A 57671-nucleotide genomic window follows, 5' to 3' on the forward strand; every position below is an offset into this window, starting at 1 on the left:
GCACGATTATTGCTTTACGAGTAAGTCTCTCATAATTGACAATTAGCTACGCCCTCACCTGGGAATGAGTACGCATCCCATGCTAAATACCGCAGATAACATGATTACAGCAAACGCATTTCACGCTCCGGTGAATTGTGCGTCCCATACCAGGCCGACAGTAGCAAAGGGAATCCTTGAGGCGATAGGTTCAACTCCTCTAGTCCAGTTGACCCGGTTTCTTGATCGCAACGATGTAACACTTTACGCCAAGCTGGAATCGCAGAACCCGGGGGGAAGTGCCAAGGATCGTCCTGCATTGCAGATGCTCCGCGAAGCCATCGAATCAGGCAAAGTGAATAGCGATACGACGATCGTAGAGTCTTCGTCAGGGAATATGGGTATCGGTCTCGCGCAAGCATGTCGCTACTACGGACTTCGATTCGTTTGTGTTGTCGACCCAAGAGCTCAGGCTCAGAATTTGGCAATCATTAAAGCTTTAGGCAGTGAAATTGAACAGGTTACCACTCCAATCGAAGGGGATTTCCTGGCAGCCAGACTCGCACGCGTAGATGAACTCTTAGAACAGTTACCCAATAGCTATTGGCCCAATCAATACGCCAACACCGAGAATCCCAAGGCTCATGAACTGGGAACCATCCGTGAAATCGACGAAACGTTGGACGGAACACTCGATTACTTGTTCGTGGCCACAAGCAGTACTGGGACGATTCAAGGTTGTCGCAATTACTTACGTGCTCGCGGAAGAAACACCCAGGTAGTCGCAGTCGATGCCACTGGGAGCGTCTTATTTGGTGGTACGTCCGGCCGCCGTATGATACCTGGCTTAGGAGCCGGCCGTGAACCGGCATTGGCTCGCCATAAATTCTTCAAGCACGTGCATCGAGTCACGGATCTCGACTGCGTGATCGGCTGCCGTCGAGCAGCCACGAAAGAAGCCATGCTGATCGGTGGCTCCGCAGGCGGAGTACTTGAAGCGATCCGGTCTGCACAGAACACACTGTTGGGCAAGACATGTGTGGCCATCTTGCATGACTCAGGGGCGCGTTACTTAGACACCGTCTTCAACGATCAATGGGTGCAGCAGGAACTCGGAATTTCTCCCGATGATTTAGAGCAGATGACAACAAGTAACGTGAGCTCTAGCTAATCGTGCATGCCATGACTCAAATTCATACTCAGCTATCCGATCGAATGGAAAATCTGCGTCCATCGAAAGAATCACCTTATCGCATCGCGATTATCGGAGGTGGTCCTCGTGGTCTGTATTGCCTTGAATCCCTGAGCCGGGCATTAAGTCATCATTCTACCGATTGTCCGGTGGCCGTCGATGTCTTTGACCCTTGTTCACATCCCGGTGCAGGGAATGTTTACGCACTTGATCAACCTGACTACCTAAGAATGAACTTTCCCAACGGACGGATCGACGCCTGGGGTAGTGAAAATTCTCGCCAGATAGACCAAATGTCGCTACTAGACTGGCTTCAAGAGCACTTCCCACATCTGTCCAATCCGGAAGGCTACTCTCCAAGGCCCGTTGTAGGTCGCTATTTGCACGAATGCTTTCGGCAAGTTCTCGAACAATTCCCTAGTGATGTGGCCGTCCAAGTGCACCAAGCACGCGTCACTGAAGTCATCGAGAGTGGCCCAGCATGGAAAGTTTCGACGACTGAGACATCCATGCTGGCCGATAACTTAGTGCTTACGACCGGGCACGAAGGCTGGCGTTCGACGGGCACTCTCTCCAATCAACATGATGCGCGAATTATCGAACACGTGTTCCCAGTGGGGCGTCAACTTTCTCAGGCACGAATTCCGGCGCAATCAACGGTTGCGATCCGAGGATTTGGGTTAACTTGGATCGATGCCACGCTTGCACTTACTGAAGGCCGCGGCGGCACATTTTCTGAGACAGCAGATCATTGGACTTACCAACGCTCTGGTGATGAACCGACAAAGATCTTCCCTTACTCACGAACGGGACGCCCCCTGCTGGCCAAATCGGTCGAACCACAAATGAAGCTGCCAAGCTGCCTTTCTGATATCTGGGAGAGCGGCCGCTTAGCCATCGCGGCTGTTCCTCAGTCAGACGATCCCTCGCGGCAGGTTGAAGAACTTTGGCAGACGATCACAAATGTGTCAGCGCAGGCACTTCAGGCAATCCGAACGACAAGCAGTTCTGCCTCAGTCCGATCTGACCTTTCAGATTGGTTTACATGGTGGAAATCTTCCAAATTTTCTGCGGCACAGGCCTACGACGTGATGAAACGATCACGCGATGTCGGAATTGGTCTGTCACAACCAAATGAAGCTTGGATCTGGGGTGAAACTTGGCGGCGAATCTATCCAGCCCTTGTTGCCCGTGTTAGCCACGGAGGCTTATGTGTTGCAGGATGGAAACTATTTCGAGAAGTTACCATTGAGATGGAACGCCTCGCATTCGGCCCACCACCTGAAAATATGAGTCGTATGCTCGCGTTGATCGATTCGGGCATCGTTGACCTAAGGTTTGTCAGTGAGGCTGAACTCACTCAAGGTCTCCATGAACTGGATCTGTGCTCTGACCATCACCGAAAAGAAGTTAACGTAGTCGTCAACGCCGTGATTCCTGCACCGTGCGAGATTTCACCAAGAGGACCGATATCTAGTTTACTCGATGGCAATGCAATCGCTTGGGACAACCGGGAAATCGGTCTTCCGGTGGATGAGCACGGATGTCCTCCACCGTATCAGCGTAAGAACCTGGCCATTTTTGGTAGAGTCACGGAAGGGACTGTATTAGGAAATGATACACTTAGCCGCAAACTTCATCCTCAAATCGAGAACTGGGCGCAGAAGACTGCGCAGCGAGTTCTAAATCGAGAGTATACCCTTTGAATACAGACGTCTTTAATATTTCTAGCCTCCGCTCGAAATGCCAGGGGATCCTTCCTCTAAGTGCTTACTTGCAACCCTGGATGGAAAACATCCTAAACAGCAGTGAAATTCATAATTGGATGCGGCAACATGGCTCGCCTTTGAATCTTATCCGTACCGAGCCCCTCGTTCATAACATTCAATCGCTTAACCGTATAGCGCAGCAGCTTGAAATTGACTTTCGTGTATATTTCGCGCGGAAGGCGAACAAGTGCCTCAGCTTTGTAGATGTCGCCTCCGAAGCAGGTGCAGGTATCGACGTCGCGAGTCTCCAAGAGCTTGAGCAAGTTGCCCAACGTGGAATCTCCGGCCGAAACATCATCTGCACGGCGGCAATCAAAGACGAAGGCTTGCTGTCAGCGTGCGTTGACTCCGAAGCGACTATTGCCATCGACAATGCCGATGAATTACATCAATTGTCGAAACATCTCAGCGAATCCGCACCACCAGTCGACATAGCACTAAGGCTGAGTGGCTTTGAATTCAATGGTAAGCGACTCGACTCACGATTCGGTATCGACATCAATCAACTGGATCAATTCCTGAGATCCTGGAAAGATACGCTTTCCCGGCCATCGATTCGTATCACTGGCATTCACTTTCATCTAGACGGGTACTCCGCACAACAAAGAGTGGCTGCGATAAGCCAGTGCTTACCTGTTACGGATACCCTCCGAGAACTTGGTCATCCAGTTCAGTTTCTGGATATGGGTGGTGGTATCCCAATGTCTTATCTAATGGACGAGGCTCAGTGGCGTTCTTTCTGGGACGAACTTCATCATGCTGTATTGAACAAGCGGAAGCCGATCACATTCAAGAATCATGGGCTCGGCTTCCTAGATGTTCAGGGAGAAATTCACGGCACCCGAAGTTGCTATCCTTACTTTCAGTCATCTGTACAAGGCGAATGGCTGCGGACTGTACTTACTTCTAACTTCGAATCGTCTACGATTGCTGACGCGATTCGCAAGCGTAACCTTCAACTGCGGTGCGAACCTGGCCGAAGCGTGCTCGATGGTTGTGGCATGACGGTGGCCAAAGTGGTATTCCGGAAACAGCATCCCAATGGAGAGTGGTTTGTGGGGTTAAGCATGAACTCTACCCAATGCCGGACAAGCAGTGACGACTTCTTGGTTGACCCAATCTTGGTGCCTGAGCCAGATGCTCTCAGAAGCGATGCAATCGAAGGTTACTTAGTCGGGGCCTACTGTACAGAGTCCGAACTTATAAGCCTTCGAAGGTTTCAATTTCCGCAGGGCGTGAGCATTGGTGACCTGATCGCAATTCCAAACACAGCTGGCTATTTCATGCACTTTCGTGAGAGTCGATCTCACCAATTTCCCCTCGCCACGAACGCGGTCGTCACATCACTGGCCCCGCCACAAATCAGTATCGATGAAATAGACCTATGACCTTGACGCTGCAGCTCTAGTTTAGATATCGCAACGAACGAAAGGGGTCGTCTCGATGGCCTCAGGCTCGCATTGAATACACTCTGCAAGCTTTCCGTGGACCTTGAGCAGCGTCTTCAGGTCTTCTTCCAGTTCAAGCTCTGGATGAACTTCGGACCAAAAATGCGCCGTGCGAACGAATGCGAGAAACACGAGTAGGTGCTGAAACGCTTCTGCGCCCATCGCTCCGTTAAGGGCCTTGAGACATGAAGACGCCTGGGGAGTCCGTAAGAATACGTGCGACGCACAAGCGAATAGCGTCTCTTCCTCAGGGGTACCACTAGCCGGTGGCTTTGCAAAAATCGTAGGCTTATCCCGTAGAGCATTCAAATGAGGCTCGAGGGCTTCACCGCATGGCAAGTCACGCTGAATCAATTGAACGACTTGGTCTATCGTCTCAGGAGGGCACTTCATATTTCCTGAAGGTCGCCCCAGCCCGACGAGAAATCCGACATGCCGGGCCAGACAATACCGAATCCTACAGAAGCGTGACAGGTAGACGAACAACCGTTCTTTTAACAAAGACGGCAGTGGATTATCCAGATACCCAAACTTGGCAAATCCCCAGAGGTTTTCCGTAATCTCAGGCGTCTCCGGCCCTAGCTGGAAAAAATGGGGAAGCACACCAAAACGTTGTTTTACTTCACGTGGTATACGAGAGGGATCATCGTAAAGCTCGTCGTCGAGTTCATAACTCATACTAACCTACGCTCTTATCCAAAAGAAAGATCTCTGCGCCAGGTAGTATAGATCAACCGCTCGAAGTCGTGAGGGCACGTCTCAAGAAAGAGTCAAGTCCCAGCCAGATTTTGTTAGCATACGACATTTATCGCATTGAAGCTACGTCCGATCGCAAACATTAGAATTTCTGCCGCGTAAGAGAGGGGATAATGACGATGGATGGCCCAAAGTGCTTGCACATGCCAGAGCTTGAGCCAGTGAACTCAGGCGAAGATAAGCACCAGATCCTTCTCTCAAATTGAGATAACTCGCTGGCCTCCCCGACAGTTCCGTAGCGGCTTTCAATACTTACAAGCTATTAATGTGCGAGGTCTCATTTCCTTTTTAGCGTCGACAGACTATCGACGCTTTACGGCTTAACCAATCGCGAGCCAATTGCCCGATCAACACCACGTTATAAGCATCTCATGAACGCGACCAAGGCAGCCTTCTCGTCGGCAGTCAGCTTGGTTTGCAAGGCAATGTTGAAGAACTCCACAGTATCTTCCAGGGTAAGAAGACGTCCGTCATGCAGGTAAGGCGGGGAGTCTTTAATACCTCGTAGTGTAAATGTTTTAATCGCACCGGCTGGGACGTCTTTGTGCCCGCTGACCATCTCGAAGTCATAGAAACGACTTAGCTGTAGGTCATGCATTTTGTCGTCAAGGTAATTCGGAGCCGGGTGGCATTCGCCACAGCGACCTTTGCCGAAGAAAATCTTTTCGCCTGCCAATTCCTGCTTGGTTGCTTTGGCAGGATCAAGACGTCCGAACACGTCGAGCTTTGGTGCGGGTGGAAAATCCAACATGTTCTGCATTTGAGCCATCATGGCCACCTGATCCGTTCGATCAGGCAGGTGCACTCCCTTTTTCATCGCAATTACGTGATCGCCATCGAAGTAGGCCGTACGCTGTTCAAATTGAGAAAAGTCTTCTACTGATCGTAATGAGCGTTTCGAACCATGGATTTGCTGATTAAACATACCACGAAGGCTAACCGTATCGATCCGGAAACGATTTTCCTGCGGACGTGTATCTGGATTCAGATGAAATGCCGCGTTCGTGTGGCCATTCACATGGCAATCGAGACATGATACGCCCAACTCAGGCTCGATCGTTTTGCGATCCTCGGTTTGGTTGAACTGCTGTTGCGGAAAAGGAGTCAATAAGAGTCGCATCCCTTCCATTTGTACCGGCGTCACTTTCCCTTTGAGCAATCCATAATAATTCTTGATGGAAAGAACTTCGCCCTGGGTGACGTCACCTAGCTCGGGGCGATTAATGAGAAACATCGGTGGCGGAAACTCAGGCGTTAAGTGATCTGGTAGGTCAAAGTCCACGTCAAAACGTTTCAAGTTTCGTTGCTCAAGCTTCGCAATCACATCGATTTGATTTTTTGGAAACACCTGTCCGCCGGTTGCGTGATGAGCATGGGGTAAGGGGCGGAAACCAGCAGGAAAGACTCGCTGATCGTGAATCTGCTGCGGCGTGAGATCTCCGAGTCGTTCCCAGGTCATCCCTTCCGGCAATCTGATGCGAATACCTTGTTGAACTTTCTTTCGTTTTCCGGACATCCATATATCGGAAGGCTGGTCGGTCAAATCATAGCGATGCCCAAGGAGATCGGCCTGGCGTTGGTTAATATCATCTCGCTTTGCTGCGTCCGCTTCATAAACCTCTTGAAAAGGCTTTTCCTTAACCACTTCCATATAGGTCTTCGGTTTCGGCTTTGGCGTCGAAGACTCCTTCATAGGGGGTTCGACATCTACGTTGTCAGGTGCCATGGGGGGAACCTGCTGACCATTTGCCGTGGCCACAAGAAGGTCATGTGCCGCCAATAAACTAGTAACGACGAGCCAAATGCCAATTCGTGTAGAGTGCATCGTTTCTGCCTGATTAGCTGAAGGGGAAAATCGTTTGTTGGACAGTGATGTGCGTCTGTCCCGCAACTCTCGGACCAAGAGCATTGGTAAATGGCCTTTGCGAATGCTTTTCATGAAACCCTCAACGGTCATATTTCGCGGCAATAGACCAGGTGAATGACCGGCAGGTGGCACAGATATTGCAGCACGCTCCACTGCAGTGGGTCTTCGCTTGCTCTTGGCCGGCTACCTGGAAGCAATCGTTCAATTGCGAGAATTTAAACGGGAAAGCAGGGCCTATGCAAAAGAAAGACGAACAACGATTGCGGCGACGCGAGTTTCTTAAAAGTATGGGTCTTGCAGCGGGAGCTTCTTCGATGGCAGGCAATGTAATGGGACAGGCTGACCAAGCGCAGGAGCAAGGACGTACGCCCACTCCACATGAGATCACATTCGAGCTAAATGGTAATCAACAAACCGTACAGCTTGACCCTCGCACGACATTAGTGGATCTGCTTCGAGAGCATCTTCATCTACCAGGCACCAAGAAGGGCTGCGACCACGGGGCCTGTGGGGCGTGTACGGTTCATGTTAATGGAGAGCGAGTTCTCTCCTGTTTGACACTGGCCGCAACGCTTAACGACGCAAAAGTAACGACTATCGAGGGTATTTCTCCTGAAGACGAACTTCATCCTATTCAAGAGGCCTTTCTCCGCTGCGACGCATATCAGTGTGGTTACTGCACCCCTGGCCAGATCATGTCGGGAATCGCATGTATCGAAGAAGGCCATGCCCGGAACGGTGAGGAGGAAGCCCGCGAGTGGATGAGCGGAAATTTATGCCGTTGTTCTGCGTACCCCAATATTCTGGCCGCCCTGCGCCAGACCGCTGGGGCAGAATCGGCCGAAGACCCTGCATCGAAGGTTAAGGTTTTATCGCTCAAAGAAGCAAGGAACTAGCGCATGATTCCGTTTGAATACAAGTCTCCAAGTTCCCTCGACGTGGCCCAGCTCTCCTTAGATCACCACCAAGTCATGGCACTTGGCGGTGGAACGACGCTCCTTGACTTGATGAAACTGAATGTACTTCAACCACGGCAATTGGTTCATGTCAAACCATTGCTGAACGATCATGTCGAAGTTGTCGATGGAAAATTGGTCATTGGTGCCGGTTGCACAATGGCCAAGTTGGCAGATTCCGATCCAATTAAAAAGAACTTCCCCGCGCTTCGACAATCATTAATTTTGGCTGCATCCCCCCAGATTCGAAATATGGCAACCATTGGGGGAAATCTTTTACAGAGAACTCGATCAACCTATTTTCGCCATCCCGACATGCCAGACGATGCTCTTCAGGGCGAGCACGACGCGCTTTCCGCTTCCGGGGTGGATACAACCTATCTAGCCGTACTCGGAAACGACGGTCGACTGGTAGGCACCTATCCTGGGGACTTTGCCGTCGCGCTGGTCGCGTTTGATGGAAGCATCCTTGTAAAAGGCCGTGAAGGTCAGCGAACGATCAAAGCACGTGAGTTCTACAAAACACCACGAGGGCATCAAACACAGTATTCAACGCAACTTGATGAAGGAGAACTCATCTCGCACGTAACGATTCCTGTCGGCAGTGCCGAAGAGTTCGACGATGTAACGCAGCAAAGCTTTTATCTGAAGATCCGCGAACGCAGCAGCTACGCTTTTGCACTCGTGAGTATCGCGGCTGGACTTTCTTTGGAAGGAGATAGCCCGAACGACGAACAGACAATCGTCGATGCACGAATTGCAATTGGAGGTCTGGCTTCCATCCCCTGGCACAGTGCAGCTGCGGAAAGCGCCTTGATCGGCAAAAAGGCCAGCGATGAAACATTTCGCGCTGCCTCTGAAGCAGCATTAGCCGAGGCTCGTCCGCCCGTTGGCACGCAATATAAGGTCCTTATGGCAAAACGCGCCATGATTCGTGCTTTGCAGATCTTGCGTGACGAAGGGAAGTTTGACGACGAGCGTCTTTGGGCAATGCAGCACGGTCGAGCCTAACTCATTTAGGGTTGACTCAGCTGGGTCGTTACCAAATCTTAAAAAAGGGAAATTGAGAAGATGGCCGAGACAAACTATCCCCCAATCAAGATGCGCGGCCCCGTTGGCAAGCCAATTGTGCGGAAGAGCGGTCGCGAAAAGGTATCTGGAAAAGCGACGTTCACTGCGGAATGGCCAATCGATGGACTACTACACGCGGTGCCAGTCCCGAGCACGATCGCTCGCGGTAAAGTCGTTTCGATTGATGCTTCGGAAGCGAAACAAATGCCAGGCGTGCGATTTATCCTGACGCCTGACAACGTACCTGACTTTGAACGCGTCGCTTCAGGATCAGAGACAGGATTCGAAACAAGTATTGCCTCAAGTATCTATCCCGCCGCTGAAAAGGAAGTGTTTTACGCCGGACAGTACATTGCCGCCGTGGTGGCCGACACATTTGAGACGGCCCGTGACGCGGCGATGCAGGTCAAAGTGAAATACGAAACGACCGACCATGTAACCGACATCGATCAGGCCCCGGCTGATGAACGCCCCGGAGATGTTTTCGGCGAGCCGCCGGTTATCACGATCAACGATGCGGAAGCCGCTTTGCATGCGGCAGAAGTCGTTATCGATGAAGAATACCCCACGCACATGAACCATCACAATCCGATGGAGCCACACGCTGCGATCGCTCATTTTACGGAAAAAGATGAGAAACCATTTCTGACAGTCTATGAAACATCGCAAAGCATCAGCGTTGCGCAAACTAGCTACGCCAAAGTCATGCAACTCAATGCCCAACAGGTACGGGTTATTTGCAAATACATCGGCGGAGCGTTTGGCTCTAAGGGTCTAACCTGGCCGCATGCGTTATTAGCTTGTTTCTGCGCCAAGGTAGCCAACGCGCCAGTAAAAGTTGTCGTTTCTCGAAGTCAGATGTACGGCGGCACTGGGCATCGCACCCCCATGCGTCAGCGGGTGGCGATCGGGTGTTCGAAAGAGGGACACATTACTTCCTTAATTCACGAGGGTACCGCGACTGTTTCGCGTAAGGAGAACTACGTCGAAGCGTTCACACTTCCGACGCGAATGATGTATGACACCCAAACGTTGCGTTTAGCTCAGCGACAATGTCGTCTCGATACTCAGCTTCCCACGTTTATGCGGGCTCCGCCGGAGACACCGGGGATGTTTGTTCTCGAATCGGCCATGGATGAAATGGCTACCAAACTTGGAATTGATCCTCTTGAGTTTCGCATTCGCAACGAGCCCCAAAAAGACATCCACAAGAATAAGCCCTTCAGCGGTCGGTATTTGGTGGAATGCCTCCGACAGGGCGCTAAAGAGTTCAGTTGGCACAAGCGCATAGCAGAGCCCCGTAGTCAACGAGAAGGTTCGTGGCTAATTGGATACGGCGTTGCTTCATCGACCTTTCCCGTGAATGGCTTTCCCACCCAAGCACGCATTACCGTAAGAGACGATGGCACTGCGGAAGTGGCTTGTTGCTCGCACGAACTTGGCACCGGCACGGCCACGGTCCAGAGCCAGTTATTGGCCGACCTCCTGGATATTCCAGCAGGACGAGTTTCGATGGTTCTCGGCGACACGCAATTGCCACCTGGGGGAATCTCAGGCGGAAGTTCCACAACCCATAGTCTCGGATCTGCCGTCAGCGATGCGGTAGAACAGCTCAAGAAGAAGCTTATCGATTCCGCCCCGAAAAATTCCTTTCTCGAGGGCAAGAGCCCGAAAGACATTCAATTCCAAGATGGCCATATTATTCACGGACAGGACAAACTTCGCTTGGAAGACTTCCTGGCCGAGATCAACCGCGCATCAATAGTCGTGGTCGGCAAATTCGATGGCGGCGAGGACTCACCCACGTCGAATCACTCCTATGGAGCCCAGTTTGTCGAGGTGGCGGTCGACGAAGATTTCGGCATAGTTCGGTTACGACGCATGCTTGCATGCTTCGCGTGTGGGACGCTCCTCAATGCTAAAACGGCCCGCAGCCAATTCATGGGAGGGATGATCATGGGAGTGGGTCACGCCCTGCAAGAGGCCACGCATTGGGATCATCGTCTGGGCCGCATCACTAATGACAATCTTTCCGAATACCACATCCCGGTGAATGCAGACATCCCCGCAGTGGATATTATGTGGATCGACGAACCCGACTTCAATGCATCGCCGATTGGGGCCAAAGGAATAGGCGAGATTGGGATCACCGGTGTTTCGGCCGCCATCGCCAACGCAATCTACAACGCTACCGGGCGTCGTTGTCGCGAACTTCCAATCACGCTAGAGAAGGTCATGGCCTAAGATGCGAGACTTGGTAAAACTTGCCCGTGAGGCCCTGGAGCTTGGCGAGCCGTGTGTACTTTGCACCGTCGTACGGCTAGAAGGTAGTGGATACGGTCAGCCTGGTAGTCGATTACTGGTTACGCAATCAGGCGAACGGTCTGGCTACATCAGCGGTGGCTGTCTCGAGAAAGACTTGCTGCGACAAGTCTGGTCGCGAACGACTCACGGTCCGGCTCTACTGGCATTTGACACACGCGGCGATTCTGTCTCGTCCAGTCGATATCAAACTGGATGCGAAGGAATCGTATACGTTTTGTGTCAACGGATCGAGTCAGCCAACTCGCCTGCCTATCAAGTGATGGTCGAATCGCAGCTACAAGGAAGATCTCTGCGAATAGGAACCGTCTATCGCAGTGAATCAGCGGACGTTCGTGTTGGCCATATATGGGTCGAGCGGCCAAGAACCGAGGTTTGTGTCGATTCAATGCCATATCCACTTCGTGAAAGACTGACAGCGGCAAAGGCCAATCAGACCATTGAGTTCCTGGGCAGTGACGGTGGCACAATTGAAGTCGCGATGGAGATTTTAATACCTCCTAAAGAACTACTTATATTTGGTGCCGGAGACGATGTCATTCCCTTAGTCGCAGCCGCAAACCTCCAGGGCTGGAATGTTAGCGTCACCGGACATCGACCTGAATTGGTCACGTCAGTACGATTCCCAGGTGCAACCGTCTTTTGTCGCCCTTGGGACGACGCCACAAGAGCATTGTCGATACGCTCCGATACCAACGTGTTGATGATGACCCACGACCTGGAAGCTGATTTCCGTTTGCTTCCGCAGCTGCTTGAATCGCCAAGTAGGTCGATCGGCATCTTAGGACCTAAGCGCCGTCTGGGACGCTTAATCCAGTCTCTGTACCGGCGAGGCAGAGCTATCTCAGCCCAAGAGGCAGAACGAATTCGGTCACCAATCGGTCTCGACATCGGTGCGGCAACCCCAACGGAAGTGGCCGCGTCCATAATTGCCGAACTGATCGCTTTGACCAATTGCCGCGAAGGAGGAAAACTTCACAACCGGTCGCATCCGCTACACGATCGCGCCGAACATGAAGTCCTGAATCCAGGCAAAGGGCAGGTACATATTTCAGAAATCCTTCCCCTTACATCACCTATCCAGGCGGAATCATGTCCATTGGACTAGTCTTAGCCGCGGGCGGTTCGCGGCGTTTGGGTCAACCGAAACAATTGCTCAATTTCCAAGGAAGACCATTGATCTGCCATGTTGTGGATCAATTAACCACGATCGGAATACAGCATATCGTGGTCGTGCTCGGCTCTGATGGACGGCTTATTGAACAAGAGCTAAGCAACTTCCCACAAGACAATATGGAAGTGATATTCAATCATGAATGGACGAGTGGCCAGGCGAGCAGCCTGATGCTTGGAATTCGCCATATCGAACGACTTCCTGTTGAGGACCAACGACTAATGATCGCCCTATGCGATCAGCCTTTTATTACTGCTACGCATTATCAACTTCTCAAAGCATCATTAGATGACGGAACGGTCGATGTCGCCGCCACTAATTATTCAACCGGCGGAGGTGTTCCGGCTGTCGTTCGTCGCCGTTGTTGGCGCTACCTATTGGCTTCTATTAAGGGAGACCAAGGCGCAAAAGGATGGATTCGAGGCCTCCCGTCGCCAGCGGTGAAGCTAGTCAACGCTCCACTAGCAACGATTGACATTGACACACCATCCGATCTTTCACGACTGCGTGCATCCGAGTATGACCGAAGCCCCCCGTGACTTAACGATGGTGAAATCACTAGGTTCTGCGATAGCCCACAACTATTGGACAGTGGCAGCCGGATTTTTTACGCTGATAGGGTGGGGGTGCATTCAGGTTTGAATTGATCGGGGGTCGCTTCCCCGGCGTCCTTAAAGACCAGAAAGCCTGCTAATTACGGTGCCTTCTGCTGAAACAAAGAATTCCGTGCCGAGTTCGAAATCGCGATTACTGCAGAATGCTTCAACCGTCGCTCGACAGTGATCGCGTAGAAACGCTCTTTGATTTCCGAAATTCGTCCCAACGAACGGACTGAATACTGACGGCAGACTTCTTCTTCGATTGCGGTAGGAACGACGAAAAGCCCTTCGCCGGATTGGCCGAACACTTTCAAGACCCCGCTATCCTCGAACTCGTGCTTGATGAAGGGACGGATGCAATTCGCTTCAAACCATTGTTCCAAGGTTCGTCGCAGTACGGTGTTTTGCGTGGGGAGCAACACCGGTGCACCGTCTAGAGATTGAGGGAATCTCTCATGGAATTCATCATAGAGTTCTTCCGTTCCTAGCACCGATACGCCACATTCGCCGAGTAGATGATTGAAAGCACGGATATGCGTTTGTGGGGGAACCGGAGAGTCGGCCAGAATAAGATCGAGTCGATGTAAAGCGAGTTCGCCTAGTAGCTCCTGAAATTTCCCCTCAATACAAACGAACTGGACTTTTTCGTTAAGGTCCAAGGCAGGTTTCAACAACTGATAAACGACTAACTTCGGCAGAGCGTCCGGCACACCAACGGAAAGCTTGAGTCGTTCCTCCGGCGTTCGCCCTTGAACTGCTTCGGTTAACTCTTCCCCTAATGAGAATATCTCTTCCGCGTAACGAAAAACGATCTGTCCAGTTTCGGTCAAGGCAAGCGTGCGGCCAGATCGATCAAAAAGCTTTGCGCCGAAGTTGCTCTCCAGAGTTTTGATTTGGCTGCTCAGAGTCGGCTGAGCGAGATGCAATTCGGCGGCCGCTTTTGTCAAGCTGCCTATCTTGGCTGTTTTCCAGAAATAAAGAAGGTGATGATAGTTCAGCCACTTCACGTCGATCTTCCTTTGACATTTATTTTTTCTATGGGATGAATGCGATAAATCTATTATTCCGCAAGATAATTGTCACGATAATCTACGGTAAGTAACTGTAACGTTGAATAACTTAAGGCACGTGAGAAAGCTCAACATGACCGTGGGACGGCCAACCAATTGGGAAGACACCCCACTCCTAGAAGCAACGGAGGTATTGGCGCAATTTGCGGCGTCCGCAAGAGTTACGTTCGATCGAGGACGAGTACGGCGGTTATTGCATGAAGCAGAACGAGCTATTCCCGGTACCGACCACGCAACTTGGGGGTGCCGACTAGTCGAAGTGGGTGAGAGCATTAATCTAAAAGTTCGTACGCTAGATGCGAGCGTCGACCGTATTGCCGAGTTCATCCAGGACGGAACACCGGTAGCCCACGGATCTGTTGACGAATCAGGAGAAGTTCGCTGGCGAATCCTGATTGAATCCAAAGGCAGAAAAATCCTCGTCCGCGAACCTCTATCGGACAGCCAGCGATGGATCTCGATAGACGGAATAAGGAGAGAACTACAACTAGCGGGGAAAGATGTTAAGAGTCGGTGGATTGTTGGCCAGCCAGCGTTGAGCTGCCAATTCTCGGGCAGGGCCACGTCGGTGCCTTCCTCGACCAAAGGGGCGAAGCCATTCGCGCGACTGGTATCGCTGCTCATGCCGGAACGTCGAGATCTGTGGATTCTGTTAATCTTCTCGGCGATTATTGGCTTGCTTGCTCTGGCAACGCCTGTTGCTGTAGAAGTTCTCGTCAACACGGTTGCTTTCGGAAGGTATTTGCAACCGGTTATTATCCTGGCTCTGCTGTTGTTTACTTTTCTGTTGTTTGCCGGAGCAATGCGAGCACTGATTATTTTCGTCGCTGAAGTCCTCCAGCGTCGGATCTTCATTCGCGTTGTTGAGGACCTCGCCTACCGACTTCCGCGCGTCGAGCAACGTGAATTTGATTCCAGACATGGGCCCGAATTGACCAATCGTTTCTTCGACGTCGTGACCGTTCAGAAGGCGACAGCCACAATGCTGTTAGATGGTGTTGCGATTGTGCTGCAAACCATTATCGGGATGGCTGTGATTGCATTTTACCATCCCTTTCTTTTGGGGTATGACATTATTCTCCTTCTGCTGATCACACTGGTGGTCTATGCGTTAGGGCGAGGAGCTGTCAGCACTTCTATCAAAGAATCTAAGTCGAAGTATGAGGTAGCCGAGTGGCTGCAGGAGTTAGCCAGGAACACGACCGCTTTCAAAATGAACGGCGGACAGGCTTACGCACTGGAGCGTGCCGACAACTTAGCTGTGAATTGGCTCGAAGCCCGGCGTTCGCACTTCAAGATTGTGCTGCGTCAAGTCTTGTTCGTACTGACTTTGCAGGCCCTCGCCGCAACAGCTCTTCTGGGGCTCGGCGGCTGGTTAGTTATCTCAGGCGAAATGACGCTAGGACAATTGGTCGCGGCGGAACTCATCGTGATGACGATTCTCGGATCGTTTGCCAAGTTCGGAAAGCAATTACAGAACTTCTACGACCTGCTCGCGTCGATCGATAAGCTTGGTCAATTGTTCGACTTAAGCATCGAGCAGCACGACCGGTTGTTCCATTTGCGAGAGGGGGAACCGGCCCGCATATGTCTTCGCAACGTATCGCTTTCCAATGCACAGCGGCCTATTTTCTCGGATCTAAGCCTTGAAATCGATGCAGGCGTTTCGACAGGGGTTTATGGTGATTCGGGAGCTGGCAAGTCGACGTTTATTGGCTTACTGTGCGGACTGCGGCATCCCAGCAAAGGAGGTATCGAACTAGATGACATCGACATAAAAGAGTTGCGGCCAGACTCCCTTCGCGAACACATCACATTGGCCGGCGAGATTGAGATTTTCCACGGAACGATCCACGAAAACATTCATCTCAATCGCTCACATATCAACGCCAAAGATGTCCGCGATGCACTTGCGATTGTCGAACTGCTCGATGAACTCCAAGATTTGCCAGATGGACTAAATACGATTGTTCAAACGCATGGTCGCCGGCTTTCTCGAAGTCAGGCAGCTCGCTTGATGCTTGCCCGAGCAATTGTGGGACATCCCCGAATATTGTTGTTGGACGGCGTACTGGACGGACTTTCCGATGAGTTAGCCGATCGCATGCTAGCGCGATTGCAAGCAGAGAAGAGCTGGACCCTTGTGGTCGCGACGTCTCGCAAGCGTTTGGCTGAGCAGTGCAATCAATTAGTCACCCTGCATTCAGGCGGGACTAGCAAGAAGACTCGGGTAAATTCAAAGTAGATCGAATCGATATTAAGGGTAGCAAGCAGTTGCTTCCGATGTACAAAACGGGTTTGACGAATATGCAAGGTTCAACAAAGTCTCATGACGACAGCTTGCCAGCACTGAAGCTAGTGCAGTCATCGCGATGGGTCTGGCGATTGGCAAATGCGCTACTCATCATCCTTTTGATGAGCATCGTCTGCATGATCTTCGTTCCCTGGCAGCAGTCTGCCCGTGGTAGTGGCCAAGTGGTTGCCTATGCACCGCAAGAGCGCCAGCAGACGGTGACTGCTCCGACTAAAGGTATTGTGTCAATGATCTCCCCTGGCTTGCGGGAAGGATCTTCCGTGAAGAAGGGAGATCTTATCCTTGAGATGGAGCCGGCGGCCGCCAACTTGGTTAGTCAGTTGGAAGGATCGCTGCTTGATCTCGATGCCAAAGTAGCTACCGCCGAGGTGAAGGCCGAAGTATACGGCCGGAACGTGATCGATTTTAGCGAAGCAAAGATTGCTGCTGTTTCCGCCGCTGCCCAATTGGTGGAAGCAGCCAAAGCGAAGTGGGACGCCAAGCAGAAATTGGTGGCCGGCTACGAAGCAAAACTGTTGCAGGCTCAATTGAATCTCGATCGCCAGACGAAGCTGTTTGAGAAAGGACTGCAGTCGGAAAAGGAAGTGGAGAAACTCAAGAAGGACCTCGACGTCGCAGAGGCAGATTCTCAATCGGCCAAACTGGAAGTAGCCGCGGCACTAGGAGAGTGGGAGGCCAAGAAGAAGGAACAAATTCAAAAAGAGCGAGAAGCCCAAACCAAAGTCGACTACGCGAGAGCCATGCAGCAAGAAGCCTTGGGGCAAAAGGCCACGTACAACAAAGAACGCCGAGACGTCCACATCAAGCTTTCTGAATTACAGCGATTGAAGATCCAAGCCCCGCGCGATGGCACCCTCTACCGGGTTGAAGTATTTGAGCGTGGGCAAATGTTGAAAGAAGGAGATCCACTGTTCACGATCGTCCCGGAGACAACTCAGCGGGCGGTCGAGTTGTGGGTATCCGGGAACGACGTTCCCTTAATGCATACGGCCGACCACGTTCGGCTGCAATTTGAAGGTTGGCCTGCGGTTCAGTTCGCCGGTTGGCCTTCGGTCGCGGTGGGGACATTCGGGGGGAAGGTGGCCAGTGTCGATGCTACCGACGATGGAATGGGTAACTTCCGCGTGTTGGTCGTACCTGTTGAGGACGCGAAAAACGAATGGCCATCCGATCCTTATTTACGACAGGGTGTTCAAGCCAACGGTTGGGTGATGTTGAATCAAGTTTCCTTGGGTTACGAAATATGGCGACAACTAAACGGATTTCCCCCCACAGCCGCCAGCAGAAAGAAGACCGAAGGCAAGAATGCCGCCAAACCCAAAATCAAGCTGCCCAAATAGCGCGCCAATCCATCACGGCTGCCCTTCTCTGGATGGTAGCCGCGACCTGGCTTGCCGGCTGCCGCTCGACATCGCCGAATCCTCCGGTTTACTCCGAGCCTATCGCCCACGATGCGATTGATAACACCAAGCCGGTAATCAATTCCCCAATGCCCCCTGAACTGCAGACGGTGTCTTTCGATGAAACTTTACTGCCGCCGGCATCGGTTCGCGACTTAGAGTCGGTACCTTTAGAAGAGCTGCAACCAGCGCCGCTCGACGTGCAAGATGTACTTACAGCGGTTCAAACATCGTACCCTCTTCTCACCAGCGCTTACCTTAATCGCGATGTTGCCTCTGGCGAGAACCTTGCGGCTTGGGGGGACTTCGATCTTAAATTGAAAGGCTCCTCGATCTCGCGTCCTGAAGGTTTTTACGAGACGTATCGTCAGGCAGTCTCGATGGAAAAGCCACTCTTCTCCGGTGGCTACCTTTACGGCGGATATCGTCTGGGAGAAGGCAACTTTCCTGCTTGGTACGGAGAACGCCAGACCAACGGCGGTGGCGAATTTGCAGCCGGCGTGGGAATTCCTTTGCTCAAAGACCGTACCATCGATAAGCGGCGGGCTGAGCTCTTTCAAGCACAATTGGAACGTCAGCGGGTCGAGCCTGAGATTCGCGCTCAACTGATAGAGTTTTCGCGAGTCGCCACCATTTACTATTGGGATTGGGTTGCTGCCGGTAAGGCCCGAACTGCCCAAGAGGGGTTGCTTTCCCTGGCACAGGAGAGAGTGAGAAACATCCAAGAACGGATCGAGGTAGGGGATCTTAAGCAGATTACTCGCATTACGAACGAGCAGCTTATCGCATCGCGTGAGACGAGGCTGATCGAGTCCGAGCGAAAGCTACAAAGCGCCGCCATCAAGCTTTCGCTCTTCTTTCGCGATCCGACAGGCGAGCCCCTACTCCCCCACGACTCACTATTGCCTCAGCATTTCCCTCCGACGCATCTTCCGTCCCAGGAAGAATTTACTGCCGCCAACGATGCCGCAATCGCTGCGTCACCATTGCTGGCCGAGCTGAATTGGCAGATCCGCCAAGCCCGAGTTAGTTTACAACAAGCCGAGAACTCACTCTTGCCTAAGTTAGATGCCCAATTGTATGCGTCTAAAGACATCGGAGAGCCGACCAGCTTCAAAGGTGACAAGACACCGTTTGAGTTAGAGGTAGGCGTCTTCGGAGAAGTCCCCCTCCAGCGACGAGCGGCCTTTGGAAAGATCAATTCTACCCAAGCCAAGCTTCGGCAGTTGTCGGTCAAAAGCGAGTTTGCCGCCGACAAAACAATCGCCGCCGTGCAAGATGCCATTTCAGCATTGCTTAACGCCAATGAACGGATCAAGCGTGCGGAACAAAACGTCAGCCTAGCCAACGAAGCCCTTCAGCTCGCACAAATCCAATTCGACGCTGGCGATATCGATGTGGTCGAACTTAACATCTATGAACAAGCTACCACGGATGCCCGGCTGATCGAAATTTCCGCCAAAGCCGACTTTTTTAAAGCAATCGCTGACTACCGCGCCGCTTTGAGTGTCGAGCCGTAGATAGCTCGACATTTGGTTGGCTGGGTTATGGCTCTTAAAACTCTATCTTCGCAAACCGTTTGGTATTCACGGGCTAAAACGGCGCATTTTTGGCACCTAGGCTAACCCGAGCACAAAAACAACTCTTGTTGCACGTTATTTGCTAAATCAGAGCTTGAGTGGTATTCACTGACCCAAGTTAGAACTATTCATCGTTGGACTTGAACAAGTGGACCAAAGCGAGCGACTACTTGGCATTCTAGCCTGCGTTTACAAGTGACACAGGTGTCGTTAACTGATGCGATTACCGGTCTGGACGTAATCGTCCGTTGCCCGTAGGCGATCAGACTTCAAAGCTTTTTAGAAAGCACACCCTGCGGAGTCTATTCGTTGAGGATCAGCTCAGCCACAACTGCCTCCGGCAGACCTCCTCCGCAGGCACCCCTGACTCGGACTGCTTAAAGGCGAAAGCAATCTGCTCATGCTATAATCGAGACTTCTCATCTTGAGTTACAGGCCAGTCAATTAATAATTTGGAATCGATCAAGAATAAGACAGTTGGAATAAGAACGCTGCCACCGATAGTCCGCACAATTGCAATCGAGGCTTTCAGTAGACACAATGGCGGTAGTTTTTGAACAACGCGAGTTGGATCTGTCGATCTTTTCGCTGAAGTCGTTTTGATTGAGGAGATTTGAATCCTGTGACAAATACCAAGTTTCTCGCGAACGTATGCTTGAAGTCTGCACTTGTGGCATCCGTTTTCTTTCTGGTGACCGCAGATGCTAAAAGCGATGATGCTCCCAAGGGAAAGGTTGTCTTTTCTGACAACTTTGATATTACCGACGCGGAGGCAGTTCCGTCGATTGGCGATCTCAAGCGTTGGGAATTCCTCGATCCCAAAACGTGGACCTGGAAAAATACAAAAGACGCTGGCGGTGTCATCGAGATCACCGATCGCGGCAGCGAGTACAAGCCTCCCACACGCAGCCCGGGACATGTCGCGTTGGTAAAGGACTTGGACGTTGGTAACTGCGAGATCCGCTTCCGAGTTCGCAGCACTAAAGACACCGGCAACCACCGCGACTGCTGTATTTTCTTCGGCTATCAAGACGCATCGCACTTCTACTACTGCCACCTGGGCGCGAAGCCTGACCCGCACAGTGGTCAAATCATGATCGTCAAAGATGCTCCGCGGTTAGCCCTTACGAAGAACGAGAAGCTGACCCCTTGGGACGATCAATGGCATAACGTCATGGTGCGTCGCAATATCGATACCGGACTGATCGAAGTCTTCTTCGACGACATGACCACGCCACACATGAGCGTAACCGACAAAACGTTTGGCGCGGGGCGAGTTGGTATTGGATCATTCGACGATCTCAATGCCTTCGATGGGTTTAAGGTATCAACCTTCTGATGAAGAGGTGAGTGAAGACGTATTGATGGTGAACATCATCTCCAGCGTTGACGCATCCACCGAAACCCGGCTGGGGGCTATCGCTGGCGAGATGGTGTCGCCGATGTCGCCCGTCGAGGGTGTTATCGTCTCAAGTTTGCCTTTCCCCCCTCGCGACATCATATCCAGATGAATCCGATTCATCCGGATTGCCGTCAGCAGGTCGGGGACGCAATCAGCTTAGCCAAGCTGACTACGCTTGGTGCATATTGCCAGGCAGCGTTAGTGACCTGGACGAACCGTCCTAGGCAGACAACTGCTACCAATAACACGAGGCGAACAGACGCACGTGATGCCCGGTTTGCGTTTGCTTGGGATAAGACGACGCAAACTTAAAGGGATCTCAATCAGCGCATATAAAAATCTGGTTGAGCTTTTTTTGTTGAACACTGAATGAAAGTAATTTTTCATTCAAGAGTTCCGGCTGTTCTGTTGCGCGGTTGGGTTGCAGTCCGAGGAATCTTGGTGTTGGCTAGAATAATGACTGACGTGGATGGAACTTATGGTGAAGCGGCCTTCTCCAAGATCGCCTTGACGAGTTCTGCGTCAGCGAGCAATCACTTCAGACGTGCGTTACCTTTCTCGAACTCTTTCAAGCACTTGGCCTGGTCGGTACGAACACACTGACCTGCAACCCAAAAACTTACTTACAGAATGGATGCGCGGTCGAAGGGGGCAGGTCAGTTCACGGCTGTTTCTGGTCGGTCAAACCCTCTATGGCATCTCACGCGGCGGCCTGAAACGCGACTTTTTCTATGCTAAGAAGGACAATCATGATCGCACTAAGTACCGAATTACCGACTGACCACAGGAATTCGTTTACGATTGATTATATCGAGATTGCCCCTACCTCCCGTGTTTGTGACAGTTGAATTGAGCAACGGTCATTGGAAAAGATCAGTTAAAGGAAATGTATGCGAACCCTCATCACGCTTTGTTTACTGACAATCCCCTTCAGCGGCGCGTCACTACTGGCCGTAGAACCTCTCAATAAAGGAAACCTGTTCACTCCCTTTAGTGTGGCCATCGACGACGCCGGGCAGATCTACGGTGTCGAGTATATGGCACCCCACCGCGTATTTCAGATTGCTCCGGATGGGAAATTAAGCTTCATCGCTGGCGCTCCCGGTACAAAGATAAAAAAAGGCCCGGAACGTGCACGGGAAGAGCCAGATCCGCTGAAGGCCACATTCACTGAGATGCATGACATCGTGCTCGGACGGAAAGAAAACCTGTACATTGCCGATACCCACAACTACCGTGTGCGAAAACTGGACATGGCGACAGGCCAACTCTCGACAGTCGCGGGAACCGGCGAGAAGGGTTTTTCTGGCGACGGCGGTCCGGCGGTCAAGGCCAAATTGGGTGGCATCTTCTCGATCGCCTTCGGTCCGGATTTCAAACGCTTGTATCTGGTCGATCTGGCAAACCGCCGCATCCGTGTTGTGGACATGGAAACAGGCCGAATCGACACCTTTGCCGGGAATGGCAAAAACGCCGTACCAGAAGAAGGCGCGCTGGCCACCCAGACCTCGCTCAATAACCCACGCGCCGTTTTGGCCGATCGCAAGGGCAATGTCTACATCCTCTCGCGAAACGGGCACTCACTTGCCGTAGTGGATACGAAAGGCCGCATTCATACCGTCGTGAATTCGGCCGGGAAGAAAGGCTATTCCGGAGACGGCGGTCCGGCGATCGAGGCGACAATGAACGGCCCGAAACATCTAGCACTTGATCCGAAGAATCGTGTGATCATCGCAGATACAGAGAATCACGTGATACGCCGCTACAATCCGGAGTCCGGATTGATTGAGTTACTGGCGGGAATTTCTGAGAGACAAGGGTCTGCCCTCACGGACGATCCATTGACATCACAATTGGCGCGGCCCCACGGCGTTAGGGTGAAGGAGGGCTGGCTCTATATCGCCGACAGCTATAACAACCGTGTTCTTCGGTTTCCTTACGAGTAACCAGAATCATTGCGATTGCACTTAATGTGGGAATCCAGAACGGAGGCATGGCGACAGGCCTAGTCATCCATTGGCTACATAGCACTACGATGACTCCTGGCTTGCTAGGCAATCGCCCTTGGAGTGCCAATAGCAACAGTATTCTAGCAGGCCTGACGGCGAAGCCCTTCGTCCGTTGCACAAGAGGAAGTCACCGATGAGCCCTCTCCATCGGTGACTACTATTCCCAGAAACTAATCGAAACAACCAAACCAGATTCCTAAGCCTATCTGAGTTGAGCATAACCGAAGCCAGCCCACACAACCTTAACTTGGTTTGTATTGTCGGCAATAGACTCCCGGCATTACCCCCTTAATCCCCGTCCGCTTTAGTCTATATTTAATATCGCCCGCCGGATTACATTTCGCACCACAGCCGAGTGAATCTCGGTTCCTACCCCGATTCGTTCAGAATCAAGCATTTCATTCAGGAGAATCGCCGTGCTTCGTACCCATGTGTTGGCGTTATTAATCAGTGGATTGGCGACCTCAGTTGTTGCAGCCGCGGAGCCTGCGGCTCAGGTGACATTAAGTGGGGACTGGGCAGTGCAGGTTAATGTCGCTGGCGGCGAGGACGATCCGGAATTGTCAGCGTTGGTCGCGGTTGATTTGCCTCGGCTGTTCACGGTGACAGCTGAACGCCATGCGAGTTTGCCAATTTACGATCCGGCGGGGCCGCAGTATCGTCGTGGGGCTCGTTTAACGGCACTGATCGCCGAATCGCTAACGGCGCCAGACTTATTGGATCCGGCGAGCGTAGTCGTTCGGAGTGGGCCGAATGAGACGGACGAGACGTATGTCCATGGCCGCGATTATGAATTTGAAAATCGTTGGGGAGGGATAGGTCGCCTGGCCGGAGGGCGGATAGGCGAGGGAAGCCCGGTATTTATCAGCTACCAACATTCCCTCCCGCGTATCGACTCGATTGTGTTGACCAGCGCGGGAGAACTCGAATATCGAGCAGGCAAACCAGCGGCCGAGACGCCGAAGGCTCCCCATGTCGTTGCGACGGAACGTCGTTTGGCGAATGTGTGGATACCGGGCCAGATCGAGCGGCTGACGAAGAAGAATTTGTTTCCCATCTTGGAGACCGCTTATCCCGAGCCGGCGGTGCCCTCTCTTTCGCAGGCGGAGCAGAAGATTCCTCATGCTTTGGCTAAGTTGCGATCCGGCGAGCCGCTGCGAATATTGGCTTGGGGAGACAGCGTGACCGAAGGCGCCTACTTGGCCCACCCAGATCGTGAGCACTGGCAGCAGCAATTTGTCGCTCGCCTACGCCAGCGTTTTCCCCAAGCCAAGATCGAACTGCTGACCGAGGCTTGGGGCGGTCGGACAACCGGTTCCTACCTGGCAGTTCCGCCGGGTGAGCCACACAACTATCAGGAAACCGTTCTGAATGCCAAGCCAGACCTCGTCATTAGCGAGTTTGTGAACGACGCCGGTCTGAGCCCCAAGATGGTCGAAGATCGCTACGGCAAATTATTGGCCGATTTTCAAGGAATCGGCGCAGAGTGGATCATTCTGACGCCCCACTATGTGCGGCCTGACTGGATGGGATTGGATCGACAGAGTGACATCGATGAAGACCCGCGTTCTTACGTGAGGGGACTGCGTGAATTCGCGGCCAGCCATCCGGTATCGCTTGCCGACGCGTCCCTTCGTTATGGACGACTGTGGCGACAAGGGATTCCGTACAATAGCCTCATGGTGAACTGCATCAATCATCCTGGTCCCGAGGGGCTCAGCATCTTTGCCGATGCTCTCATGGAGCTTTTTCCGCAGAAGTAAAGGCTCTCTTGCGTCGATCTGGTTGACTTAGGTTTCACACGGAAAAAAGAAAAGATGAAATTCGCGATGCAGGCGTTGATCGCCGCCGTAAGTCTAAGCATGCTCGGCGATTGGTCGGTCGGTGAAGAGTTTCCTGTCCCTCCGGATACCGAACGGTCGGCCGAGACGCCGATGGCCCCCAGCGACGTAATCGCCAAGACGAAGTTGCCTCCGGGGTTTCAGCTTTCGTTGGTTGCGGCGGAGCCGGATGTCCGCAACCCGATCGCGATGACGTTCGACGAGCGAGGCAGGCTGTGGGTCGCCGAGAACTTCAGTTGGGCTGGGGGCGGATTTGGCGGGTTCAAATCCGATGTGCGCGATCGGATCTTGATTTTTGAAGACGCCGATGGAGATGGAACGTTCGAGAAGCGGACCATTTTTTGGGATCAGGCGAGCAAGTTAACCAGCATCGAAGTAGGAAACGGAGGGATCTGGGCAATTTGTCTTCCCCGGTTGTTATTCATACCTGATAAAGACGGGGACGACGTACCCGATAGCGACCCAATCGTCGTGCTGGATGGCTTCGTAGACGGGAGCAGTATATCGCATACGCCTGCCAATGGACTCAAGTGGGGCCCCGATGGTTGGCTCTACGGACGGCATGGCATCTTAGGTACAAGTTTGGTCGGCAAACCGGGCGCGAGCGACTCCCAGCGTTTTGCGATCAACACCGGAGTTTGGCGTTACCATCCGACGCGTGAGGTCGCCGAGCCGGTCATGCACGGTATGACGAACTCGTGGGGATTTGACTTTGATTCGCATGGCGAGATGTTCGTCATCAACACGGTGATTGGACATTTGTGGCAGGTGCTCCCCGGTGCTCATACGAAGCGGATGTTCGGTATCGACATCAATCCTCATTCGTACCAATTGATGAAGCAGGTTGCCGATCACGTTCACTGGGACGAAGGAGAAGGCTGGTCCGACGTACGCAAGGGAGTGACCGACAGCACTAGCGAAGCGGGAGGTGGGCACGCCCATATCGGGCTTATGATCTATCAGGGCGATAATTGGCCAGCTGAATATCGCGATCGTGTCTACACACTCAATTTGCATGGCCGACGAATCAACACCGACCTGCTCAAACAGGATGGCGCCGGGTACGTCGCGACGCACGGCCCCGACTTTTGCTTTGTTGAAGATCCCTGGTACCGAGGGATGGAATTCATCACCGGTCCCGATGGCAGCGTCTTCATCGCCGACTGGAGCGATACCGGCGAATGTCACGATCACGATGGCGTTCACTACGGTAGCGGGCGAATCTACAAGTTGTCCTACGGCGATCAGCGCCCACTCGCGGCGTTCGACCTGAAAGAGAAAACGAGTTCCGAATTGGTATCGCTACTGGCACATCGCAACACATGGTGGGCTCGGCAATCGCGGCGACTCTTGACCAAACGCACCGCAGCAGAGGCAGAATCGACGGCGATTCATCACTTGCTGAAAGAACGTCTGCGGGAGACCAGCAATCCGATAACCCGAATTCGCTTGCTAGAGACGATTGCGACGACCGGTGCGGCGGACGAAGCGTGGTGGATTTCGGCTTTGGCCACCGAAGATGAATACCAGCGGTCCGCCTCGTTAAAATTCTTCGTTGATCTTATAACGCAAGCAGGTAAAGTCCCGTCCAAGGAAGTATTGCAAACACTCGAGAAACGAGCAGCGGTAGATCCGTCTGGGATCGTGCAGCTGCATCTGGCATCAACTTTGCAACGATTGCCGGTCGATCTACGATGGAAAATTGCCGAACATTTGGCGGTTCGACCGGAGTTTGCAACCGATGAACGATTGCCACTGATGGTCTGGTATGGGATTGAGCCAGCCGTGCCACGAGACCTAACAAAAGCGGTCGCGCTCGTGGAAAAGTCGGAGATGCCGCTCTTAGCAGAACTGATAGCGCGCCGCGTAACGCAGGAAATCGAGCGGGAACCGGCATCAGTCGATCGCATGCTGCAATTGGCTACGGCTGAAAAATGCCGCCACGGTGAAAGTGTCATTCGCGGAATTGCGCGGGGACTGAGCGGTTGGCAGAAAGTTACCGCCCCTGCGCACTGGGACCAGGCGGCGAAGAAGTTTGGGCAGTCGCCAAATGAAGAGATTCGTACTCTGGTGCAAAACCTGAGTGTCGTATTTGGGGACGGACGCGCGATGGATGAGATCCGTGCGATCGTAATTGATAAAACGCTTCCGACCGATGCACGCCGATCGGCACTTCGCTCTCTGTTGGTAAGTCCACCAGCCGACTTTGGTCCGACGCTGGTGACCCTACTAGACGAACCGGGCATGATGGTCGACGCACTAAAGGGATTGGCCCAGTACAACGATCCGACGATTCCCTCGAAGATCTTGCAGCGGGCAGGCAAGTTCGATGCCGCAGCCCGTACTGAAATGATTCAGACATTGGTGTCACGTACCAATTCCGCTCGGGCGCTGCTTGACGCGGTGGAGGCGAAGAGCATCTCGGCAAGCGAGATATCAGCATTTCAAGCGAGACAGATCGCCTCGTTTGAAGACGAAACGTTAACCCGTGACTTGACACGACTCTGGGGAGACTTGCGAGTAAGTGCTGCTGAGAAGCGTGACCAGATCGACGCCTATCGTGAAAAGCTATCGCCCGAAGTTTTATCGCAAGCCGATCTGACGGCAGGTCGCGTATTGTTTCAGAAAACGTGCGCTAGTTGCCATGTCCTGTTCGGGCAAGGAACTCTGCTAGGACCGGACCTGACCGGCTCTAATCGTAAGAATCTTGACTACCTACTTGAGAATGTCATTGATCCAAGCGCGAGCGTTGGTGCCGATTTCCGCACCGTCCTGATAGCAATGGAAGATGGTCGCGTCCTCAACGGGGTCATTAGCCAGATGAATGAGCGGACGATCACCCTGCAATCTCCACAAGAGACGATCACGATTGACCGACAAGAACTCGAAGAGATGAAAACGAGCCAAGTCTCGCTGATGCCGGAAGGGCAATTGCAAAAACTGAACGATAACGAGACCCGTGACCTGATTGCCTACCTCATGTCAGGCGTTCAGGCTCCTTTGCCACCGGACTAGCGAGAATCGGATTTTGCTGAAGAAGATAGAAGTCGACTTGCACGGGAAACACCTATTCCCCTTATCTGACGTTTATCGCGTCTTACCTTTGGTCGACGGTTTGACCTGCCACCGTCCGTCCGGCAGAATGCAGACAGTTGGTCGCGATCTTGTTCCCTCTTCCCGCGGAAGCCTTCCCATGCCGCCACTTCGCCTGCTTTCCCTGTTCGCCCTCGCTATTATTCTCCCCGCTGCAAACATCGCCTTATCCGCGGATCTCACTGATTGGCCAAAATGGCGGGGGCTAAACGATACGGGAAGCTCCCCGCTGGTTGGTTTGCCAATCGAGTGGAATGTCGAGAAGGTACTGTGGTAAACAGAGCTTTCCGGGAAAGGATGTTCGACTCCGATCGTTTGGCAAAACAAGATTTATGTCACCGCCCCGATCGACGGCAAAGACGCGCTGATTGCTCTGGATGCCAACGGCAAGCCGTTATGGAATGTTCAGTTCGGTAGCGAAAACCCCGGCAAGCATCGCAATGGCTCGGGTTGCAATGCTTCACCCGCCACGGACGGCGAGCATTTTTTCGTTTACTTCAAGAGCGGCACGCTGGCAGCAGTCGATCCCCAAGGAAAGGCCACCTGGAAAATCAATTTGGTCGAGCGTTACGGACCTGACACGCTGTTTTGGGATCACGGGACGTCGCCGGTGCTGACGCACGACTTTGTGGTCATGGCCCGGATGCACAAAGGCGAATCGTGGCTGGCAGCGTTTGACAAAGCCACGGGCGATTTGGCCTGGAAAGTCCCTCGCAACTACGAAACTCCGGTGGAATGCGATCACGGGTATTCCACTCCTGTCGTCATTGATTTTCAAGGTGAAGAGTCGCTTCTCACCTGGGGCGGCGAGCACCTCACGATCCACAACGCCAAAACGGGAAAACTCGTCTGGAGTTGCGGCGGCTTCAACCCCGAAGGCAATAAGCTTTGGCCCACGATCGCCACACCTGTCGTGGTGGGTGATGTCGCCGTGATCGCTTATGGTCGCAACGATCGAGGGATTCCTCGGCTTCATGGAGTGCGTCTCGATGGAGCCGGAGACGTCACTGCAACCAATCGCTTGTGGGACCGAGACGATATCGGCACGTTTGTTCCTTCGCCGGTCGTCTATCAAGGAAAGATCTATCTCGTGGGCGACAAAGGGAAAGTCACCTGTTTCGACCCCGCAACCGGCAAAACCATTTGGGAAGGCGCCTTTCCCAAACATCGGTCCCGCTACTACGGATCGCCGCTAATCGCTGGCGGCACCCTTTACGCCCCGCGGGAAGACGGCATCATCTTGGTCGCTGACATTCGCGATGGTTTCCAATTACTGGGCGAAAACGACATGGGTGAATCGGTGATCGCCTCGCCCGTGCCCGGTCCGGGTCGCCTTCTGATACGCGGCACGGAAACCCTTTTCTGCGTCGGGAAATAGCACACTCCGGTAACGGGACATTTATCACCAGCGATGAACGCCGTTGCACCTGGCTAGACTCCGAAGTATATCCTTAGGATGCTCGACGTTTTTGGTGCAAATGCGGTGATTCTTTCCGCGGCAGGGCTTATCAACGTGGTTCAGAATACCCCCCTCTTATCCCGGCAGCGGCGATTGCTATAGCTTGAATCAACGCATTCGCTTTTGCTAAGCTTTACTTTAAATACCTCGTTCAACCCTCCTCAATCGGATCGCACTTCAATCGTTTAATGAAGGTACGTTCCGGTTCTCAGCGACTGTGGAATTTATGCTGCGTTCTAGCTTCAATCGATCTTTCGTTTGGCCACTTCTGCTCATTCTTCTTGCATGTCCTCTGGCTGCGGAACAAGCGAAAGACCCGGCAAACAACCAAGACGAGCCCTCGAACGAAATCGACAATATTCTTGAGGGGCACTCACTGCACGGTGACGTGTTCAATGAGGGGCCTCGTCAGAAGGCTTATCTTATGGGCGGGACAGGTCGGGTCCGGTTTCCGATTAGCACGGAAGATCCCGACGTGCAAAAGTTCTTCGACCAAGGCCTGGGCCAGTTGTACGGGTTCTGGTATCTCGAGGCCGAACGTTCCTTTCGACACGCGGCATCGCTCGATCCCGACTGCGCAATGGCATACTGGGGAGCGGCGATGGCAAATCGCCGAAACGCGGATCGTGCGAAAGGCTTTATCGAAGAAGCGATCGCTCGCAGAGGCAACGCCGATGAGCGCGAAGGGATGTACATCGAAGCTCTTGCAGCCTACGTCAAATTCGACAGCAAAGAAAAAGATAAGAGGAACGATGCCTTCACGAAATCCCTTGAGAACATTCTCCTAGATTATCCCAATGACTTGGAAGCGAAGGCCTTGCTGGCATTGCACTTGTGGGAATCGAAGTCGTCAAGCACGAGTTATATCGCTGCCAATGCCCTGCTTGAGGACATATTTGAAGTCGAGCCCATGCACTCCGCGCATCACTTCCGTATCCACCTTTGGGACAAACGGCATCCAGAGATGGCCCTCGATTCGGCAGCCCTCTGTGGTCCGTCCGCACCGAGCATCGCTCACATGTGGCACATGCCTGGCCACATCTACTCCCGGTTGAATCGTTATCAAGATGCAGTTTGGCAGCAAGAGGCTTCGGCGAGGGTCGACCACGCCAATATGATGCGTGATCAGGTCATGCCAGATGAAATTCACAATTTCGCCCATAACAACGAGTGGCTCATTCGGAACCTGATTCATGTTGGACGGGTTCACGATGCAGTTGATTTGGCCAAGAACATGATCGAACTGCCGCGTCATCCTCGATACAACACATCTGCCAAGAAAGGGAGCACGAGCTACGGAAGAAGCCGATTGTTTCAAGTTCTCCGTACCTATGAGCTTTGGGATGATCTGATCGACTTGGCAAATACCTCCTACCTAGAGCCTACCGATGACGAGAGTGAACAAATCAAACGTCTTCGGTATCTCGGCTTGGCGCATTTTCAAACAGGAAACACGGAAGCCGGCAAGGCTCAAATAGCGCAACTCGAGCTTCGCTTAGAAACGCTAAAGGCCGAGGCAGATTCCGTTACGGAAAGTCCAAGTGAAGACACCGATCAAGAAGATGCCAAAAAATTGGCAGAAAAGGCTCGCAAGGAACTTAAGTCGAAAACCAAAAAGCTCGAAATAACCATCAAAGCTCTTAAAGGGCATGAGGCGATCGCGAATCAGGATTTCCAGAAGGGCTATGAACTTCTCAAAGATACCAGCGACGTCGATTCGGTCTATCTTGCTAGAGTTCAATGGCAGACCGGTGACCATGACCAGGCGATAAAAGCCTTGCAGAAGATTGTAGATTCCAGCAAGAACGAAGTTTATCCGCTTGCCGTACTCGCTGAGATTTTGTGGTTGTCCGGAAAAAAGAGCGAATGTAAGTCCGTGTTTGACGAATTGCGACAGTTCTCTGCCCAGATCGATCTTGATATTCCGGTATTTGCTCGCTTGACCTCCATCGCTGAAGAACTCGGCTTTAAAGTCGATTGGCGGATTCGTCGGCTCGCTGCGGATGACGTCGGAGACCGGCCGCCCCTTGATTCCCTAGGTCCATTGCACTGGCATCCTTCTGCTGCTCCTAACTGGGAGTTAAATGATGTTGAAGGCAACCGGCACTCATCAGCTGATTTTATGGGAAAGCCATATGTAGGCATCTTCTACCTCGGCTCCGGATGTCTTCATTGTGCTGAGCAGTTGCAAGCCTTTGCGCCGCGGATCACGGAATTCGAGGAAGCAGGCCTCGGGATGATCGCGATCAGCACCGACGATTCAAAAACGTTAAAGCAATCGATCGACAACTACGATGAAGTCGGGCTCCCGATTCCACTCGTGTCTGACGACTCGCTGAATGTATTCAAAGCGTTTCGGGTTTACGACGACTTTGAGGATCAGCCTCTCCATGGGACTTTTATCATTGACGGCAATGGGAAGGTTCGTTGGCAGGACATCAGCTACGAACCGTTCATGGACCCTAGTTTCGTGCTGGCAGAAGCGAAAAGACTTCTATCACAAGATTCCGATCCAAGGTCGAAATAACATCGTGTTCTTCGCTCTCCCCATGCTGAACTCGAACCTTTGGTTGGGGTCTTAGCGGATAGTCCATGCATGTGCCCCATGACGAACCGTCCAGGGAAAGCAACTGGTACTAAGAACATGGGTCGAGCAGTTTCACTCAAGCCCCAGTTCACGTCTGCCTCACTCTACCGACCCCAACACCCTATTAACCCGGAGGTAGTGTCTCTGGCAGATTGGTGAGACAAACGCGAAAATGAGCGATTGAGGGCTCTCGTTGAGAACGGCCGGGTTATGCCTCTCTGAGACAGAGAAAACCAAGAGGAGAAACCGCGTTTTCGCAAACCCTTGCGTGATCATGGGATAAATCGCCACACTTCTATCCCAGCTTAAGCGAAGCCACGAAAAAACCCTGGTTGAGCTTTATTCGCTAAACCAGGGTTTAAGTGGCGGGGGCCGGATTTGAACCGACGACCTCGAGGTTATGAGCCTCGCGAGCTACCTAGCTGCTCCACCCCGCGACAATGAGTACAAACAAGTGTTTACCTCGTTTGTGAGATGTTGAATTCTAGGGAATGAACACTCTTTGTCCAAGGGGGCCATCGGGGTTTTCTGCTTGTTTTGAACTGGTAGGCTATTCTCGCGTCAATTTTCCCCCGGAATTCCTGGCACAATCGTTATATTCACCGAATACGAGCGTGTCCTAAGTTCAGGAAAGGGATATCATTCTTTGGCGCGGGGATGATTGGCACCTAAATTCTCCTAAGCGCTACCATTGCAAGGGATTGCGGCAATTTACACGGAGTAGAGAATTACGTGACCGGAGACGAGAACACTTCGCAGGAACCCAGCAACTCTGGCGAAGATAAGAATCCGAGCGACTCAGGCTCAAAGAAGGCTCCCATTTCCTTCGGTGGTGCTCCTTCCAGCGCCGATGCCTGGAATGTTGTTCCTACTTCTTCGGTACCGGTCAGTAATCCTAACGCTCAACCACTTAAGACCCCGGCCCCCAAGCAGACCAAGAAGGTCCCGCTGTCTCCTCAGGCCCCTCCCTCCCCTGCACCTAAGTCTGAAGCTCAATCGCAGCCGGCAGAAACGCCTTCCGATCCCCCTTCATCCGATAAACGGCAACCAGCAGCAGGCGATCCGGCTACTACCCAAGCGAAAAAGGCGCAGCAGAAGCCCAAGCCGCAATCGAAACCTGCGTCGCGAGAAACGCCTCCGGCTTCCAAGCCAACGAAACCTGTCGAGGCTAAGGCCGCTACCCAATCACCAACCAAGCCGCAGTCGAAGCAGCAAGCACCGCAGCCCTCTCCTCAAGAGCCCTCTCCTCAAGAGCCCTCTCCTCAAGAGCCCACTCCCCAGAAGCCGAGCACCAAAGGACGCAAGCTTCCTAAGATTCCGATCGTTAAAAAACGTGCGGCCGCGGCCCCGTTGGTCGAACCAGAGACGCCGGAGGACGTGCCGCTGATCGACAAGATTCGCGGGCTCGCACTCCACGAGACCCCGGCCTGGGCTGTAAGCCTGGTCATTCACTTTGCCATTGTCATCTTGCTGGCTCTTTTTACCGTTGCGTCGTACCAACAGGACGTTCACACGGTCGATGCGACCTATTCCGAGGAATTGGGAGAACAGCTTGAACACGACATCCTTGTGCTTGATACAGAAGAATTTGAAGTCGATGCTAATTCTGGGGCGCTTGAAACGCTGATCGATACGCAAGAGATGCCGCTACCGAGATCGCTCATGAATGTCGATCTGATCGGCAGCGAAGCCGCCAAGTTGGCCGAGCAAGATACGCCAGGCGTCGACCTGAAAGCGCGGGGCGACGGGGCCACGCGGCGGGTCCTGCTGAAAGCCTATGGTGGCAACGCAACCACCGAGCAAGCGGTTGCCGATGCACTCGATTGGCTGAAACGCAATCAGTTGAGGGACGGTTCTTGGAGTTTGAAAGGCGACTACCCCGACGGCTCAAGTATCGAGAACAAAGTTTCGGCAACGGCCATGGCGCTGCTCGCCTTCCAAGGTGCCGGCCACACCGATCGCGCCGGCACCCACGCAGCAACGGTCGAAAAAGGCTGGCGATACCTCTTGCGACAACTCGATGCCGACGGGAGCTTTCTCCAAGGGGGATCGATTCCGAACCAGCATCGCCCTTATACGCAAGCGCAAGCGACAATCGCCCTGTGCGAACTCTACGCAATGACCGGCGATCCCAAGCTAAAACCCAAAGCCCAGGCAGCCATCGACTATTCTCTAGCCTGGCAGGCACCCGAAGGTGGCTGGCGTTATACGCCGGCGATTGAGTCCGACCTTTCGGTCACTGGTTGGTTTCTCATGGCGCTGCAAAGCGCTCGGATGGGGAAGCTCAATGTGCCTGAGCAATCGTTGGCCGACGTCGATCGATTTTTAGAAACCGTTTCGTCGACGCCTCTTGAGGGTCAGGACTTCCAGATCGGTAGTCGCTACCAATATCGTGACTCCCGGGCTGAAAAGGCAACGCCCACAATGACAGCCGAGGGCCTGCTCTGCCGACAATATTTAGGCTGGAACCAAGATGACCCACGGCTTATTGAAGGGATGGACTATCTTCTGGAAAATCCCATCCGGTGGGAAGCGCCGAACGTCTATTACTGGTACTACGCCACGCAGGTAGCTCATCATATGGAAGGAGATGCCTGGCGAAACTGGAACCAAGAGATGCGTCAGACGATTCCAGTGAATCAGGTAAAACGCGGCCGAGAAAAAGGGAGCTGGGACCCTGCCCGTGATGACAACGGCGTGAAGGCCGGCCGTCTGTTTATGACCTGCCTGTGCACGTACATGCTGGAAGTCTATTACCGGCATCTGCCGATCTACAGCAAACACCATTTCACTGGTGGATAACTTTCCGATTCTCTGAAGCAAGAAACAAAAAACGCCCTTGCTTCCACTGCGCCAGCTAAGTGAAAACAAGGGCATCCAAGTTTTGATCCACCGATTACTTACGCAGAATCACCCAGACAGCGTGAATAATACCGGGGATGTAACCAAACAGCGTCAGCAGAATATTCAGCCAGAAGTGAAGTCCTAGCCCCACTTCAAAGAAGACGCCGACAGGGGGAAGAATGATGGCCAACAAAATTCTAAGAACGTCAGCCGTTCCTTCATTTTTCGTAACAGCGGTCATTGGTAATTTTCCTTCGTAACAAGGGCAAGTTCAAAGTAATTAGGCGAGGGGCATTTAAGTCCCCAGCTTCAGGATGCTCGGCGATGTGCGTCTCGGATGGCTCGCACCCGCTCGTGGGCCGCACGAACACCACTGTACTGACGATGAAGAATATCGCTGACGGCCGAGCCAGGCTCACGTTTCAGGACTTCTTCGTATTTCTGTTGAATGTTTTCTTCTGCGCTTTCCGCCTCGCTAAGCATCGTGGCGGTGCCAGCTCCGAGTGCCGAGCGAAGGCCAATCACGAAGCGGTGATAGGTCCCAACGACGCTAACGGTGTCGTCAGGCTTCTCGCGGTTGAAGTTCATCAGCGACTCCAACTCGGCGACATTTCGGTTTCGCTCGCTGGCAAGTTCACGAAACATGATCGCCACAGAGGCATTCGCCGTGGCATCGGCTAATTCCTGGAAAGTATCGCGGCTGTCGACGTTAATCTTGAACAGCTCTTGCACGGATGCGAGCGTTTCCGGGTTCAATTTTGTTTTGGTTTCGAGTGTCATGTCCTGCTCCTCTTCCACACCGAGGTTTCGGCGATTCGCCAATCAGTGATCCTTCTTGGACAATCCGAGAAGTAGTTAACTCAACTGCAATCATCATGCCAGTTCGCAAATACGGCCTGGTTTGCCCCCTACAAAAAGAAAAGTTGATCGTGCGGCGAACGCATTGGTCGTCTGAGGGCAAACAAGCTAGGGCCACGAGAAAGGGGCATCGACCAGTGATCGATACCCCTTCGTTTCTTATTTTGCGATCGCCAACTGTTTGGGATCGGATCGGACCATCAACTGTCGCTTTATTACGAAGCGTCGTTCTCAGGCTCAACCGGTTGCGGACGTGTTTCTTCAGGAACCGGAGTGATCGTTTCCTGGTCGTTATCGGTTGTTAAATTGTCGGATGCTTCTTCACTGGCTTGTTCCACCGAATCTGCAGAATCCTGGATGAACTTTTCAGTCGCTTTGACCGCTTCGTCGGTGTCTTTCTTCAATTCCGTCTTGTTGATCTCGATCGTGCTTCTGTCAGGAGAATCACTCATCGTGACCCACCCGAAAGCCAGTCCCAGACCAGCGAATATCAAAACGAGTACGGCAATGGTTGCCAGAATACCGGCGAGAGCGCCACCATTTCTACGATTGATCATCATTTCGTTCCCTAAGTGATTGGTTGATTGCACGCGACCAGTTCGAGGCATTGCTAAATCGAACACGATCAAAAGCGTGGTTTAAGAACGAAATGCAGGTTGCATGCCAAGAGGGCAAATTGAATCGGATTGGGTCTTTCGCCCTGTCTATAGACGCCCGAACCACTTTATAGAGGTGATTCGAGTCAAGCTGATTCCATTTCGATCAAGCTTGCTCATCTTCCTGCGTTTTCCTGCCCCCATAGCGATATCAAGACAAAGGATGGCCGAAATACTGAGCCGTTATGCCGGTTGTGGCACGACTTTTGCGGTTAGATTGTTTACCTATTCAGCTTAGCACCTACATCGCAGGAGATACTAAAATGGGTCTGCTAGAGATTATCCTACTGATTGTTTTGATCATGATTTTAATGGGAGCCGTTCCGGCATGGCCGCATAGTCGAAACTGGGGTTACGGACCGAGTGGCGGTATCGCTACGATCCTGGTCATTGTGCTTATTCTCATCTTACTGTTCTGATCCGAAGCATCTTAGGACCAACCTTCCCCACAACATCGCTTGAACGGGACATGGTTTCAAAAGCCAATGGAAATGGTAAGGTCATGCGATCCAAAATGTACTATCAGTAACGGTACAACTCCTTAGCCTGAGAGATCCGCAAGGATCTTGATGGCTCGAGTTAGACACTAAAAGAGTTAGGTCATAAACCCCGATGTCGTTACATCCGCCCACCGGAAGAATTTGGGACGAACGGCTGAGGTCTATTCTTGACGCATCTCCGGATGCCATCATTGCCATCGACGACGCCGGGGCAATCGTGGATTGGAATACCAGGGCAAACAAGACATTTCTTTGGCCGAGTCAAGTTTCTCGACTGCGGCTAACCGATCTATTCAAAACAGAAGCCCTGCATGAGATCGTTTCTACCATCCGCGCACTGACCGATACGGACCGTAGTGGTCAGCGTCTCGAACTGGTCGCACGCAGATCGGATGGCAATCTATTGCCTGTCGAACTCTCGATCAGCCGCGTTACGATTGCCGACAAGACGTATTTCAATGCGTTCGTGCGAGATATCACGGAATGGCGGCGAGAAGAGGAAATCAACAGCAAGAAGCTGCTCGAGGCCGAACTGTTAACCCAAGCGACCTCGCATGCTGCCACCGCCGAGACTTTCGCAGAATCACTGCAAAGACTCTTAGATCTTATCTGTACGCAGATTGAGTGGCCCTTTGGTCATGTCTGGATGCCTTACGATTCGGGGCTGATGCTTTCTTCGTCTCACATCTGGCATCGAGAAACGGGCCTCGATATTTCGGACTTCGTGAACAAGACTCAAGCCACCATTTTTCGATATGGCGAAGGCCTACCAGGAACCATTTGGAAACGCCGTGAACCTGTCTGGATGGAAGAATCCGAAATCACGGCGATGATCCGTATGAGAAGCTATGACGGCATTCCTATTCGCAGTGCATTTGGATTTCCCGTGATCGCCGATGGCGATGTCGTTACGATTCTCGAGTTCTTCCATACCGATAAGGTCGAACAAGATCAGGCGCTACTCGACATAGTCCGTCGTGTGGGTGTCGAGATGGGCAAAGTCGCTCAGTCGCGACGGTTTGAACAGCAGCGCGCGAGGCTGGCCGCCATTGTCGATTCCTCGTACGACGCCATTATCGGCAAGTCGCTCGATGGCCGGATTACCAGTTGGAATTACGGCGCGGAACTTGTCTATGGGTATTCCGTCGAAGAAGCGGTCGGGCAAATGTCTGATCTGATTCTTCCCGAGTACCAAGAGAACGAAGAGCCTGAGATCTTAGAAGCTATTTCTCTAGGGCGACGCCTGGAAGAGTTTGAAACGGTTCGCGTCCGGAAGGATGGTCGTAAAATCCCGGTTAGTGTCACCATGTCTCCCGTGGTCGACACCAAAGGACAAGTCGTTGGTTCGTCGACGATTGAACGCGACATTACTGAGCGCCGCCGTGCTGAAGAGGAACTACAACGTGCCCGAGACTCGGCCATTCGTGCCAGTCGTACGCGGGCCGAGTTCCTGGCCAATGTGAGCCACGAACTTCGTACGCCGATGAATGCCATCATAGGGATGACCTCGATGGCTTTGGAAGAAGAACTCACGCCGCAGCTGCACGATTATTTAACGACTGCGAACGATTCGGCGTATTCCCTGTTGACGTTGTTAAATGACATTCTCGATTTCTCGAAATTGGAATCGGGGAAATTTTCGATCATCAAAGAGAATTTCAACCTGGCCGACGTCGTCGAGGAATCGATCAAAACCCTCTCTAGTCAGGCCTTTGCCAAAGGCTTGGAACTGGTCTGTCGCATTCCGCGTGATCTTCCCCGAGAGGTCATCGGCGACGGCATCCGGCTGCGGCAGATACTCACCAATCTTGTCAGCAATGCCATCAAGTTCACCGAACAAGGCGAAATCGTTGTCGCTGTCGAAGTCGTTCGTATCTGGCCCGACGAAGCACGATTTCGCTTCACGGTTCGAGATACGGGAATTGGCATCCCGGTGGAAGAACAACAGCGAATTCTCGAGCCATTCACCCAGGTCGATTCCTCGTCGACCCGTATCCATGGTGGTACCGGTCTGGGCTTGGCGATTAGCTCGGAACTGCTGCGGATGATGGGGGGCCGGCTTTCGCTGCAGAGCGAAGTGGGACAAGGAAGCCTTTTTTCGTTCCGGCTTTCCTTCGATCTGCCAGTCAGCCAAAGCATGGACACAATCCATTCGCTGCCGTTCGATAAGCTTCGAGACCTGCCGGTGCTGGTCGTCGACGACAACGCCACCAACCGAAAGATCATTGCCGAAACGTTAACCACCTGGGGCATGAAACCGCTCACCGCCAACGACGCGCAGCAAGCGATGGGCATCTTGCGACAAAACCTGGAAAACGACATGTCGTTTCCCCTGATCATCGTCGATGCACTCATGCCAGGAATGGACGGCTACGAGCTTTCCCGGGAAGTCCGAAAGCTACGCCCCGATTCCGAATCCCCTGTCATCTTGATGGTCTCTTCGGCGGATCGTAGAGAGTTCAAAGAGAACGAAGCTTCTACCGAGATTGCCGCTTACATTCAAAAGCCAGTCACCCAAACCGAGCTCATTCGCTCGATCCTGCGGGCCATGCGGCTCACAACGCAGCAACCGGTTGATTCTAAACCCGCCCCTGGTACGCAGAAGCCACTCGCTTCCCTGTCGGTGCTTCTGGCCGAAGACACCCCGGCCAATCAAAAGGTCGTGACGACGATGCTCAAGAAGCGAGGACACAGTGTGACCGTCGCTCAGAATGGGCGAGAGGCTGTCGAGCTGTTTAAGAAGCAGCCGTTCGACGTCGTCCTGATGGACGTTCAAATGCCGATCTTAGATGGGTTTCAGGCAACCAGCGTAATCCGAGCCCTCGAACGCGGTTCGGATATCACGACTCCGATCATCGCCATGACCGCCCACGCCATGCGTGGAGACCGCGAGAAGTGCCTGGAGGCTGGAATGGACGCCTACGTTGCCAAGCCGCTCGATGTGAAACAATTGCTAGGCTTGGTCGAAAGCGTGGCCGAAGATCGCTCCGCTGCCTCTACCAACGGACATGCGGCGCCACAGGATGAAAGTTTCGGTTCCAATTCAACTCCGATCGTCGACTACGCCGGGGCCATGAAGCGGCTAGGAGACGATGCCGAGTTATTCCGGGAATTCATCGTCTACTACGACGAAGATGCCAAGCAGCTTCTGCTAGAGATTGAAGAATCGATTCGGTCCGAGGCCACCGGCGATCTTCATCGCGCCGCTCATAATCTGAAGGGACTCGCCTCAAATCTCGGAGCCCAGCGGGTTGTTAACGCGGCGTACAGCCTAGAACGCATCGGCAAGAATGGCGAGATTCTGAAAGCTCGCGAAGCGCTCGGCCATCTTAAAAGCGAGATGGAGCGGTTAGATACGGCTCTGCAAAACTATCGCTCTTAGGCCATTTGGTTCAACCAAGACCATTCTGAGCCTGTTTTGGACCGTTCTCGACCACGCCAGGAAAGCATTTGGCTTCTAAAGTGGTCTTAATAAGGACTTAGCCCTTATTTCCGAGACTTTCTGACGCGAAAAACATCTTTGGCACGCAATCTGCAACTAGTGGTTGGCAGAACTAAGCCGGAACACGAGCAGCAAGCTCGCCGGCTTTCAAAGAATCAATCACTTATTCCAAATAAGGAAATGAGCCATGTTAAGTTGGGCCATTATGTTTCTCGTGATCGCACTGATTGCTGCCGTACTTGGTTTTGGTGGCGTTGCAGGTGCAGCCACAGGTATCGCGAAGATCCTGTTTTTCGTCTTCCTAGTCTTGTTCCTGATCAGTTTGGTCTCGGGTGCGATCCGTCGCCCCGTCTCCTAACCTACGACATGGGATGGGAGGGTTGGTTTTGCCAGCCCTCCCTATCCGTTTGTCGCCACTCATCCATGCGAGGAAATCACTCCAGATTCAACAACCACAACAGCTGCAGGAAGCAACCTCGTTGAAACTGGACTTTACTCGATTGAAAGCAAAGAGCAGACCATGGACGCCAACTCTGACAACCGAAACGCAACTCCGCCCATCGTGACCGAAGTCATTCAAGGCTTGCACGAATTTCAGATGGTGCTTGTAGATTCGGCTGGAAAAGTCAGTGACGCGGATGTAGCCAGTCGGCTCTTTACATTGGCCCAGCAGCATGGCGAAATGGAAAGACAGTTACGCCTGATGAGCTGCACTTCCGTTCAAGAAACACCTACTCAGCCATCTCCCTTCCTGAATCAAATCTATTCGCTAGGTGCACGTCTGCGGAAGTTTGGCGACTTCTCGCAATCTCAACTACTGCTCTGCGAAATCATCCAAACCGAAGACCGCATGATTCGTCGCTTCCGTGCTCTTATCGATCAAGTGACCGATATCAAATGGCGGCATCGCCTGGCGCGCCAGCTCGATCATTTACTTAACGTGCGTGAAAGCCTGAGCCGCTTCGGAAAACGCAAATCAAACCAAAACGCGTCGTTCAACATGGACGTTCGTTAGAGCTGGTTTTAAAACCGTTTTCCAGGACGAGGCGGTTAGATCAAACACAGATGCGCGGAGGTCGAAGCAGGCGAATCCACTAGATTCGTCGATGCAGGGCGACAAAGCAGCAATGTTTGAGATGGCAGTCGCAGCCGAAAAGAGGTTTGAAACAGGCTCTAGTCGTCTGAACTGATCACGTGGTCAATCGAAATGCTAAGTGATCGAATCTTGTTGCGTAAGCTCCCGCGGGTAATCCCCAGTCTTTCGGCTGCTTTGGACTGATTCCCTTCGGTCACCGTAAGCACACGCGTCAAAAGCTGACGTTCCATCCACTCCAATGCTTCGGCGTACATCTCCGTAGAGTCGGAGGTCTCTAAGGTGCGTAAGAACTTGCGGAAGTCAGAGCCTGAGTCTATCTCGGCAGGCGTCTCGGCCACCGGTGTTTTCGCTGTACCGTTTTCGTGCAGCTCGGTCGGAAAGAACTCGGGTACCAGCACGGGGCCCATCGCCATCAGCATGGCTTTTCGCAGTACCGCTTGCAGTTCGCGAATATTGCCAGGCCACGAGTAACTCAACAGCATTTCGACCGCGTCGTCCGAGATGCCGGAAACTTCCTTCTTAAGCGACTTGTTAAAACGTGACAGGAAGTGTTCCAGCAACAGCCGAATATCATCTTCCCGTTGACGCAGCGGAGGCAGATTAATCTGGAACGTGTTCAGCCGATGATAAAGATCGAGCCGGAACTCGCCATCTTCAATCATCTGTTCCAAGTCGCGATTGGTTGCCGAAATAATGCGGACGTCGGTTTCGATGGTTTCTGTGCCACCAACGCGTTCAAACTTCTGCTCTTGAAGCAAACGCAAGACCTTACTCTGGGTCGAGGGAGACATGTCCCCGATTTCGTCCAGGAAGATCGTACCTCCGTTGCATTGCTCGAACTTGCCGATGTGGCGCCGATCGGCACCGGTGAACGCCCCTTTTTCGTGACCGAACAATTCGCTTTCGAGCAAGGTATCCGACAGCGCCGCACAGTTGATCGCCATGAAGCATTCATTGCGGCGACCGCTGTGGTGATAAATGGCCCGGGCAATCAGCTCTTTACCTGTCCCACTTTCACCCAGAATCAGTACGGCCACATCTTGGGGTGCCACGCGACCGATCTTCTTGTAAACGTCTAACATTCCCTGGCTGCGGCCAACCAGCAAATCCCCCTTCTCAGAGGACGTCGACGCTTCTTGCATATGCACGGGCGATTGCATTAAGCGCCGCGTGTCGAAGGCCCGCTCGACCAGGTCTTGAACATCTTGTTTGTTCAGCGGCTTGAGCAGGTAATCGTAGGCCCCACGCGACATGGCCTGAATGGCCGTATCGCTGTCGTTCATGGCGGTAATAAAGATGATCGGCAGCTTCGGATCAAGATGCCGAATCTGGGTCGCTAGTTCCAAGCCATTCGCTTCATGCAGCATGATGTCCAGCAGAAGCGCATCGGGGGCCTCGTTCCGAATCGAATCGAGACCATCTTCGGCCGTGCCGCAAGAGATCACGGCCACGTCCATTTCCTCGAACGTTTTTTCGACCAAACGATGGACCGTTCGGTCGTCATCGATCACTAGCAATTTTGGCATTAACGGGCTCCTGGCCTGGGCTTTGCCTAAATGTAGTCAAAAGGTCTCTGGTTCAAATAACACGCCTAATTATTAGAGCGATCAAACCATGACCCTTCAAGCACTTAGGTATAACTTGGATGCTCATCATGTCCGAGGGGAAGGGTCGCTAAACTACCTTTACGAACTATCAGCGTTCAGCCCATCCCCGATCTGGGCCATGTCCCCGAAAACATCATAAAATCGGTCTTAATACATGAGTTACGAAAGGATCTTCGTATCATGAGACACCATCTTACTGCATGAAGATCATATCGCAGATATCTGCGGGTATCCACGTCCCCCCACATAATTCCAACCCGCTTGGCACGAAATTTTCACCTCAAAGAGGTTGTTTTAAAGTTGCACCCGAGATATCGGCCAACGGAATCCCAACAACCAGGAGAAATGGAAACCCATGGAATTCAAACGACACGTTCTCGCCGAAGAGAAAGCCAAGCCAACTGCCGAAGAATTGCAAAAGAATTTGATCTCTTTGATCGATCTTTCTCTCGTCCTCAAACAAGCCCATTGGAACGTCGTGGGAAAAAACTTCCGTGCGGTTCATCTGCAGTTAGACGAAATCCTTGTGACAACTCGCCAAGGGACCGACGATGTCGCTGAACGGATGGTGATGCTCGGCTTTTCGCCTGATGGACGCTCGGAAACAGTTGCCAAGAAGACACCGCTGTCGTCCTACGCAACCGGCTTCGTCGGTATTGATAACACCATTCAGGCAATCGCCGACGCCTTGGCTACCTCGATTGGTGAGCTTCGCAAATCGATCGAAACGCTCGACGACCTCGATCTGATCAGCCAAGACATCCTGATTGCCATCTCCAGCGAATTGGAGAAACACCTTTGGATGGTTCAGGCTCAAGAGGAATAACCCCCCTCTCCCCGCTACAAGCCATAGCCTCGGGCACGCCGACGTCGATAGTCCCCCTCGCACGCGTCGGCGTGCTTTTTTTCTTGAGGTCGCCCCAGACAGTGGCCGCTGCAGGGGCTGTGCTTCTATCAAGCAGCATTGTTGATCGAACGACGGGTACGGCCCTTATAATCTTCCCCGAATCTGCGAATTCTTCCTAATTGGACTTGCCTCTTTCGGTGGGGTGGGTCCAAACTTCAACCTATGCTAGAACTCACGCAATTCCCCTCTTCGACCAAGCAACCAGGAATCTGGCAATGTTTAACAAGGGTGACAAGCCGATCCCCGGTTATCGGCTAGAACGTTTTCTGGGCCGCGGACAATTTGGCGAAGTCTGGGCAGCCGATGGCCCAGGCGGAACGCTGGTCGCCCTGAAGTTCATTGCGCTGCAGCAAAAAACGGGCATTCGCGAGTTAAAATCAGTACAAGCCGTTAAACGGATCAAGCACGCCAATCTTTGCAGCGTGAATGCCATGTGGCTGTTGGGCTACGATGGCGAAGTTCTCGACGATCACGAGATCGATCTGCTGATCCGCAATCAAGCTAAAGAACAACAAGCCGCATCGCAAACGCTGGCCATCGAGCAGACTCAAACGCTTAACAATCCGCAGTACCTGGTTGTCAGCATGACGCTGGCCGAAGGCAGCCTCGACGAACGCCTGAAAAGTTACGGCCAAGGCGGCATCCCGCGCGAAGAGCTGCTCGACTACATGCTTCAAACGGCCCGCGGAATCGATTACCTCAACTCACCAGTCCACGATGTCGGCGGCGAAAAGGTCGGGATTCAGCATCGCGACATCAAACCAGCGAACCTGCTATTCGCAGGCGACTCGGTCCTGGTTGGCGATTTCGGCGTGGCAGCCGCCTTTGGTGAATACGACACCGAAGCGACCAGCGTCGTGGGCAGCCTGTGCTACATGTCGCCTGAGTCGATCAAACGCATCCCCTCTTCCAGTTCCGATCAGTACGCGTTGGCGATTACGTACTATCAACTGCGAACTGGCACGCTTCCCTTTGAACCGACCGTTTCGTTTGCTGAACTGGTCGACATTCACGTCCGCGGCAAGCTTCAGTTTCCCCTCGTATCCGATCACGAAAAAGCCGTCCTCAACAAAGCGACCGGCACCAATCCCAAGCAGCGTTACGCCAACTGCGTAGAGTTCGCCAAGGCACTTGCCCCGCCGGTTGAAGCGATGGACAGTGGACCCAAGTTCGCGGTCCCCTTCCCTGCCATCATTGCCGGCGGCGTTGCCGCTGTGGTGCTCGTCGGCGCGCTGCTCTGGGGAATTCTCGGAGGAGGTTTCGGTGGTACGTCCAATGCGAACACCGGTCCGCAGTTGGTGCCGCAGACGATTGTCTTCTCGCCAGAACAAGCCACCTACGATATTACAATCATCCCACAAGAGCCGCGTGAAGAGATCACCTCAAGCGGAAGTTCCTTCGCCAATGTCGACCTGCTTCCATCGGACAAGTTGCACATCACGGCTACCTCGCAAGATTCCTTCTATCAACCCATCGACGAGGAAATGTCGTTCGACGAGTTGGTTCGTACCGACTGGAAAGTAACGCTCAAGCCGGTCTCGGCAGAAGCGATGCTCAAGCAGATTACGGCCTTGGCCGCACAGGGAAACTGGGAACAGGCTACCACACGCTTCGCCCAAGCTGCCGCGATGCACCCTGAGCTGAAAAACAAGCCGGCCCCCGAATCGGTAGAGCTTCGCGGCACGCCAGCGGTGGTCACTCATTCGCTCGCCCAGAATCGTTTGGCAACGGCCATCAGTACCGATGGTTCCAGCAAACTGGGAACCGTTTCGCTTGACGCCTCACTGGAAAGCCCAGCACACGTCGCGATCGATTCGCTTCCCTATCAAATTCATCTCCCTGCGAATACACCGTGGGCTGTCCTGATGCAGGATAGCGCCGCCTCGGTGATCTCGCTTGACAAGTCTGGCAAGCCTTACGAGATCAACCTCGGCAAACCGGGCGAAACGCTCTATCGGCAGGCAACCTCTTCGGCCATGTCCCCCAATGCCGAAGCCATCTTGGTCGGTCAGGACCACAAAATGGTAACTCTTCTCACCACCGGCGACGGAGAGCAACCGATCACCAAAACGGGCGAATCGACCTTTCCAACTCGCGTCGATGCCGTTGGGTTCACGCCTGACGGAAAGTTCTGTTTCGCCATGGGCATCGACGGTGACATACGACGCTGGCCGGTCAAAACGTTTGGCGACGCGGCGGCTCAAGACTTCCAGGTTTCCGATATCGACGAAGAAGTCTTGGCCATTCACCCTCTTTCCGAAAGCCGTCTGTTTGCCTTCACAGAAACGAAGCTGTTAGACATTCAGCTTTCCGACAGCGACACAACCGCGCAAGCCAAGCTGGTAACCGATCTGCGTTCCGGCCTCGTGGTCAGCCGCATGACTGCGGATCAAAAGCATCTGGTTTACAGCACCCAGGGAGAGTCGCAACCACTTTCTATCCTGGCGATCGAAACCGGGGAAGTCTTCAGCATTCGCCCGCCTGAGATCCAAGGCCTCGTCGAGGACTTCGACATTTCCGCGAACAGTCGTTGGTTAGTTTACGTCGACTCTCAAGGAGCCCTGTTCGCCATCGACCTATCCCAACAACCGATGCTACCGCTACCCCTTCTGCCCCCACCAGGCGAACGCATTAAGTTCGTTCGCATCGCATCGAAAAGCATGGAGGTCGTCACCCTGGCAGAAGATGGCACAACCACCTGGTGGAACCTGGCCCAACTCCTCCTGGCAGCTCAAGCGAACACGAACTAACGTGTCGAACTAGCTAGGCGAACAAAATACGCCTCACGCATAACGAGCCACCCAATACGCTGCTCAACTTCACGTTCCCGACTTCTTTGAAAGCATCCCCTCGCAGATACTCACCAGGGGCTTACGCCGCCTGGCTACATTCGGCCGGGCCTCCGGCCCTTAAGATGAAAGGGCACCAAATTGTGCCGCAGTCCTACGCTCGACTCTACGTTCACATCATCTTCAGCACCAGGCAACGCAAACGCTGGATCCAGCGCGAATGGGCTCCCCGATTGTATGAATACTTCGCTGGCACCATCCGTAGACGCAACTCCGATTTAGTTCTCGCCGGAGGGGTGGAAGACCACGTTCATCTGCTCGTCTCGTTATCGCGGGAAGCATGCGTAGCCGATGTCGTTCGCGACGTAAAAGCCGCTTCGAGCAGTTGGGTTCACGAGAACATCCGCGAGGCGAGCCTATTTGCCTGGCAGAACGGGTACTCCGCGTTTTCGGTAAGCCATTCGGCCTTACCAGATGTCAAGAATTACATCGCCAATCAAGAAGATCACCATCAGACTTGGACCTTCCGCGAAAAACTAATCGCCTTCTTTGCAAGGCATGAAATCGAGTTCCAAGAAGAGTACTTGGATGCGTAACCTCGCTTGGCTAATCAAGCCCGCAGGAACGCATCAGGACCCTTAAACTCAAATCTCGCATAGCCCTATCAAGCCGCGACAGTCTCACCAAGCCGCGCGACATCTTAGGCCTGGAAGGCCGACCGAATATAGCCAGGCGGCGTAAGCCCCTGGCAGAAAATCGAGAATAGACGCAAGCCCTGGAAGGGCGATCGAATCTTGGCTATCGATTCTTCGGTCGCCCTTTCAGGGCTTAGTTTCTTATTGGACGCTTACCAGGGGCTTTCGCCCCTGGCTATTTTCGACCGGGCCTCCGGCCCTTAGGATGAAAGAGAATCCGATTGTGCCGCAGTCCTTTGCCTGACTTCACGTTCCCGCCTTCTTGGCAACTATTCCCTCGCAACGTTGATCTCGCTCGACTAGAAAGTTACCTCTTAGGCCTGGAAGGCCGACCGAATATAGCCAGGCGGCGAAAGCCCCTGGCAGAAAGTCGAGAATAAACACAAGCCCTGGAAGGGCGACCGAATCTTGGCTATCGGTTCTTCGGCCGCCCTTTCAGGGCTTAGTTTCTTATTGGACGTTTACCAGGGGCTTTCGCCCCTGGCTATATTCGGCCGGGCCTCCGGCCCTTAGGAGTGTAGCCAACGCGTGCGATAATCGGTCCGAACTATGCGACGTCTAATCCGACCTTTTCGCTCTGCCCGTTCGATGCATTACGTCTGTTGGGCCGCATGCGTCTCGATCGCATGCGGCCCAACGTACTAACTTACTGAACACCTATTCAACAGGTCATCATTTCGCAGTCAGCAAGAGGTCGCCTTCTTTTGGGAAGTAAGGCGTGCCTGTCTTGCCGTCGCCTGAATCCCAGCGCATGTACTTTTGAATGACGCGGGCCTCTTCTGACTCGGGCCAGAACGCTAAGATGTGAATCAGGTGCTTGCGGGCAAGCTGCGTATTGGGCTGGAAGTCGTCCGCATCGCTCGCTCCCCAATCGCCACACTGAACACCAGCCAGCATCCAATGGGCTCGCAAGGCCATCTTCAATAGCGAGGCTTCGCTGAACTGGGTGATCGACTGATAACGCCGCACGGCCGCTGGAAAGTCCTTTCGCACTAAGAGTGCATGATCGGCTTCAATCTCGGCTTGCAGTAGACGGTCGTTCAATTGACGGCGGCCATCGAACGCCTTGGTCAGGTAACCGATCGCATCTTGCATATCAGACTTCGCCTGGGTGGCCTGGCCTTGCTCTTCCCGAGTCTTAGCGAGGTTGTAGTTCGCGCTGGCCAATAGCGAGTAAGTGAATGCATTGGCATCCGCACTTTCGGTCATCGGTTTAAGGAGACCAATCGCCGATTCCAAATGCTCTGCCCGCTGCTGCGAATCGACCGAGATGTCGACCGACTTCTCGATCAAATCCATCGCCGAGAGTAAATCGCCTTGCTCTTTGGAATTCATCTGGCCGAGAATACCAGGCCAGAACTCGCGGAGGTCGGTTGCCTGCTCGCTGTTGACGGCTTTGGTCAGCAGCACCATCGGTCCCGTGGTCGGACGCGTCTCTGGGATCGCTTTCAAGTACGAAGCCATCAGCACGTCTTCCGATCCGCTGGCCGAAATCGCTGCAATCGGCTTGGCGGAATTCGCCACGTAAACTTGCGATTGCACGTCGAACAGATCACGGTTGGCTCGCAGATCACCCACAATCAAGATGTCGGCTTGCAGCCGTAAACATAGTGCCTGCGGCCATTGCGATGGATCGACCGGACCCGACTTCAGCCGCAGAAATTCGGATTCGATTTGACGACTGGAAACAGTCTTCACGCCAGGCAAACGCCCCAACGTGTAGCGAAGCTGCGAGGCAAATCGCACGCCTGGGTCTTCGTGATAAAACGTCATCGCATTCCAGGGAATGTGCGGCATGACAGCTACCCGCACCGAGGTCAGGTCACCAAACTGCTTTTCAGCTTCCTGCTTGGCTTGGCTGATATCGTCGTCGGTGATCGCCCCTACGAAGGTGAAATCGGCCCTGGGTCGCTTGGCCGCGCTGGCAACTTTCTCCTTGATCTGCGAAAACGAAAGATCCAACATCAAGCCGCCGGTCCGCGAGCTTAACTGGCCCATGAAATTGCGGGTTTTATCGACCGTCGCCGTGAACGCTTCTCGTTCTTCCGGGCGGCTTTCGCACAATAGCCCATGAATGTTGATGCCGCGTTGGTTCGCCACATTCACCAAGGCATCGGTCTCGTACCAGCGGCGAGATTGAGTCTTGGGTTCGTCAAACGAAGTATCGTAGGGAGGTGCATCGGTGATCAACATCAGCCACCGTGTCGCCTTTTCGTCTTCCGACCACGGCAAGTCTTGAATCGTCTTGAAGACAGCCAGATCGACCGCTTCCGGAAAATAAGGACGCCCCGACTGCGGCTGCAGCGAGTCGATCATCTTTTGGACCGCTGCGTCGTTGTCGGAGAACCCATTGGAAATACCCACCAGCGGTTTGTTCGTTTTTCCACTGTCGGCAAACGAGACGATGGCGACTTCCACCTTCGTTCCGCTGGCCCGCTTCAAATCGGCGATCACCTGAGGAACTTTCTCGCGAATGCCTGGCAGCTCTTGAGCCATGCTTTCGGTCGTATCGACAAGGAAGGCAATCTGGATGCTGGGCGTCTCAGGCCGAATTGCATCGAGAAAGCTGCCTTGAAAGATTCCCATGCTTTTGGCATCGGGTGCCGTTCGAACGTTGAAAATCGAATCGAGCGCCGAGGCGGCCGTAGGTTGGGTATCTTGCGCAAAAAGAGTGGAAACGGTTAGCGTGTTTCCAATTAGTACGCAACACAACAAACCAGCGAGCGTTAATCCCAAACGTCGAAGCCACTGCGGTTGAAGCACGTTTCGTTCCTTCTGCGATTGATTCGACGAAAATTCGCTGGCAAAAAATTCACCAGTCATTGTAAACTGCCTCACGTGGCCCTGGGAACGGCTTTTCCGAAAGTGCAACATGATACGACTCCTACGAACTTGGTTCTCTGTCTTAGTAGTGGTTATCGCTCCACTACCCCTGACGGTTGCCCAAGAAATGCTTCCACCTGAAAGTATTTTGCCTGGACAAGATGAGCCGCCTAAGTTCTCGCACGAGGGTTTGCCGGACGAATCCGTTGTCCCTGGCCTGCCCTTAAAGTCGACTGAATCGGAACAACCCGCTTCACCCGATCTCTCTCCCAGCGACCAAGCACCCCTGCCCGGCGAAGGTATTGTGCCTAATGTGGAAGTGGTGCAAGAGGTGGCCTTGCCGGAAGACCCACCGTGGCTGCGCCTCAATCTGGGTGGTCCCACGGCACCGGTTCAGACGCTCTGTTTTTCGCGCGATGGGACGCGATTGCTGGCCGCTGGCAACGACAAAATGGTGCATAGCTGGATCGCTGCCGCGCCCCAAGTGGGTATGCCGCAGCGCTGGATTTACGAAACACCAGTCCGCTGGCAAGTACAGCGAGCCACGCGTGGTGACATTCATGCGCTCGCGGCCATGCAAGAGAAGTTCGCGTTTGCTGGCATCGGCGCTTCGGCGCTCACCGGCGAAATCGTCTTAGCCGATCAAGGTCGCATGGCCTACGAGCGGACTCTCTTCGATGTCGAAAAAGGCCCCCGTTCTCAGATCCTTGACCTGACGGCCTTGCCGGAAGGTCTCTTCTCGCTCGATTCCGAAGGGAAGGTTCAATACTGGTCCGCCGATCCGGCCACCGGCAAGTGGTCGTTCGCGACCGGGGCCAATCCCAACGAGACGCTCAAGACCGACCCAGCCCAGCTTCGTTCCTGGCGACTGCGCGGCAGCCGCATGGCATCGAGCGGCGACGATACGTTGATCTTCCCGGTGCCGGTTCGCAGTGAACAAGGCATCCCGTTTTGGCGAATCGGACGCTGGAAAGCCAACGACGCCGACGCCACGCTTGTGGGTGCCGTTACCCAGGAATTCCCCGGCGGAATTGGTGCCATGGCTTGTAGCACCAACGGAAGCCGTTTGGCGGCCGCCGATATCAGCGACTCTGGCACGTTGGTACTAGCCGACCTGACCAATCCGCGTGGCACCACTTCGATTGCCACCGGAGCGAACGTGCGAAGCGTTTGCATGCCCAACAACGGTAGCCAGGTCGCCGCAGTCGTCGCGAAATCACCGCGTGGCCCGTTTGAAATTCGCCTGTGGAATTGGCCCCCCGACGGCCCGCCGCAAGCATCAGGCACGCTTCCCTTGGCGGCTACCGCGACCGACGCCGCATTTAGCCCCGATGGAAAGTTCCTGGCCGTCACGCAGGAAAGTGCCGTCGTGATGTACGACATGGCCAATCTTCAAACACCGGTGGTCCTGACTACGCCAATCATCACACCGGCAAAGGTTGCTTTCACATTAGACGCCGACTATCGCATCGTCATTGAGCCGCCTGCTACCGATGGCCAGCCGCAGACCGCCATTCAATTTGAAACGGCTATTGGGCGGTACTCGGTCGTGCAACCTCCCCCACCGACCATTCCCAGCAATCCGTGGCAAGGGACATGGTCACTAAAACAAAAAGCGGTCGATCGCGGTACCCGTTTGGTCTTCGAGATCTTCGAGGAAGATCGCCCCTACTGCGAAATTCCGCCGGCGATCTTGGGGAATTCGCGCATCACTTCCGTCTGCTGGTTAGCTCTCGAAGCAGAACGAAAAACGCCATCGCATGTTGTGATCGGCACAGTCGGCCGCAATCATGCCTACCTGCTCGATATCACCAACCCGCAAAAAGTAAGCGTCGTGCGCGAGTTCCGCGGACACTCGTCGGCCATAGGCAGCGTGGGGGTTTCGCTTGACGATCGTTACCTGGTGACCGGCAGCGACGATGGGCTGGTCAATATTTGGAAACTAACCGAGCAGCAACCTTCGTCACCGTCGCAAAACCATTGGGGGGCGAATTTCGAGATCGTCGACGACCAGGTCGTTGCTCGCAACGTGATTGCAGACGGACCTCTTTACTATCGCGGCGTTCGCTCAGGCGACGTCATCCAATCGCTGGCCCAGCGCGAGGACGCCGACCCGGAGGCTCCTTTCAACGAAAACCAACGCGACGAAAAAACGATTGATGCCGCCGAGGCGATCGTGCAAACCCTGGCAGCGACTACCGGCGACACGATGCTACGTTTCCAGATCGCACGTAACGGAGCCAAGCAGAAACCTTTTTACTTGCATCCGGCCTGGCAACCGCTGGCCTCGCTGGTAACGACAAGCGACCGTGAGTGGGCCTATTGGACTCCGTACGGGTACTACGACGCTTCGTTCAACGGCCACAAAATCTTCGGTTGGCAAATCAATCGCGGGATCGATCAGGCCCCCGACTTTTTCCTGGCAGCCGAACTAAAAGAGCAACTCGAAAAGCCCCGCGTGATGCAGCGACTTCTCGACGCCGGGAGCCTCTCTTCGGCCATGCAGGTAGCCAAAGCCACCGTTCCTTTCAACCTGCATAATCGCCTGGAAGCGTTGGCTTCGTTGCGTCCGCAGATCACTATCGATTCGCCGACCAGTGACCAGGCACTGACCGATTCTCAGGTATTGGTCGAAGCCACGATCCACATTCCCGCAGGTTCCGAATTGATTTCGTCGAAGGTCTTCGCCAATGGTGTCCCTGCGCTCGAGCAGTTGGATGAACAAGTAAGCGTGAATCAGGCCAACCATGGTCACCAACACAAGCTCCGGTGGCGCGTCGCTCTGCCGCCCGATCGACGCATTCGGCTAGACGTGATCGCGGCGACAACGGATGGAATCTCGGCCACCGAGTCGCTAACCATTGCCCAGCCTAAGTGGGAACGCTCGGCACCGCCGCGGCTGTTTGTCATTGCCGCTGGCATTAGCGAGTATGCCGATCAGCAGATCCCGCAGCTCGATTTCGCTGCTGAAAACGCCAAGGCTTTCACCAACACGCTCAAGCAACATGCCGCGCAGATGGAGGTCGAGACGATCGTGCTGACCGATGCGAATGTCACCCAGCCGCTTTGGAATGTGGCGGCCGATACCCTCTGGCAGCAACTGCAAAGCACGGCTCGTCCTCAGGATGTCGTGCTGTTTTTCCTGTCAGGGCACGGGATCCGTGATGTCGAATCGGAGCGGTATTTCTTTCTGACCAGCGACAGTCGCTTTACCGATGTGGCCGGTAGACGCTACGAACGTTGCATCTCTTCCGATGCGTTTCAGGCTTACTTCGCAGGGCTGCCGTGTCGGAAGATCGCAATTCTCGATACCTGCCATAGTGGTGCGATAGAGCCACTGCGTCAGGACGATTTGAAAGTCATGCTACGCAATCTGGAAGAAGACGTTATTCTGACCATTACCGCTAGCGAAGGGGACGAAGAAGCGTTTGAGGAACGCGATAAGCGTTTGGGACGTTTCACGGCTCGCCTGGTCGAAGGGCTCTCTGGCAGTGCCGATCAACGCGAGTACGCTGGCAACGGCGACGGCCAGGTCAGTTTGAACGAAGTGGCGCAGTACGTTCAGGCCACCGTCCCCAGAGATGCGGCGGCAGTCGGCCAATCGCAGCATCCGACGATCTTTCCCCGAGATCTGTTCCCGCTGGTCGATGTCCCCTTAACCGATAGCGAGACCAATTAAGTTGCTGAACCATTTCTACAAGTTTACCCGTTGCACCCCGGCACGATTGGTTCGCGCGGCCCGCGAACCCAGTATGCTCGCCGTGGGTCTCTGTGGGGAACGCACCTTGGGCCGGCTTCTTCGATTATCCGCCTGCAACCTCATCGACAGGGACTCACACTTATTTTTTCCATTTCACTGCCTGCAAGGGAGAATTACATGCCGTGTGATTGGAAGGCTACGCTTCGTCAGTTTGTTTTACTTATCGATCCTGTGTCGGAAGACTCAAACAATAGAAACCGAACCTTCGCGCCGCACTTTGCCGGAGCGATCTGCCGACAGAAACACGCCCCCAGCGCAACGCCACCCCCGTGGCTGAGCCGCCGAAATAAGTGCCCGGCGCAGCGTAAAGATTCACGCAGCGCGTGAAAAAGAGAGTTACGCTGTAAGGTGCCGAGTAGCGCCGACAGTTGCACCAGGAACAACGGTTACGTGTTGCCATATGCCTCTCTGGTCCCCTCGCCCCTGTACCCGCACAGAGAGGGGACATGAGAAGAGAGCCCTGTTCTGCCGTAGGGTGCTGAGCAGCGCAGCGAATCGCACCATGCACAACGTTGTCGCGTTGCCATGGGATGGAGGCCGTATTCGGTGCGATACGTTCCGCTTCGCGTCTCTGCTCACACCCTACCCTGCGTGAAGGGCCGCGTTGTTAGGGTGGACCGCGTTCTTTGGCTTGACGTGCCCGGTCACGTCTTCTGTTCTGGACGACCTTTTTCGCATGCCCACGAAGACGTGGGCATGGCACCCGGTGCTTTGTTGGCTGGGTGGTTGGGCGTTCTTTGTTGGAGGGCGTTTCGTGCGGGCGGTTGAGTTCACGCTCTAACGCGTCGATCTCTTCCTGCTTGGCGCATATTTCTCCCTGCAGTTGCAGGTTGAGCGCCTTCATCCGGTAGTAGGTCCACGCGAAGAACCGTTTCTCTTGGTAGGACAACGGTTCTTGGATTGGTTGTTTGCTGCGACGGATTTCCCGTTCGCGGTAACGATGGTGAAGCTGGCGCTCGCGTTTCGGTCGAGGCTCTAGTGGTGGAAGCTTAGGAGGTTGGCACTTCTTGGGCTTCTCAATCGTGGGCGGATCTTCCTTGGGGAATTCGTACGCTTCGATCTCGGGATCGATGGGTACTACCAACGGATCTGCCCGGTAGCTGGGACCTGCTTCGTCCATTACTCGCGTGAAGTGTTCTTCCTCGGTTACTTGCGGGGGTTCTTCTGGCTTACGCGTAATCGCCTCTTGGGCTTCTTGCCTTCGAATGATCGCGCTCAAGGTTGCCCCTTGCGGGCGGCCTAACGGATCGTTACCGTGCTCGGCCCGGTGCATGGGGTTCTCGAAGGGTGGCTCTTTCGGAGGCTCGTCGGCCAGTATCGCCAGCACTTCGCCGCAGCAGGGGCATAGGAGTCGGTTGCCATCGATCACGGCAACCTGCGAACCGTGCGCGGAGGCGCCCGGTTCGTGTTTTTCAGGTTTTTCGTGGTGATGGGACATAACGGTGCTCTTGTGTGGTGTTGGGTTTAGTTTAAGTAGGGCCCGCGTGTCGCGGGTCGCGAAGCGGGTACCAGGCGTCCGACCCGCGACACGCGGGCCCTACGGTTTGCTGCTTGTCTAGCAGCGAAACTGGGTACTGTTTTTCGTATGCCTAAAAAGAAAATAGGCATGGTGCCGGGGAAGCGTCCCCTGGGCATGATTTAGGTATATCAGCCTGGTGTAGCATATGTATAGTGCTCAAATCAAAATTTTTTCTAGATTCACGCGGGGCACTACGGATCATGGCTGGGGACGTTTACTCCTCGGCCTGATTCGGTTTGGCTGGGTGCTTTGCAAACTCGGGCTACGGGGACTCGCGGTTTTGCAGGCAGGCGACGACGATGCGGATCTCTTCGTACGTGACCTCTTCGCCCAGATGTTCGTAGATGGGGCGTAGGGCTCGTTGGCCGCACTCTTCGATGGCTGCTTCGATGCGTCGGGCCGTTTCGCCGGTTACCCAGGCCGTTGCATCTTCCAGCTTTTGTTCTCGGATGAACTGCTCTAGGTAGCCTTGCACGGTGGAGTTGGCTCGCTCGATGATCGCGGCCACTTCGTCTACCGTCTTTCCCTGGGCGAACAAGGTGAACGCGTCTTTAAGTTTCGGTGATTGATTCTTCGGAGGTTCACGCCGGGGGGCCACGATGACCTGCGTCTCGACCGTATCGACTTCCAGCCCTTGCTCTTGGCAATAAGCGGCGATGTGCTGCGTGAAAACGTCGCCATAGTCCTGGCACTTCTTATCTCCGACTCCTTTGATCAGACGAAAGCTTTCCATCGTCGAAGGACGGTGCCGCGCCATTTCGCGAAGCGAGCTGTCGCCGAAGACGATATAAGCCGGGATGCCAGCCTCTTCGGCCTTCTCTCTTCGTAGCGATCGGAGCGATTCAAACAGGTCGCGGTCGACCCCTTCCCAGTCGTCTGATTTTCGCTGCCGCTTGGGTCGCTCTTCTTTCTCGCCGTCAGGCTTGGTCAGCTTGGGCGTAATCTCGCCGCGTAAAAGTTGACGGCCACTTTCGGTCAGCTTCAAGACATTGAACTCGCCTGTTTTGGCCAGCATTCGTTGCCCGACAAGTTGTTCGATCCAGGTGCGTACCGCGCGGATGCTTTGATCTTGCAGCAGCCCGTAAGTGCTTAGCTGATCGTGTTCAAGTTCAAGAACCCGCTTATCGCGTGAACCGCACAGCACTTTGGCGTTGTGATCTGCCCCGAAGCGTTCGCCGGTGCGGGCAATGCACGAGAGGATCTTCTGCCCCAAAATCATGCCGTCTTCTACCAGGTCGACAGTTCCCAAGCAAACATCGCACGCTTCGCACTCCGGCTCTTGCAGGTCTTGGCCGAAGTAGCTGACGAGCATTTGATGGCGACATTCGGTGCCGATGCAGAAATGGTCGAGGGCTTCCAGGGAATGGAACGCGGCCTGTTGGGCAGAGTCCGGCAGGTCACCGAGCATTCGTTTCCAGGTCACCAGGTCGCCGCTGGAATAGAGCATGACGCACTCGGCTTCCAGCCCATCGCGCCCGGCCCGGCCGCTTTCCTGCTGATAGCTTTCCAGCGACTTCGGCATACCTGCGTGCACCACGTAGCGAACGTTCGATTTGTCGATGCCCATGCCGAAAGCGACCGTCGCAACCACAACGTCGACTCGTTCCTGAATGAAGTCTTCCTGATGTTTCTGACGCTCTTGGTCGCTAAGCCCTGCATGATAGGGCAAGGCCTTGATGCCGTTGTCGTTCAACTGCTGAGCGATCGATTCGACATCGGCCCGGCGAATGCAATAGACGATGCCCGACTCGTTGGCATGCCGCGAAACGACCTCTTGGATTTGGGCGAAACGATCTTTGCGACGTTGCACGCGGTAGACCAGATTCGGTCGATCAAACGAGCCGACCAACATTTCTGGTTCAATCAGCCCCAACTGCTGGGCGATGTCGCTTCGCACGCGTTCGGTTGCGGTGGCCGTGTAGGCGTGAACGCCGACGCCGGGGAAGCGATCTTTAAGCATCCGCATCATGCGATACTCAGGCCGGAAGTCGTGACCCCATTCGCTGATACAATGCGATTCGTCGATGGCGAAGAAAGAGACGTCGACGCCGCTGAGAAAGTCAAGCGTCCGATCGGAAAGTAGCCGCTCGGGGGCGAGATATAGTAGTCTTGTGGCACCACTTCGCACATCAGCGGCAATCGAACGACGTTCGGCCAGCGTGACGGTACTGTTGATGCAGGCCGCGCGGATGCCGCATGCCGTCAGGGCATCGACCTGGTCTTTCATCAACGAAATCAGTGGCGAAGCAATTACGGCGACGCCTGGCTTGCAGAGAGCCGGCACCTG

Annotated in this window: 37 protein-coding genes, 1 tRNA gene and 1 pseudogene (1 of these 39 only partly in view); 27 read left to right on the plus strand and 12 right to left on the minus strand. The window is 53.7% G+C overall.

Going from position 1 to position 57671, the window contains the following annotated elements; translation table 11 throughout:
• Nucleotides 1–100: 100 nt before the first annotated feature.
• The 3 genes from sbnA to HOV93_RS03535 all read left to right on the plus strand — a co-directional run bounded on the left by sbnA (nucleotide 101) and on the right by HOV93_RS03535 (nucleotide 4328).
• Nucleotides 101–1150: a 2,3-diaminopropionate biosynthesis protein SbnA gene (gene sbnA / locus HOV93_RS03525; RefSeq protein WP_207395505.1), complete on the plus strand. Its 1050-nt coding sequence runs from the start codon at nucleotides 101–103 to the stop codon at nucleotides 1148–1150.
• An 11-nt stretch (nucleotides 1151–1161) separates the two neighbouring features.
• Nucleotides 1162–2877, plus strand: coding sequence for an FAD/NAD(P)-binding protein (locus tag HOV93_RS03530; RefSeq protein WP_207395089.1), 1716 nt, complete (start codon nucleotides 1162–1164; stop codon nucleotides 2875–2877).
• A gap of 80 nt (nucleotides 2878–2957) precedes the next feature.
• Nucleotides 2958–4328 (plus strand): Y4yA family PLP-dependent enzyme, encoded by a 1371-nt coding sequence (locus tag HOV93_RS03535; protein ID WP_207395090.1) that lies wholly within the window; start codon nucleotides 2958–2960, stop codon nucleotides 4326–4328.
• A gap of 21 nt (nucleotides 4329–4349) precedes the next feature.
• On the opposite strand, the gene HOV93_RS03540 is transcribed toward HOV93_RS03535, so the two are convergent.
• Nucleotides 4350–5066 (minus strand): hypothetical protein, encoded by a 717-nt coding sequence (locus tag HOV93_RS03540; protein WP_207395091.1) that lies wholly within the window; start codon nucleotides 5064–5066, stop codon nucleotides 4350–4352.
• A 436-nt stretch (nucleotides 5067–5502) separates the two neighbouring features.
• Nucleotides 5503–6969: a cytochrome B6 gene (locus HOV93_RS03545; RefSeq protein WP_207395092.1), complete on the minus strand. Its 1467-nt coding sequence runs from the start codon at nucleotides 6967–6969 to the stop codon at nucleotides 5503–5505.
• A 356-nt stretch (nucleotides 6970–7325) separates the two neighbouring features.
• Here HOV93_RS03545 and HOV93_RS03550 point away from each other — a divergent pair, with 356 nt between their 5' ends.
• The 5 genes from HOV93_RS03550 to HOV93_RS03570 are packed head-to-tail and all read left to right on the plus strand — an operon-like array spanning nucleotide 7326 to nucleotide 13073.
• Nucleotides 7326–7907 carry a (2Fe-2S)-binding protein gene (locus tag HOV93_RS03550; protein WP_235989795.1) on the plus strand — a complete coding sequence of 194 codons (582 nt, stop codon included), beginning with the start codon at nucleotides 7326–7328 and terminating at the stop codon, nucleotides 7905–7907.
• A 3-nt stretch (nucleotides 7908–7910) separates the two neighbouring features.
• Nucleotides 7911–8978 carry an FAD binding domain-containing protein gene (locus tag HOV93_RS03555; RefSeq protein WP_207395093.1) on the plus strand — a complete coding sequence of 356 codons (1068 nt, stop codon included), beginning with the start codon at nucleotides 7911–7913 and terminating at the stop codon, nucleotides 8976–8978.
• Nucleotides 8979–9038: 60 nt separating this feature from the next.
• A complete protein-coding gene (locus tag HOV93_RS03560) occupies nucleotides 9039–11282 on the plus strand; it encodes a xanthine dehydrogenase family protein molybdopterin-binding subunit (RefSeq protein WP_207395094.1) in 2244 nt (747 codons plus the stop codon).
• Nucleotide 11283: 1 nt separating this feature from the next.
• Nucleotides 11284–12468: an XdhC family protein gene (locus HOV93_RS03565; RefSeq protein WP_207395095.1), complete on the plus strand. Its 1185-nt coding sequence runs from the start codon at nucleotides 11284–11286 to the stop codon at nucleotides 12466–12468.
• Complete coding sequence (locus tag HOV93_RS03570) at nucleotides 12453–13073, plus strand: nucleotidyltransferase family protein (RefSeq protein WP_207395096.1); 621 nt, start codon at nucleotides 12453–12455, stop codon at nucleotides 13071–13073. Before HOV93_RS03565 ends, HOV93_RS03570 begins: the two co-directional genes overlap by 16 nt.
• Before the next feature lie 155 nt (nucleotides 13074–13228).
• On the opposite strand, the gene nhaR is transcribed toward HOV93_RS03570, so the two are convergent.
• On the minus strand, nucleotides 13229–14140 hold the full coding sequence (gene nhaR / locus HOV93_RS03575) for a transcriptional activator NhaR (protein ID WP_207395097.1): 912 nt from the start codon (nucleotides 14138–14140) through the stop codon (nucleotides 13229–13231).
• Nucleotides 14141–14276: 136 nt separating this feature from the next.
• Between nhaR and HOV93_RS03580 the strand changes: the two genes are divergently transcribed.
• From HOV93_RS03580 to HOV93_RS03595, 4 genes are all read left to right on the plus strand, one after another.
• Nucleotides 14277–16448, plus strand: a complete 2172-nt coding sequence (locus HOV93_RS03580; protein ID WP_207395098.1) for a peptidase domain-containing ABC transporter — start codon at nucleotides 14277–14279, stop codon at nucleotides 16446–16448.
• 62 nt (nucleotides 16449–16510) lie between these two features.
• Entirely contained in the window at nucleotides 16511–17857 is a 1347-nt protein-coding gene (locus HOV93_RS03585) for an HlyD family secretion protein (RefSeq protein WP_207395099.1), read from the plus strand.
• A gap of 32 nt (nucleotides 17858–17889) precedes the next feature.
• Nucleotides 17890–19437: a TolC family protein gene (locus HOV93_RS03590; RefSeq protein ID WP_207395100.1), complete on the plus strand. Its 1548-nt coding sequence runs from the start codon at nucleotides 17890–17892 to the stop codon at nucleotides 19435–19437.
• Nucleotides 19438–20152: 715 nt separating this feature from the next.
• Nucleotides 20153–20836 carry a hypothetical protein gene (locus tag HOV93_RS03595; protein ID WP_207395101.1) on the plus strand — a complete coding sequence of 228 codons (684 nt, stop codon included), beginning with the start codon at nucleotides 20153–20155 and terminating at the stop codon, nucleotides 20834–20836.
• Here HOV93_RS03595 and HOV93_RS03600 read toward each other — a convergent pair.
• Nucleotides 20825–21019, minus strand: a complete 195-nt coding sequence (locus HOV93_RS03600; protein ID WP_207395102.1) for a hypothetical protein — start codon at nucleotides 21017–21019, stop codon at nucleotides 20825–20827. The two genes, HOV93_RS03595 and HOV93_RS03600, sit on opposite strands and share 12 nt — an antisense overlap.
• A 514-nt stretch (nucleotides 21020–21533) precedes the next feature.
• Here HOV93_RS03600 and HOV93_RS03605 point away from each other — a divergent pair.
• From HOV93_RS03605 to HOV93_RS03630, 6 genes and pseudogenes are all read left to right on the plus strand, one after another.
• On the plus strand, nucleotides 21534–21680 hold the full coding sequence (locus HOV93_RS03605) for a hypothetical protein (RefSeq protein ID WP_207395103.1): 147 nt from the start codon (nucleotides 21534–21536) through the stop codon (nucleotides 21678–21680).
• 109 nt (nucleotides 21681–21789) lie between these two features.
• A complete protein-coding gene (locus tag HOV93_RS03610; protein ID WP_207395104.1) occupies nucleotides 21790–22845 on the plus strand; it encodes an NHL domain-containing protein in 1056 nt (351 codons plus the stop codon).
• Nucleotides 22846–23324: 479 nt separating this feature from the next.
• Nucleotides 23325–24671, plus strand: coding sequence for an SGNH/GDSL hydrolase family protein (locus HOV93_RS03615; RefSeq protein WP_207395105.1), 1347 nt, complete (start codon nucleotides 23325–23327; stop codon nucleotides 24669–24671).
• A 54-nt stretch (nucleotides 24672–24725) separates the two neighbouring features.
• Entirely contained in the window at nucleotides 24726–27764 is a 3039-nt protein-coding gene (locus HOV93_RS03620) for a PVC-type heme-binding CxxCH protein (RefSeq protein ID WP_207395106.1), read from the plus strand.
• A 370-nt stretch (nucleotides 27765–28134) separates the two neighbouring features.
• A pseudogene (locus HOV93_RS25605) lies at nucleotides 28135–29220 on the plus strand (outer membrane protein assembly factor BamB family protein); the annotation flags it as partial.
• A gap of 307 nt (nucleotides 29221–29527) precedes the next feature.
• Nucleotides 29528–31828 carry a peroxiredoxin family protein gene (locus HOV93_RS03630; protein WP_207395107.1) on the plus strand — a complete coding sequence of 767 codons (2301 nt, stop codon included), beginning with the start codon at nucleotides 29528–29530 and terminating at the stop codon, nucleotides 31826–31828.
• Between the two features lie 423 nt (nucleotides 31829–32251).
• Here HOV93_RS03630 and HOV93_RS03635 read toward each other — a convergent pair.
• Nucleotides 32252–32325: transfer RNA gene (locus tag HOV93_RS03635), tRNA-Met, on the minus strand.
• Between the two features lie 295 nt (nucleotides 32326–32620).
• On the opposite strand from HOV93_RS03635, the gene HOV93_RS03640 reads away from it, so the two are divergent.
• Nucleotides 32621–34690, plus strand: a complete 2070-nt coding sequence (locus tag HOV93_RS03640; RefSeq protein WP_207395108.1) for a prenyltransferase/squalene oxidase repeat-containing protein — start codon at nucleotides 32621–32623, stop codon at nucleotides 34688–34690.
• 94 nt (nucleotides 34691–34784) lie between these two features.
• On the opposite strand, the gene HOV93_RS03645 is transcribed toward HOV93_RS03640, so the two are convergent.
• From HOV93_RS03645 to HOV93_RS03655, 3 genes are all read right to left on the minus strand, one after another.
• Nucleotides 34785–34973: a YqaE/Pmp3 family membrane protein gene (locus tag HOV93_RS03645; RefSeq protein WP_207395109.1), complete on the minus strand. Its 189-nt coding sequence runs from the start codon at nucleotides 34971–34973 to the stop codon at nucleotides 34785–34787.
• 68 nt (nucleotides 34974–35041) lie between these two features.
• Nucleotides 35042–35554: a PA2169 family four-helix-bundle protein gene (locus HOV93_RS03650; protein ID WP_207395110.1), complete on the minus strand. Its 513-nt coding sequence runs from the start codon at nucleotides 35552–35554 to the stop codon at nucleotides 35042–35044.
• A gap of 251 nt (nucleotides 35555–35805) precedes the next feature.
• Complete coding sequence (locus tag HOV93_RS03655; RefSeq protein WP_207395111.1) at nucleotides 35806–36150, minus strand: hypothetical protein; 345 nt, start codon at nucleotides 36148–36150, stop codon at nucleotides 35806–35808.
• Nucleotides 36151–36509: 359 nt separating this feature from the next.
• Here HOV93_RS03655 and HOV93_RS03660 point away from each other — a divergent pair, with 359 nt between their 5' ends.
• From HOV93_RS03660 to HOV93_RS03675, 4 genes are all read left to right on the plus strand, one after another.
• Complete coding sequence (locus HOV93_RS03660) at nucleotides 36510–36665, plus strand: DUF3309 family protein (protein WP_207395112.1); 156 nt, start codon at nucleotides 36510–36512, stop codon at nucleotides 36663–36665.
• Nucleotides 36666–36858: 193 nt separating this feature from the next.
• The gene (locus HOV93_RS03665; protein ID WP_207395113.1) at nucleotides 36859–40128 is read left to right on the plus strand and encodes a response regulator; all 3270 of its coding nucleotides are present in this window, start codon (nucleotides 36859–36861) and stop codon (nucleotides 40126–40128) included.
• Nucleotides 40129–40375: 247 nt separating this feature from the next.
• Nucleotides 40376–40546 (plus strand): DUF1328 domain-containing protein, encoded by a 171-nt coding sequence (locus HOV93_RS03670; protein WP_207395114.1) that lies wholly within the window; start codon nucleotides 40376–40378, stop codon nucleotides 40544–40546.
• A 162-nt stretch (nucleotides 40547–40708) separates the two neighbouring features.
• Complete coding sequence (locus HOV93_RS03675) at nucleotides 40709–41203, plus strand: hypothetical protein (RefSeq protein ID WP_207395115.1); 495 nt, start codon at nucleotides 40709–40711, stop codon at nucleotides 41201–41203.
• A gap of 158 nt (nucleotides 41204–41361) precedes the next feature.
• On the opposite strand, the gene HOV93_RS03680 is transcribed toward HOV93_RS03675, so the two are convergent.
• Nucleotides 41362–42810 carry a sigma-54-dependent transcriptional regulator gene (locus HOV93_RS03680; RefSeq protein ID WP_207395116.1) on the minus strand — a complete coding sequence of 483 codons (1449 nt, stop codon included), beginning with the start codon at nucleotides 42808–42810 and terminating at the stop codon, nucleotides 41362–41364.
• A 436-nt stretch (nucleotides 42811–43246) separates the two neighbouring features.
• Between HOV93_RS03680 and dps the strand changes: the two genes are divergently transcribed.
• The 3 genes from dps to tnpA all read left to right on the plus strand — a co-directional run bounded on the left by dps (nucleotide 43247) and on the right by tnpA (nucleotide 47183).
• Nucleotides 43247–43717, plus strand: a complete 471-nt coding sequence (dps, locus tag HOV93_RS03685; RefSeq protein WP_207395117.1) for a DNA starvation/stationary phase protection protein Dps — start codon at nucleotides 43247–43249, stop codon at nucleotides 43715–43717.
• 296 nt (nucleotides 43718–44013) lie between these two features.
• On the plus strand, nucleotides 44014–46548 hold the full coding sequence (locus HOV93_RS03690) for a serine/threonine-protein kinase (protein ID WP_207395118.1): 2535 nt from the start codon (nucleotides 44014–44016) through the stop codon (nucleotides 46546–46548).
• Nucleotides 46549–46730: 182 nt separating this feature from the next.
• Complete coding sequence (gene tnpA, locus HOV93_RS03695) at nucleotides 46731–47183, plus strand: IS200/IS605 family transposase (protein WP_315853339.1); 453 nt, start codon at nucleotides 46731–46733, stop codon at nucleotides 47181–47183.
• 771 nt (nucleotides 47184–47954) lie between these two features.
• On the opposite strand, the gene HOV93_RS03700 is transcribed toward tnpA, so the two are convergent.
• The gene (locus HOV93_RS03700) at nucleotides 47955–50105 is read right to left on the minus strand and encodes a vWA domain-containing protein (RefSeq protein ID WP_207395120.1); all 2151 of its coding nucleotides are present in this window, start codon (nucleotides 50103–50105) and stop codon (nucleotides 47955–47957) included.
• 49 nt (nucleotides 50106–50154) lie between these two features.
• Between HOV93_RS03700 and HOV93_RS03705 the strand changes: the two genes are divergently transcribed.
• Nucleotides 50155–53784: a caspase family protein gene (locus tag HOV93_RS03705; protein WP_207395121.1), complete on the plus strand. Its 3630-nt coding sequence runs from the start codon at nucleotides 50155–50157 to the stop codon at nucleotides 53782–53784.
• Nucleotides 53785–54472: 688 nt separating this feature from the next.
• On the opposite strand, the gene HOV93_RS03710 is transcribed toward HOV93_RS03705, so the two are convergent.
• Both HOV93_RS03710 and recQ read right to left on the minus strand, forming a co-directional pair.
• The gene (locus HOV93_RS03710; RefSeq protein ID WP_207395122.1) at nucleotides 54473–55303 is read right to left on the minus strand and encodes a hypothetical protein; all 831 of its coding nucleotides are present in this window, start codon (nucleotides 55301–55303) and stop codon (nucleotides 54473–54475) included.
• Between the two features lie 343 nt (nucleotides 55304–55646).
• On the minus strand, nucleotides 55647–57671 hold the 3' portion of the coding sequence (recQ, locus tag HOV93_RS03715; protein ID WP_207395123.1) for a DNA helicase RecQ. It continues 168 nt past the right edge of the window; the window shows 2025 of its 2193 coding nt (coding positions 169–2193); its start codon lies beyond the right edge, outside the window; it ends in the stop codon at nucleotides 55647–55649.

The sequence above is a fragment of the Bremerella alba genome, assembly GCF_013618625.1.
GTDB lineage: Bacteria > Planctomycetota > Planctomycetia > Pirellulales > Pirellulaceae > Bremerella > Bremerella alba.

Bases quoted from the DNA above. Each gene is read 5' to 3' on its own strand.
- sbnA (WP_207395505.1), top strand. From the start codon at position 101: ATGATTACAGCAAACGCATTTCACGCTCCGGTGAATTGTGCGTCCCAT.
- HOV93_RS03530 (WP_207395089.1), top strand. From the start codon at position 1,162: ATGACTCAAATTCATACTCAGCTATCCGATCGAATGGAAAATCTGCGT.
- HOV93_RS03535 (WP_207395090.1), top strand. From the start codon at position 2,958: ATGGAAAACATCCTAAACAGCAGTGAAATTCATAATTGGATGCGGCAA.
- HOV93_RS03540 (WP_207395091.1), bottom strand. From the start codon at position 5,066: ATGAGTTATGAACTCGACGACGAGCTTTACGATGATCCCTCTCGTATA.
- HOV93_RS03545 (WP_207395092.1), bottom strand. From the start codon at position 6,969: ATGCACTCTACACGAATTGGCATTTGGCTCGTCGTTACTAGTTTATTG.
- HOV93_RS03550 (WP_235989795.1), top strand. From the start codon at position 7,326: ATGGCAGGCAATGTAATGGGACAGGCTGACCAAGCGCAGGAGCAAGGA.
- HOV93_RS03555 (WP_207395093.1), top strand. From the start codon at position 7,911: ATGATTCCGTTTGAATACAAGTCTCCAAGTTCCCTCGACGTGGCCCAG.
- HOV93_RS03560 (WP_207395094.1), top strand. From the start codon at position 9,039: ATGGCCGAGACAAACTATCCCCCAATCAAGATGCGCGGCCCCGTTGGC.
- HOV93_RS03565 (WP_207395095.1), top strand. From the start codon at position 11,284: ATGCGAGACTTGGTAAAACTTGCCCGTGAGGCCCTGGAGCTTGGCGAG.
- HOV93_RS03570 (WP_207395096.1), top strand. From the start codon at position 12,453: ATGTCCATTGGACTAGTCTTAGCCGCGGGCGGTTCGCGGCGTTTGGGT.
- HOV93_RS03580 (WP_207395098.1), top strand. From the start codon at position 14,277: ATGACCGTGGGACGGCCAACCAATTGGGAAGACACCCCACTCCTAGAA.
- HOV93_RS03585 (WP_207395099.1), top strand. From the start codon at position 16,511: ATGCAAGGTTCAACAAAGTCTCATGACGACAGCTTGCCAGCACTGAAG.
- HOV93_RS03590 (WP_207395100.1), top strand. From the start codon at position 17,890: ATGGTAGCCGCGACCTGGCTTGCCGGCTGCCGCTCGACATCGCCGAAT.
- HOV93_RS03600 (WP_207395102.1), bottom strand. From the start codon at position 21,019: ATGAATCGGATTCATCTGGATATGATGTCGCGAGGGGGGAAAGGCAAA.
- HOV93_RS03605 (WP_207395103.1), top strand. From the start codon at position 21,534: ATGCGCGGTCGAAGGGGGCAGGTCAGTTCACGGCTGTTTCTGGTCGGT.
- HOV93_RS03610 (WP_207395104.1), top strand. From the start codon at position 21,790: ATGCGAACCCTCATCACGCTTTGTTTACTGACAATCCCCTTCAGCGGC.
- HOV93_RS03620 (WP_207395106.1), top strand. From the start codon at position 24,726: ATGAAATTCGCGATGCAGGCGTTGATCGCCGCCGTAAGTCTAAGCATG.
- HOV93_RS03630 (WP_207395107.1), top strand. From the start codon at position 29,528: ATGCTGCGTTCTAGCTTCAATCGATCTTTCGTTTGGCCACTTCTGCTC.
- HOV93_RS03645 (WP_207395109.1), bottom strand. From the start codon at position 34,973: ATGACCGCTGTTACGAAAAATGAAGGAACGGCTGACGTTCTTAGAATT.
- HOV93_RS03655 (WP_207395111.1), bottom strand. From the start codon at position 36,150: ATGATGATCAATCGTAGAAATGGTGGCGCTCTCGCCGGTATTCTGGCA.
- HOV93_RS03660 (WP_207395112.1), top strand. From the start codon at position 36,510: ATGGGTCTGCTAGAGATTATCCTACTGATTGTTTTGATCATGATTTTA.
- HOV93_RS03665 (WP_207395113.1), top strand. From the start codon at position 36,859: ATGTCGTTACATCCGCCCACCGGAAGAATTTGGGACGAACGGCTGAGG.
- HOV93_RS03670 (WP_207395114.1), top strand. From the start codon at position 40,376: ATGTTAAGTTGGGCCATTATGTTTCTCGTGATCGCACTGATTGCTGCC.
- HOV93_RS03675 (WP_207395115.1), top strand. From the start codon at position 40,709: ATGGACGCCAACTCTGACAACCGAAACGCAACTCCGCCCATCGTGACC.
- HOV93_RS03680 (WP_207395116.1), bottom strand. From the start codon at position 42,810: ATGCCAAAATTGCTAGTGATCGATGACGACCGAACGGTCCATCGTTTG.
- dps (WP_207395117.1), top strand. From the start codon at position 43,247: ATGGAATTCAAACGACACGTTCTCGCCGAAGAGAAAGCCAAGCCAACT.
- HOV93_RS03690 (WP_207395118.1), top strand. From the start codon at position 44,014: ATGTTTAACAAGGGTGACAAGCCGATCCCCGGTTATCGGCTAGAACGT.
- HOV93_RS03700 (WP_207395120.1), bottom strand. From the start codon at position 50,105: ATGACTGGTGAATTTTTTGCCAGCGAATTTTCGTCGAATCAATCGCAG.
- HOV93_RS03705 (WP_207395121.1), top strand. From the start codon at position 50,155: ATGATACGACTCCTACGAACTTGGTTCTCTGTCTTAGTAGTGGTTATC.
- HOV93_RS03710 (WP_207395122.1), bottom strand. From the start codon at position 55,303: ATGTCCCATCACCACGAAAAACCTGAAAAACACGAACCGGGCGCCTCC.